Below are 56,484 nucleotides of genomic sequence, written 5' to 3'. Positions count from 1 at the left end.
GTGGTGCACCAGGAAACAGCTCATGCAGGTGAACTCGTCGTCCTGCTTGGGCTTCACCTCGACGGAGAGCTCCTCGTGGGACAGGTCCGCACCGGGGAGCTCGAAGGCCTCAGCAGCCTCCGCCTCGTCCTCGTCGACCTTGCCCGAGTTCTTGTCGTGACGCCGCGCCTTGAGCTCTTCGATGCTCTCTTCGCTCTGGTCCTCTTCGTTCTTGCGGGGGGCGTCGTAATCGGTCGCCATCAACCTCTCCACTTCATGACTCACGCACCTGCTCGTCGCACACTCGGCGCCAGATTGTGCACCATCGGCGCGCAATCCGCACGCGCATTCCACACGACGTGTCGGCGCAACGATCCACCGGGGTCGGCTATTCCCCGATCAGCGTGCCTTCGGCAAGGAATCCACACGCGGTCACCAGTGCCCAGAACTCCTCGAATCCAGCCCTCGGCGCACAGACCAGAGCGGGCTTGCCGCCACGCCCGACGGTGCGCACGGAGCGGGCACCCGCCTCCTCCGCGATGAGGGCTCCAGCGGCGTGGTCCCACAGCGCCACACCCTCCTCGACGTAGCCGTCGGCTGCGCCCTCGGCGATGTGGCACAGGTCGAGCGCGCAGGCCCCGAGCCGCCGCAGGTCCCGCACCTGGGGCAGCAGCCTGGCCGCGGCGGCTGCCTGCACCTCGCGGATGTGCGCCTCGTAGTTGAAGCCGGTCAGCACCAGCCGCTCCCCCAACGGTACGGCGGCCCGCACGCGCAGCGGCACCCCGTCCCGGGTGGCGCCCCCACCTCTCCGTGCGGCGTAGGTGACGCCCGTAGCGGCGTTGACCACCACGCCCGCGACGATCTCGCCCGACACCTCTGCCGCCAGTGAGACGGCGTACTGGGGCAGCCCGTAGAGGAAGTTCACGGTGCCGTCGATCGGGTCGGCGATCCACCGCACGCCGCTGCTGCCGTGGATGTCGCTGCCTTCCTCCCCGAGGAAGCCGTCGGCCGGGCGGGCGGCGAGGATCCGGCGGCGGATGAGCTGCTCGGAGGCGGTGTCGGCCTCGGTCACGATGTCGACGGCCGACGACTTGGTCCCGGCCACCTCGACGCCCTCCGCGCGCCGTGCCGCAACCAGGCCGGACGCCTCGTGCGCCACGTCGAGGGCCAGAGCGAGCAGCTCGGCACTCATCCGCGCTCCCCGACCGGCAGCCCACCCAGCGTCGGCAGCTCCGCGCGCGGGTTGGGACAGCAGGTCGAGGGGCACAGGTCCTGGGCGGGCCCGAGACCACCGCAGGTACGGCGCTCCACCGGCTCCCCGCGCTCGGCAGCCGCCCGCTCGAGCAGGAGGTCCCGCACCATCGCGACGAACCTCGGATCCACCCCCGGGGTCGCGGCGCGGGCGAACGGCAGCCCCAGCCGCTCCGCAGTCGCCGCCGCCTCGGTGTCGAGGTCGTAGATCACCTCCATGTGGTCGGAGACGAAGCCGATCGGCACCAGCACGACGGGCGGCGCGCCGGACGCCGCCAACTGCTCGAGGTGGTCGTTGACGTCGGGCTCCAGCCACGGCATCTGCGGCGGTCCGGAACGGGAGCAGTAGACGAGATCGTGCAGATAGCGGTGGCCGGTCTCCAGGCGCACGCGCTCGACGACCTCCGCCATCACGCTGCGGTGCTGGGCCACGTAGGCGGAGCCGCCAGGCCCGGAGCCCTCGTTCATCGCGACGGGGATCGAGTGGGTGACGAAGACCAGCTGCGTCTCGTCACGGCGTCGCTGGTCGAGACCCGCCAACGCCGTGAGCGTGGCGTCGACGACCGGTTCGACGAAGCCAGGATGGTTGAAGTACGCCCGCAGCCGGTCCAGCCGGGGTGCCGTCGGCACCCCGTCGATCGCCGCTGCGAGGTCTTCCCGGTACTGCCGACAGCCGGAGTAGGAGGAGTAGGCAGAGGTCACGAAGCAGGCGGCCCGCCGGACGCCGTCGGCCGCCATCTGCGCGACGGCGTCGCGCAGGTAGGGATCCCAGTTGCGGTTGCCCCAGTAGATCGGCAGGTCCAGGCCCGCCGCGTCGAGGTCGGCGCGCAGCGCCGCGATCAGGTCGCGGTTCTGGTCGTTGATCGGAGACCGCCCGCCGAAGTCGAAGTAGTGCTGCCCGACCTCCGCCAGTCGTTCGGTGGGGATGCCCCGGCCCCGCGTGACGTTGGCCAGGAAGGGGACCACGTCCTCGGGCGCCTCGGGGCCGCCGAAGGAGACCAGGAGAAGGGCGTCGTACGGGTGCGGATCCGGTGCCATGGCCTCCATCGTAGGAAGCCGTGCGTACCGAGCGACGCCCGGGACTGGCCTGGCGTGCAGGTCCAGTAGCCTCAGCAGCCATGAGCACCTGGCGCAACTGGTCCGGCCTCGAGACGGCCTCGCCGCGGGAGGTGTCGGCTCCCGTCGACGCTGCGGCTGTGGTGGCGGCGGTGACCCGCGCTGCCGAGAGCGGGCGCCAGGTGAAGATGGTCGGCACCGGGCACAGCTTCACCGCGATCTCCGCCCCCGAGGACGTCATGCTGCGCCCGGAGCGGCTTGCCGGCATCGTCGAGGTGGATCGCGACGCGATGACCGTCACCGCCCTCGCCGGCACACCGCTGCACGTGCTCAACGAGCAGCTGGCCCGGCTCGGCCTCTCGCTGCACAACATGGGAGACATCGCCGAGCAGACCCTCGCCGGCGCGACGAGCACGGGCACGCACGGCACCGGCGGAGTGAAGGCGTCGCTCTCCGCGCAGCTCTGTGGTCTGGAGCTGGTCACCGGGACGGGTGAGGTCCTGCGCGCTTCGCGCACGGAGAACCCCGACGTCTTCGCCGCCGCCCGGATCGGCCTCGGGGCACTGGGAGTGCTGACCTCGGTCACCTTCGAGGTGGAGCCCTTGGGCGTCCTGGAGGCGCACGAGCAGCCGCTCGGCTGGGCCGAGGGGCTGGACCGCTACGACGAGTTCGTCGCCGACAACCACCACGTCGACATGTACTGGTTTCCCCACACCGACGCGATGCAGGTCAAGACCAACAACCGGCTCGACCTGGACCCCGCGGAGGCCGAGCCGTTGAGCTCGCTGCGCGCCTGGCTCGACGACGACTTCGTGGCCAACACCCTCTTCGGCGTGGTGAACCGGATCGGCAACCTCCGGCCGGCGACGGTTCCCCGGCTCAACCGCTTCGCCGGCCGCCTGCTCAGCGAGCGGCGCTACAGCGACATCCCGCACAAGGTCTTCACGACGCCGCGCACCGTGGTCTTCAAGGAGATGGAGTACGCCGTCCCGCGCGACCAGGGGCTCGCTGCGTTGCGAGAGGCACGGGCACGGATCGAACGCTCTCCCTGGCGGATCAGCTTCCCGGTGGAGATCCGACAGACCCCGGCTGACGACATCACTCTCGGCACCTCGACAGGACGCGAGTCGATGTATCTGGCCTTCCACGTCAATGCGCAGACCGACCACCGCGCGTACTTCGCCGCGATGGAAGAGATCATGGTGGCGCACGGCGGCCGGCCGCACTGGGGCAAGGTGCACACCCGGACCGCCGAGCAGCTCGCTCTCTCCTACCCGCGCTACGAGGAGTTCCTGGCGCTTCGAGACCGTCTCGATCCTCATCGGGTCTTCGACAACGCCTACCTGCGACGGGTCCTCGGCTGATCCGCCGGCACGCTGAGCCGGCCCCGGGTCACACGCTCGCCGGCCCCTTGGGCAGCGGAGCGTGCCAGCGGTGAGCCAGTGCCAGCAGGCGCCATGCCAGGCAGAGGGTGCCGCCGACGGCCGCGGTGATCCAGAACGCGACGTCGAGCTCGTGGCCGACGGCGACGATGGCCGCGCCGGCGAGCGCCGGCGTGGCGTAGAGCTCGCCCCGGAAGATCACCGGAACCCGTCCGGCCAGCAGGTCGCGCACCATGCCGCCCCCGATGCCGGTGACCATGCCCATCAACGCGGCCGGCACCGGGCCGAGCCCGTAGGCCAGCGCCTTCGAGGTGCCGGTGACGCAGAAGAGCGCGAGCCCGAAGGCGTCGAAGACGTTGACGGCCGTCTCCATCCGCCCCAGCTGGGGGTGATAGACGAAGCAGACCATCCCGGCCGCGACCGGCACCATGAGGTAGCGCCAGTCGGCGAGCGCCGCCGGCGGCGTCGCATCGATCAGCACGTCGCGAAGGAACCCGCCGCCGAGCCCGGTCGTGCCCGCCAGCACCAGCACGCCGAAGAGGTCCAGGCGCTTGCGCACCGCCACGAGCGCTCCGGAGATCGCGAAGACGAAGATCCCGACCAGGTCCAGGACCACGAGCAGGGTGGGCATCGTCATGGCGGAAACGGTAGCGGCGCCGACCGGTCGGGGCCACGCCGCCGCCGCTGCCGTCGTCGGCTGGCGTTCTGACGTAGGCTCGGGCAGGCGGAGACGAGTTCGAGGAGAAGGACAACGCAGATGTTGCACCTCACACTCGCTGGACTGAGTGAGGACAAGCAGCGCCTGCTCCTGGTCAGCGACAGTGGTGCGCGGTTCTCCCTCGACGTCGACGCCAAGCTTCGAGCCGCTGTGCGCGGTGACAGGTCCCATATCGGCCAGTTGGAGATCCAGATGGAGAGCATCCTGCGCCCCCGCGACATCCAGGCACGCATCCGCGCGGGCGAGACGCCCGAGGCGGTGGCGCAGGCCGCCCAGACCACCACGGACCGGATCGCTCCCTTCGTCAACCCGGTGCTGGCTGAACGCGCCCACATGGCGGAGCGTGCCCAGCGCTCCTCGGTTCGGCGACGTACCGGCGACACCGGTGCCCGCACGCTCGGTGACGCGGTGGCCGCCCAGTTGCGCGTCCACGGGGTCGGCGCCGACTCCGTCGAGTGGGACGCCTGGCGCCGCGACGACGGCCGTTGGACGCTGACCGCGACCTACGAGGCCGCCGACCAGATCGGGATCGGTCACTTCTCCTACGACGTCCCCGGCAACTACGTGCTCGTCGACGACGACGATGCCCGCTGGCTCGTCGGCGATGCCGCACCTGTCCAGCCCGCGGAGCCGGCGCCCCGCAACGACCTGGAGGAGGCCCGCATCCGGCGCCAGGCCCAGGAGCGGGAGGAGCCGACGACCCTCGGAGACGACGCACTCGCGCTGATCACCTCCCCCGATCCCGCACCGGCCGCCGAGGCCGAGGAGACCACCGTCGACCTGACGGAGACCGCCCGTGCGGCCCGAGACGCCGGTCGCGCCGACGACCCGGCCCTGGCTCCCACACCCGAGCCGATGGCGGAGGCCGAGCACGCCGACGGCCCCCGCACGCCGCCGGCGGAGCAGGACGCCGCTGCCGCCGAGGAAGCGCCAGCGCCACGCCGCGCCTCCCGGCGGAAGGGACGCGCCTCGGTGCCGAGCTGGGACGAGATCATGTTCGGCGGCAGCTCCGAGTAGCCCAGCAGCCCCGGGCGCGAGGCTCGGCGGCAACGAGCCGGGATCTGTTCGCGAAATATGCGGGGAGCGTCGCCGGCGTGCTCTAGGCTCCGGCCATGTCCTACTTCGTGACTGGTGCCACCGGGTTCATCGGGCGCTTCCTCGTCCAGGAGCTGATCGAGAAGCGTGAGGGCGAGATCTTCGTCCTCTGTCGCGCCTCCTCCCTCGACCGCATGGAGCGGCTCATCCAGCAGTGGGGCAGCGACCGGGTGGTTCCGGTCGTCGGCGACCTCGCCTCCCCGGGCCTCGGAGTGGATCCGGCCTGGGTCGACGAGCACCGCGACTCGGTCAGCCACTTCTTCCACCTCGCAGCGATCTACGACATGACCGCCGACGACGCCACCAACGACGCGATGAACGTCGAGGGCACCCGCTACGCGCTGGAGCTCGCGGGTGCCCTGGCGGCGGGTTGCTTCCACCAGGTCTCCTCGGTGGCCGCGGCGGGCGAGTTCGAGGGCGTCTTCGACGAGACGATGTTCGACGAGGGCCAGCTGCTGCCCTCGCCCTACCACCGCACCAAGTTCGAGTCCGAGCGACTGGTCCGCGAGGAGTCGCCGGTGCCGTGGCGCGTCTACCGACCGGCGATCGTGGTGGGCCACTCGGAGACCGGCGAGATGGACAAGGTCGACGGTCCCTACTACTTCTTCCCGGTGCTCAAGCGGCTGCGTGACGTCTTCCCGTCCTGGCTCCCCCTGATGGGCATCGACCTGGGCAACACCAACGTGGTGCCAGTCGACTACGTCGCCAAGGCGATGGACCACCTGGCCCACCTGCCCGGTCGCGACGGCGAGGCGTTCCACCTCGTCAACCCGGAGCCGCAGCCGGTCGTCGAGATGATCAACGGCTTCTGCGCAGCGGCCGGAGCGCCGCAGTTCGCCACCCCCCTCGACCGCGTCACCCCGTCGCTCGGGGTGCTGCCGAAGCAGCTGCGCCCCGGGCGCCTGGTCTCCAGCGCCATCCGCACGGCGCCGATGCAGGCACTCCTCGGACAGACGGTGAGCCGCACCGGGATCCCCAAGGAGGTCGTCGCCCACACCAACTTCGTGCCGGTCTTCGACTCCCGACGCACCGAGCAGGCGCTGGCAGGCTCGGGGATCGCCGTACCGGCGCCGGACTCCTACGCCGGGCTGCTGTGGAACTACTGGGAGGAGAACCTCGACCAGAGCACCGGGCGCGACTCGGCCACCCGCGCCGCCCTCACCGGCAAGTACGTCGTCATCACCGGCGCCTCCTCCGGCATCGGCCAGGTGACCGCACTCAAGGTCGCCCAGGCAGGCGGCATTCCGGTGCTCGTTGCCCGCGGCCGCGAGAAGCTCGAGGCCCTGCAACGCACGATCGAGCTGCGCGGTGGCGAGGCCCACGTCTTCCCCTGCGACCTCTCCGACCTCGAGGCGATCGACGACCTCTGTGCGCGGCTGACCGCTGACCTGCCCTCGGTGGACTTCCTGGTCAACAACGCCGGTCGGTCGATCCGCCGGTCGATCAAGCTCAGCCACGACCGGTTCCACGACTTCGAGCGCACCATGCAGCTCAACTACTTCGGCGCGATCCGGCTGATCATGGGCCTCTTCCCGCAGATGCGGACGCAGCGGCGCAGTCACATCGTCAACATCAGCTCGATCGGCGTGCAGACGAACCCGCCCCGCTTCTCCGCCTACGTCGCCTCGAAGGCTGCGCTCGACTCCTGGAGCAATGTGGTCGCCTCGGAGGTCGTCGGTGACGGCATCACCTTCACCAACATCCACATGCCGCTGGTGAAGACCCCGATGATCGCCCCGACCAAGATCTACGACAAGTTCCCCACGATCTCACCCGCGCAGGCCGCCGACGTGGTGATCAAGGGGCTGGTGGAGCGGCCGCACGAGCTGAACACCATGCTCGGCAACGCCGGCGCGGTCGCCCACACCGTGGCCCCCAAGGCCGCCTTCCGGGTGCTCAACATGGCCTACCACGTCTTCCCCGACTCCGCTGCTGCACGCGGCGACCAGGGCGAGCCGGGCAAGCGGGAGAGCGAGCAGATCATGCTCGCCCGGCTCTTCAAGGGCGTGCACTGGTGACCGGAATGGCCCGGCACGCGGCGACCAGCGCCTGAGTCTCCTCGTCGTCGAGCGCGCCCTGCTCGGGCAGGGCCAAGACGATGCCGTCGACGAGCCCGGCGTACCACGTGTGGAGTACGCCGGGTAGGTCGGCCACCGTCGCCACCGGCACCATCCGGGTGATCACCTCGTCGGTCAGGACCCGCTCCAGGTCGGCCCACTGCTTGGCCTGGACCAGCCGGCCCAGCTCGTCGCCGATGTCGCCGAGCCCGAAGGTCTCGAGCTGGAGCCGGTAGGCCGGCGTGCTGTAGAGGAACGCCAGCTCCCGTCGGCGCTCGTGGATGGCCCGGTCGAGCTCACTCTCGGTCCGGGTCGTGACCGGTTGCGGCCCGGCGACCAGGAGCGGTTGGCTGGTCACCCAGGACGACTCCCGCCGGCCTTCGCGCAACGCTGGGAGCACGTGCTCACGCAGCACCTCGGGGTGCGAGCTCGTCGGGTGGCAGACGAAGCCGTCCGCGATCCGGCCGCCCAGGCGACACATCCGCGGGTTGACGCCGCCGGTCCAGATCGTGGGCTCGTGCGCGTCGTCGGCCAGCGGCCCCGGGTTGAAGTAGGGCTGCAACCGGGTAAGCCGGTAGTGCGGGCCCTCGTGGTGCAGGGGCGCGCCGGTGCGGAAGCTGGCGAAGACCGCCCGGACCGCCGCGACGTAGTCCCCCAGCCGCGCGACCGGCTCCGACCAGGGTGCGGCGTACCGGTCCACGATGTTGCCCCGCACCTGGGAGGCCAGACCCAGCTGGAACCGGCCGTCGGAGAGGCGGGCGAGGTCCCAGGCCGACACGGCGGTCAGCATCGGGCTGCGCGGGAAGGCGAGCGCCATGCTGGTGCGCACGCGTACCCGGCTGGTCGCTGTCAGGGCCAAGGCACTCGCAACGAACGGGTCGTGGACGGTCTCCGGGATGTGCAGCACGTCGAAGCCGAGCTGCTCGGCCCGCGCCGCCCACGCAGGGACGCCGGCCAGCGGCCCTTGCGATGGCCAGGAAGCGACGATCTCCATTGCTACTCCCCCGTCGCCACGGGTCGGTTCCGGTCGGCGACCCACTCGCTCCACGATCCTGGGTAGAGGGCACCTTCGAGGCCGGCGATCTCCAGGGCCAGCAGCTCGTGGGCAGCAGTCACTCCGGAGCCGCAGTAGGCGGTGACCTCGGCGCCAGGCTCGATGCCGGCCTCCGCGAAGCGGCGGCGGAGCTCCTCGGCAGGCCGGAACCGGCCATCGACCAGATGGTCGGTGGTCGGCAGATTGCGGGCACCCGGGATGTGTCCGGCTACCGGGTCGACCGGCTCCGCCTCCCCGCGGAACCGCTCGGCCGCCCGGGCATCCACCAGGATCCCGGCGGTGCCTGCGAGCACCTCGTCGACGTCGACCACGGGCAGGCGTCCCGGAGCCGCCCGGAAGTCACCGGCGGCGATCGCGGCGTCGCCGGCCTCGATCGGCGCGCCCGCCGCCCGCCACGCACCCCATCCACCGTCGAGCACGCGTACGTCGGGATGGCCGTGATGGCGCAGCAGCCACCGACACCGTGCTGCGGCGAGGCTCGACCAGTCGTCGAGCACCACGACAGGGCGGTCGCCCCGTACGCCTGCGGCGCGCATAGCGGCCGCGAAGACCTCCGGCTCCGGCAACGGATGCCGACCGCGCTCGCCGGGCGGCCCGGCCAGCGCCGTGTCGAGATCGACGTACGCGGCACCCGGGACGTGCCCGTCGACGTACGCCGCGTGGCCGCTCGAGCGAGGCGGTCCGGCAGCGAGCGTGTAGCGCACGTCGAGAACCGTCACCTGCGCCAGCACAGCCAGCAGGTCGGGCACGGTGATCAACGGGGAGACCATGCACGGAGTCTGCACGACGCGCGCCCGGCCGGGCGCGCCGATGCCATCGGCTGGCATCATTGCCCCTCGTGGCCGAACTTCACTTCTTCACCGGCACCATGGACTCCGGCAAGAGCACATTGGCGCTCCAGACGAACCACAACCATGCGGCCCGCGGTCGGATCGGCAGTATCTTCACGGCGCACGACCGCGCCGGGGAGGCCACTCTCTCCTCCCGACTGGGACTCACCCACGAGGCGATCGAGGTCGGGGCGGAGTTCGACTTCTGGCGTTACGTCGTCGACACCCTGACCCGTGGCGGCCGGATCGACTACCTGATCTGCGACGAGGCCCAGTTCTACACTCCCGAGCAGATCGACCAGCTCGCCAAGGTCGTCGACGAGCTGCAGATCGACGTCTTCGCCTTCGGGATCCTCACCGACTTCCGCTCGGTGCTGTTCCCCGGCTCCGCACGCCTGGTCGAGCTGGCCGACCGGATGCACGTCCTCCAGGTGGAGGCGCTCTGCTGGTGCGGCAAGCGGGCCACTCACAACGCTCGCACCGAGAACGGCGTGATGATGACGGAGGGAGAGGTCGTGGTCGTGGGAGACACCGACGACCACGACCCTGTCGAGGTGGCCTACGAGGTGCTCTGCCGCCAGCACCACCGACGCCGGCTCACGGCTGCGCGCGCTCGGGCTGTCTCCATGGCGCCGGAGCCACTGCCCTTCGGCTGAATCGCCTGCCTGCACCCCCACTCCCGGGCGCACCGAGCTTCTGGTCCCGTTCAGCGAGCCGGGCTTCCGCTACCGCCGTCTCCTCCGGTTGGATTCGGCCATGACGACCATCGCCACCGTCCCCGACTCCATGCGCCTCACCATGGGCGAGCTCTTCCTCGACCGCGCGGAGGACGACCACACCGCGCTGCTCTTCGAGGATGATCGGTGGAGCTGGCGCGAGCTGGTGGCCGAGGCGGCGCGACGGTCGGCCGTCCTCCAGGAGCTCCGTCCCGAGGACGGCCGCCCGTGGCACGTGGGCGTGCTGTTGGAGAACACGCCCGAATACCTGTTCCTGCTCGCCGGCGCCTCATTGAGCGGCGCGACGATCGTGGGCATCAATCCCACCCGCCGCGGCGAGGAGCTGGCGAAGGACATCCGCGGAGTCGACGTCGACCTCGTCCTGGTGGACGCGGCGTACGCCGACCTCCTGGAAGGGATCGACCACGGGGCTCGGCGGGTGATCCGTGTGGACGGATCCGAGTGGACGGCACTGCTCGACGAGCACGCCGACGCACCGTTGGCAGCCACCCCGGAGGCTCTGGACCCGAACCGCACCCTCGTGCTGCTCTTCACCTCCGGCTCCACCGGAGCGCCCAAGGCGGTCATCTGCAGCACTGGTCGGTGGGCGCGGGTCACGCAGGTGTCGATCTTCGACTTCACCCACGAGGACGTCGCCTACAACGCCATGCCTCTCTTCCACGGCAACGCACTGATGAGCGCCTGGAGCCCGTGCATCAACTCGGGGGCCGCTCTCGCGCTGCGCCGGCGCTTCTCGGCCTCCGGCTTCCTCCCCGACATCCAGAAGTACGGCGTCACCTTCTTCAACTACGTCGGTCGCTCGCTGGCGTACGTGCTCGCCCAGCCCGAGCGCCCGGAGGAGGCCGACAACCGGCTCCGGTTCGGCTTCGGCACCGAAGCCTCGACCAAGGACCGAGCCGAGTTTCTGCGCCGCTACGGCATCCGGGTCTTCGAGTCCTACGGCAGCTCCGAGGGCGCCTGCTACATCATCAACACGCCGGAGACCCCCGACGGCGCACTGGGTGTGCCCCAGGTCGGTCATCAGCCGGAGGTCGTCAACGCCGACGGAAGCGTCTGCCCGCCGGCGGAGTTCGACGAGAACGGCGTGCTGCTCAACGCGGAGGAGGCGATCGGCGAGATCGTCTCGCGCAACGCCGCCGACAAGTTCGAGGGCTACTACAAGAACCCGGAGGCAGCGGCCGAGAAGCTGCGCGACGGCGACTTCTGGACCGGCGACCTCGCCTATCGCGACCAGGACGGCTTCTTCTGGTACGCCGGCCGCACCGCCGACTGGCTGCGGGTGGACTCGGAGAACTTCTCCGCCGCGCCGGTCGAGCGGATCCTTGCGCGCTACCCCGGCGTGACCGTTGCCGCCGTCTACGGCGTGCCGGACCCCCGCACCGGCGACCTCGTGATGGCCACCCTGCAGCTCGCGCCCGACGCACCGACTGTCGACCCGGCGGAGTTCGCCGCCTTCCTGGCTGCACAGGCCGACCTCGGCACCAAGTGGGCACCGACGCTGTTGCGCGTCACCCGCGACCTGCCGGTGACCGCAACCAACAAGGTCGACAAGCCCACGCTGCGCCGGCAGCGCTGGAACACCACCGACACGGTCTACCGGCGCGTCGACGGCGTCTACGAGCTGCTCGACGCCGCAGCCCTCGAGAAGCTGCTCGGCGAGTACGACGAGCACGGCCGGCGGAACCTCGTCAGCTGAGCGCGGGACACAGTCGTTACCGACGGCTGTCGATCCTGGTATCGACGCCGGGTGCACGCTGAAAGCCGAGCGCACGACGAGATCGCCGCGTGGTAGCCCCACGAAGAACTCTCTGCCAACGACGCCGGCGCCGAGGCGATCTCGCTTGGCAAAGCGCGTAGGCGCAACCGACAAGTTGTTGGGTGACGTCACCCGTGAGATGACCGCGCCGCCCGCTCAGGGTCGTGCCACGCTCTTGCTCAACAGGCCCGGCATCGGCCTCCTGGCTGCTGCGATCACCTACGCCACGGGTTCGCGCCCGGGGAGGCTCCGCTCGCAGGACGACCGCGCGAGCCTGGCCGGAGTCCATCCCGGCCAGGCCGCCTCATCCCAACCTCAGGGAGAAAGAGCCAGAAAAATCAGCGATATCACTTTGTCCATTGCTCGAGCGCGGACCAAGTATCTGCTTCCATCGTTCCACCCTTAAACGACGAGTGCTTAATCAACTTGCCGCCGATGAGGTCATCGCTGTCGTCCATGTGCACGTCAAGACCGAAGCCTCCGTATGACAAAGTGTAGTCAAACGATCCGCCATCATCCTCCCACCAGTAGAAGACAACATCGCATCTAGTCGTGCCCAGGTTTCTGCCGCCTTCCGGCGCCCAATCATCGCCACTGTCGTTCAAATGCTCCCAATTGTAGTCTTGATAGTTGGTCCCGCTGCACCCTTTGCTCTTCGCGCGCATCGAAATCTCAGCGTCACCCTTGGCCCAGGGTTCCTTGTCGTCTATCAACTCGACTAGGACTATGTCGACTGAGTACTTCGCAGCCGCAGTCGCCTGGAGCGGCACTTCCCCATCCGGGGAAGGAGTTGGCCAGGCGCCGATACCCTCGCCATCACCTACGCGTTCGTTGAGCCCCACGACAATGACGGGGTGCTTCGGCGTGGCTTGGGCATCCAACCGCACTGCCTTTCCCGTCGAGTCATATGCTGTGATCGTCTTCAATGTCGTGTCGTCGACGCCCTCCGGAAAGAAAGCAACCAAGGGGATATACGTCGCCGGATTCCAAGAATCGAAGTGTTCCGGGATTGCAACCTGCAGACGCGGGATCGCGGCGGCCATGCTGACTAGCTCAGCACGCGCTTCGCGACTCTCTGCGATCTTCTCCGAGAAGTTGGAATCACGCATTAGAGTGCTCAGGAGGACGTTCGCGTCTCCGTCGAAACGCTGCCCGGCCGTACGATAGATACTGTCTCGTATTTCTCGATCCTCTACCGCAGTCGCCAGTCTTCTCGCGAGATGCTCCAGTGAACGATTGACTTCAACGTCCGTCAAGTTCTTAGGAGTGATCCTATTCGAGGCAGTTGCACTCTGCGCAAAGAGGCAAGAACTCCCCAATGCCAGAACCCACGCGGCAAAGATGGCAGCGAGCCACCTCACTCGGCCGACAGAGGACGTGCCCCTGATCTGCGATTGTTGGCTTCTCGTCATTGCTTCGCCTAACGTCGGGGGCACCTGGTGACACTCGACCGTATAGGGCGGGCCCGGCTGGCGCAGTTGAATTGGAGATTCTTGGCACAGTCCGCGCTCGCGTGCCTCGGGCTCCAGCTGACCCAGTGTCAATAAATGCCAACTCCTGGCTAGAGGAAGTGAAGCTCATCCGAGCAGGCCCGGATGGGATCTGAACCTCCGCTCGCGAGGTGACGACGCGTGACACGGCTGGGCCGGTTGCGGAGCGAGCGAGGGAGCCTCGCAGTTGCTCAGCTTCCCGATGAGGGTCCCAATCAAGCCAGCTCGCAGTCCATCACTACGGCTGGGTCCCGACCTAGGGCGTGCAGCCCTCGCATGGATGAACACGTCTGGCACCACATCCATCGAAGACGGCGAGCGGCGATCGAAGGCGTTGGCTGAGATGGTCGCTACACCACCGAAGCGCGCAACTCAACGCAGTCGCATGTATAGGCTCGCAAGGGATGAGTGAGGGGCCTCTGATGAAGTCACCTGACACACTAGGGCCTTAACGAACAGGTACAGGACATGGAGGCTATGACTTCGACGTCATGGGAGCGTGAGGAGCGCTTCCGGAGCATCTATGACTCGACATACGTTGACCTGCTTCGCTTCGTACGCCGACGGGTGCACCCCACCCACGCGGAGGATGTGGTCGGGGACGTCATGCTCGTGGCATGGCGCCGTCTTGATGACGTACCGGCGGAGCCGTCGGCAGCGCGCGCGTGGCTCTTCGGGGTGGCTAGAAAGACGCTTCAGAACGCGCGTCGCCGCGAGAACCGCCATGAGGCCGTCGCGGTCCGCCTGGCTGACGCCACGCACCGACCCTCCGATGCGAGCCTTCATCCTGACCTCGTCGCCTGTCGGGTAGACATCGCTGCAGCCTGGCCGCAATTGAGCGTTACGGATCAAGAGGCAATCGTGCTCGCGGTGTTGGATGGACTCACGGCGCCTCAAGCAGCTGCTGTCCTAGGCATCTCCGCGACCGCATTTCGTTTGCGGTTGTCTCGCGCGCGGCGAGCCCTCCGACGTGAGATCAATCCTGCGCCCATCGGCGACACTCTCCTGGGCCTCCCGGCTTCCGGAAGGAATGTGCGATGAACAAGTACCCCGATGACATCTGGATGGATACCGCTCTCCAGTCACTCGACCCTGCCGCGGCTGCGACCTTGAGCGCGGACGAGCTCACACGTGCAGATGCTGTGTTCGCTCGCATCATCGCGACTCCCAGCGGCGATCCCATCCCTGTGAAGCCTGCCCGACCAGGCCGCGGTCGGCGTCGGCTGCTGGTCACGGTGGGTCTAGCCGGTGTGGCTGGTGTCGGGATCCCAGCCATGTTGCTCGGCGGCGGAACCGCGTTCGGGTCGTGGACCCCGACGCCGGAGCGCCTCTCGACCGTCGCTGCGAGCCATGCCGCGACCACCTGTCGGGAGGTCCTTGGCCATCCTGATGCGGGTGAGCAGGTAGCCGTGGCCGAGCGTCGGGGGGACTGGACTTACGTGCTCCTGGCCGGCGCAGGGACGGAGTCGATCTGCTTGATGCCTAACGACCTCGTGGGCCAGGAGCCTAGGTCGGCGGGGGCCTTCTTCGGTAGCTACAACCCGGACGCGGCCACACCGCCGATACTCGAGGCCGACGAGATCGACGAGTCCACGAGCATGCAAGGAAGCACCGAAGAAGGGTGGTTCATCTGGGCCGAGGGCTACGTGGGCGGCGATGTCACAGGGGTCACGGTCCACACCTCCACAGGACTGGATATCGAAGCTTCGGTCGTCGGCAACCGCTTCGCCGCCTGGTGGCCCAGCACAGAGCCAAGCTCCGAGCACCCCGCCGAGACCTGGTCCTACACCGTGCATCTCTCGGGCGGCAGCAAACGCAGCGTCGGGTGAAGCGCCCGTGACGGCGATCGAGCCCGTCGACAGGCTCCGGAGCCACCTGACGCGATCAGGCGAGCAGGATCGGGATCCTCATCTCGTCCTCGGTGAGCGAGCCGTGCAGCCCGACCAGCCTGTTCTCCAGCGGGAAGCGGCTGGTCGAGACGATCGCGGTGTCGTCGTGGCAGGCGACCATGACGTCGCCCAGCCGGGGCGCCACGCGCCCCTCGACCGGACCGAACCAGCCCCGCGCGATCGCCTCGCCGCGGGTCAGCACCGTGGCCCGTTCCCCGAGTCGCTCGCGCCAGGTGGCGACCACGTCCGCCTCGGCCCCGGGATGCAGGTAGAGGTGTCGGAAGCGCGCCTCCCCGCCCAGCAGCGCGACGCCGGCACGGAGCTCAGCGTCGTCGTCGAGCTCGATCCGACGCTCCTTCGGGGAGTCGATCATGCCGTGGTCGGCCACCACGACCAGACGCACCGACGAGGGGAGCGACTCGCGCAGCTGCTCGCACATGTGATCGACCGTCGCCAGCTGCTGCAGCCAAGCAGAGGAGGCGACGCCGTGGCGATGTCCGGTCCAGTCGAGGTCACCCTCGTAGACGTAGGTCAACGAGGGCGCGCGTCCGGCGGCCGCGACCACCTCCGCGATCCGCTCGCCGGTCTTGTTGGCCCCGACGAACCGGGCGCCGCGCTGACCGGCGACCGTCAGGCCCGAGCCGTCGAACTCACGCCGGTTGACGTTGGTGACGTGTACGCCGGCACTCGCGAGGCGGGAGAAGGCCGTCTCGTGGGGCTGCCACTCCAGGGGGTCCACACCGTGGTCCCACGAGAGATGGTTGAGCAGCCGGTCGGTGCCGGGGATCCGCGCGGTGTAGCCGACCAGGCCGTGCTCGCCGGGCGTGAGACCGGTGGCGAGCGAGGTGAGCGAGGTGGCGGTCGTCGAGGGGACTCCCGCCGTACCGTGGGCACCGGTCAGCGAGGAGAGGAACGGCGCCGCGTGCGCGTAGCGGCGTAGCAGCATCTCCCCCATGCCGTCGACCAGGAACACCACGTAGCCCTGGGCGTCCGGCAGGGTCAGGCCACTGGCAGACGAAGCCGCCGCCCCCAGCGCCACGGCGATGCCGGGCACCACGTCGCTCAGCGAGCGGTCCCCGTACGCCGGCTCGATGAGCGGGGAGGTCATCCCCGGGGGCCTTGGGTCACCGACGAGAGGACCGCCGCGAACTCCAGCAGCGAGGTGACCGCGTCGTGCCCCTCGGCGGCCGCCGACACGCGCAGAGTGAAGTCGTCGCTGGCCAGCACGCCCGTGTAGCCGTGATCGGCCTCGCAGTGCGGGTCCGCGCAGGCGGCGGGCTCCAGATCGATCCGCGACACCGCTCCCCACCCGATGGTGACCACGGCCTCTGCGGCCGGCTGCGGACCGGACGTGGGGTTCGCGACCATGCGGGTGACCACGACCGAGCGCACAGAGCTCAGGTGGATCGCCTCCGTGGAGGTGGAGGTGTAGGGCTGGGGCAACAGATCATCGCCGGCGTGCTCGTCGGTGTGGGCGAGGATCAGCCGGCTCGGGGTCAGCACCACCACGGTGATGTGCCGGCGTACCTCGTCGCGTTCGATCGTGGGCTCATGGTGCACGTAGAAGGAGAGGATCTCCTCACCGGCAAGGGCTGCATCGACTCCGTCGCTGACGACCTCGGGGTAGTAGCCGGTCCGCTCGATCGCAGAACGCAGGGCCTGTGCGGTGCGAGTCGGATCCTCGGTGCCACGAATGCGCATGGCCTGAGTCTGTCATGAACGGGCTTCCCGGATCAGTCCGGGACCGTGTCCTCGATCTGCTGGGCGAGACGGCGGACGAACCAGTCCGAGCGCAGGTCGGCGACCGGCTCGACGCGCGCCTCTGCGGTGAGCACCGTGCAGGTCGTCGAGCCGGCGAGCACGAGCGACAGGTCGAGCGAGCGCAGCTGTGGGAAGTCGTTCTTGATCTGCGCAACGGCCATGATCATCTCCTCGACCCGGTCGACGTCGACGACCTCGCTGCCGCGGTAGCCGAAGAGCAGGGGCGAGCTCTTGATCTCCCGGGTCATCGCACGCGCCTCGTGCAGGCTCAGCGGCGGCACCCGGTAGGCCTTGTCGCCCAGCAGCTCGGTCAGGGGCCCGGCGGTGCCGAACGAGATCACGGGGCCGAAGAGCCGGTCCTCGACGGCGGCGATCGACACCGGGACGCCGGGCGGCGCCAGCTTCTGCACCACGAAGCGCGCGCGCTCCGGCTCCGAGATCAAGCTGGCCAGACTGGCCCAGCCGTCACGCATATCCGACTCGTCGTCGATGCCCCGCCACACGTGGGCCAGGTCCGGACGGTGCCGCAGGTGGTCGGCGGTCGCCTTGAGGACGACCTCCCAGCCGAGGCGCTCGCCGACCCGGACGGCCGACTCCACGTCCTCGACCGGGAACGCCTGCCAGACGTCGATGCCGTAGCAGCTGAGCAGCTGCCGCAGCTCCGCCTGGGTGAGCACCCTGCCCTCGGGCGACTCCATCAGCACGCCGTTCACCAGGCGCTTCGCCTCCACCGGCACCGGCCCGGACTCCTCGGGCCGGTCGTCGGGCGGGGTGCGCAGCCACACGGCGTACTCGACGACGTGGGCGAGCGCTCGGACCGCGGCCTCCACGGCGGGGTAGGACGGCACGGAGCCGCGGCCGGCCGTCGAGCCGGCGACGTCGGGGACCCGGAGCAGCTCCGGCACGCCCTCGACGCCGAGGAAGGTCGAGACCAGCGGCTTGTCGGACTGTTCGCCGACCGCCGCGAGCACGTTGGCGACCTCCTCGCCGGAGACGTTGAGCGGCGGGAAGTAGACGGCGATCACCGAGTCGACCTCGGGGTCGTCGATGGCACGGTCGAGGGCGTCCTCGAAGTCCTCGGCCGTGGCGTTGGCACCCAGGGCCACCGAGTTGTTGACCACCAGGCCGACCGCTGCCGCCGCGTCGGTGGCCAACAGGCCGAGCGCATCGGAGTTGCCGACGACGGCGACCCGCCGACCGCGGGGCAGTGGCTGGTGGGCAAGCAGCTGGGCGACGTCGAACATCTCGTCGAGCGTGTCGACCTGGATCACGCCGGCCTGGCGGAACATCGAGTCGACGGCGGTCTGCGGCGCGGAGATGCTGCGCACGGTGTGGCCCATCGGCACGCCTTGGGTGGTGCGCCCGGACCGGACGGCGACGATCGGCTTGCGCCGAGAGACCCGGCGCGCGATCCGGGAGAACTTGCGCGGGTTTCCGATCGACTCGAGGTAGAGGAGGACGACCTCTGTGGAGTCGTCCTCCTCCCAGTACTGGAGCAGGTCGTTGCCGGAGACGTCGGCGCGGTTGCCGGCGCTGACGAACGTGGAGAGGCCGAGACCCCGGTTGTAGACCTTCTCCAGGATCGCGGAACCGAGCGTTCCCGACTGGCAGAAGAAGCCGGCCCGGCCCCGGGGCGGCATCAGCGCCGAGAGGGAGGCGTTGAGCGAGGTGGCGGGGTCGGTGTTGATCACGCCAAGGCAGTTGGGGCCGATCAGCCGCAGGCCGTACGAGCGGGCCAGGCCGACCAGGCGACGCTGGCGCCGCCGACCCTCGTCGCCGGTCTCGGCGAACCCGGAGGAGATGACGATGAGGCCCTTGACGCCCTTGGCGGCGCAGTCGAGGACGACATCTTGGACAGCGTTCGCGGGCACCGCCACCACCGCCACGTCGACCTCGCCAGGGATGTCGACGACGGACTTGTAGGCGGGCAGGCCGGAGACCGGCTCAGCAGCCGGGTTGACGGCGTACACCACGCCGGTGAAGCCTCCGGTGACCAGGTGCCGCACCAGTGCCTGACCGATGGTGTCCTGGCGCCGTGAGGCGCCGACGACAGCAACGGAGCGCGCATCGAAGAAGCGGGAGATCGACGCCGACTCGGCGCGGTGCTCCCGGTTCTCCATGATGCCGATGGCGGTCTCGGTCGGGTCGATCGGGAACTCCAGGCTCATCACGCCGTCCTGGAACCCGCCGGCGACGTGGTAGCCGGCGTCCTTGAAGGTGTCGATCATCCGACGGTTGTCGGGAAGCACCTCGGCGACGAACTTCTCCACGCCGAGCTCCCGACCCGCCTGCGCGAGGTGCTCGAGCAGGATCTGCGCGATCCCCCGCCCTTGGTGGTTGTCCTCGACCAGGAAGGCGACCTCCGCCTCCCCCGGCTGGACGACGTCGAACCGGCCGACGGCGATCATCTGCTCGGCCAGCAGCACGACCAGCGCCACGCGGTCGCGGTAGTCGACCTGGGTGAAGCGCGCGACGTCACGCTCGGAGAGCGTCGGCATCGGGGAGAAGAACCGGTAGTACTTGGACTCGTCGGAGACCCGCGCATAGAACTCGACCAGCAAGCTGGCGTCCTCCGGCCGGATCGGCCGGATGTGCGCCGTGCTCCCGTCGAGGAGCAGGACGTCCGCCTCCCAATGCCGGGGCGGTGGAGAGCTCTCGTTCCCGTACGACGTCACGGGGCCAATCTAGTGGGTATCGCCAGGAGGCAGGCGGCGTGCCCCGAGGCGATTCGTCGGGCCCACGCGGGAGAATGCCCGCATGGCACGACGTACGACGCAACCTCCCCCGCCCGAAGACTTCGAGGAGAACATCCTCGACATCGACGTGGGCGACGAGATGCGCAGCTCCTTCCTGGAGTACGCATACTCGGTCATCTACTCGCGGGCCCTGCCCGACGCCCGTGACGGCCTGAAGCCGGTGCAGCGCCGGATCCTGCACACGATGAACGACATGGGTCTGCGGCCCGACCGCGGCCACGTCAAGAGCGCGCGCGTCGTGGGCGAGGTCATGGGCCGTCTGCACCCGCACGGCGACGGGGCGATCTACGACGCCCTGGTGCGGATGGCACAGCCCTGGTCCATGCGGCTGCCGATGGTCGACGGCCACGGCAACTTCGGCTCTCCGGACGACTCCCCCGCTGCCATGCGCTACACCGAGTGCCGGATGACACCGGCCGCGCTCGAGATGACGGCCTCCATCGGTGAGGACACGGTCGACTTCCGGCCCAACTACGACAGCCGCGAGCTGGAGCCGAGCGTGCTGCCGGCCGCGATCCCCAACCTCGTGGTCAACGGCACCACCGGCATTGCGGTCGGCATGGCCACCAACATGGCGCCGCACAATCTGATCGAGGTCGTGCAGGCGCTGCGTCACCTGATCAAGCACCCGGAGGCCGACACCGAGGCCCTGATGCGCTTCATCCCCGGTCCCGATCTGCCCACGGGAGGCAAGATCGTCGGCCTCGACGGGATCAAGGATGCCTACGAGACCGGGCGCGGCGTCTTCAAGATGCGCGCCACGGCGCGGATCGAGAGCGTCACGGCCCGACGCAAGGGCATCGTCGTGACCGAGCTGCCCTACGGGGTGGGCACCGAGAAGGTCGTCGAGCGGATCAAGACGCTCGTGCAGGGCAAGAAGCTCCAGGGGATCAGCGACATCAAGGACCTCACCGACCGCGAGCACGGGCTTCGGCTGGTCATCGAGGTCAAGAACGGCTTCCACCCCGAGGCGCTCCTCGAGCAGCTCTACAAGCAGACCCCGCTGGAGGACTCCTTCGGCATCAACAACGTCGCCCTGGTCGACGGGCAGCCGCGGACTCTCGGCCTGAAGCAGCTGCTCGAGGTGTTCCTCGAGCACCGGCTCGACGTCGTCCGGCGGCGCTCGCAGTTCCGGCGCAACAAGGCCGCCGACCGGCTGCACCTGGTCGAGGGACTGTTGATCGCGATCCTCGACATCGACGAGGTCATCCAGGTGATCCGTTCCTCGGAGAACGCTGCCGCGGCGCGCACCCGGTTGATGGACATCTTCGACCTGACCGAGGTGCAGGCCGAGTACATCCTCGAGATGCAGCTGCGGCGGCTCACCAAGTTCTCCCGCCTCGAGCTGGAGAAGGAGCAGGAGGACCTGCAGCGCACGATCGAGGAGCTGGACGCGATCCTGGGCGACACCGACGTGCTCCGCGGCGTCGTCTCGGACGAGCTCGCCGAGATCGCCAAGACCTACGGGACCCCGCGCCGTACCGTGCTGCTGGAGTCCTCCGGCGCCACCGCGACCGCGGCCGCGACGCCGCTCGAGGTCGCCGACGACCCGTGCTGGGTCTATCTCTCCTCCACCGGGCTGCTGGCTCGCAGCGCCGACGACTCGGCCCCCGGCGAAGGCGGTGCACGCGCCCGTCACGACGTCCTCACCTCCGTGGTCCGCGGCACCGCCCGCGGCGAGGTCGGGGTGGTCACCACGAAGGGCCGACTGATCAAGCTCGGCGTGTTGGAGCTGCCGACCCTGCCGGCCACCGCGAACGACCCGCATCTCTCCGGCGGCCTGCCGATCTCCGAGTTCGTCGAGCTCGGCAACGACGAGCGGGTGCTCTGTCTCGCCGACCTGACCACCGACGGGCCGGGCCTCGCTCTCGGCACTCGCGACGGCATCGTCAAGCGGGTCAACCCCGAGGTGCTCAGCAGGGACGAGTGGGACGTGATCGCCCTCAAGGAGGGCGACGAGCTGGTCGGCGCTGTGCAGCTGCGCACCGGCACCGAGCATCTCTGCTTCGTCACGAGCGACGCGCAGCTGCTCCACTACGGTGCCGACATGGTGCGCCCGCAGGGCCGGACCGGGGGCGGCATCGCCGGTGTCCGGGTCTCCGACGGAGCACGCGTCACCTGGTTCGGCGCGGTCGACCCGGAGATGTCGGTGCTGGTCACGAGCTCGGGCGCCTCCACCTCGCTGCCCGGCACCGAGAACGGCTCGGTCAAGGTGACCGACTTCCTCCAGTACCCGAGCAAGGGACGCGGCACCGGCGGTGTGCGCTGCCACCGCTTCCTGAAGGGCGAGGACGTGCTCGTCTTCGCCTGGGCGGGAGACTCACCCGCACGGGCCGCCGCGAGCAGCGGTGCTCCGATCGACCTTCCGCCGACCGACGACCGGCGTGACGGCTCCGGGGTGCCCTCCTCCCAGCCCATCGCCGCGTGCGCCGGCCCGGTGGCGGCGCGCGTGCCGACGACCGAGCCTGTGGGAGGCTGACGCCATGTTTGGTGACCGCGCTGTGAAGACACGCAACCTCATGCTCGCCGGTGTGCTCGGCCTGTCGCTCGCCGTGAGCGGCTGCTTCGGGCAGGGCGACGATAAGAAGTCGGTCGGCGAAGGCAAGGACCCGGGCGACGTGCTCGCCCTGGCGAAGGAGACGCTCGACGAGACGAGTGGCGTCGAGCTGGAGCTCACGGCCCAAGACCTGCCCTCGGGCGTCTCCGGGATCGTGCTGACCAGCGCCAAGGGCACCGCGATGCACCCGAGCTCCTTCCAGGGCGACATCGTCGGAAGCCTCAGCGGGATCACCCAGAACGGTCAGGTCATCGCCGTCGACGGCAAGGTCTGGGTCAAGATCGCCCTGCTCGGCCCGGACTTCCAGGAGATGGACCCCGCCGACATCGGTGCCCCCGACCCGGGGCAGCTCATCGCCACCGAAGGCGGCCTTTCCGACCTGCTCGTCGCGACCGAGGGCGTCAAGGAGGGCGACACCGTCCGCGGCGGCTCCGACAACTCCCAGGTGCTCACCGAATACACCGGTCGGTTGGACGGCGATCAGGTGACCGTGCTGGTGCCGACCGCCTCCGGTGACTCCTTCGACGTCACCTACCAGATCGCCGACAACGGCGAACTGCGCTCGATGGCGATCACCGGGGAGTTCTACCCCGACACCGAGGCGATGACCTACACCGTCTCCTTCGACGGCTACGGCGCGAAGCAGGAGATCGCGGCGCCGTGACGACCCGGGCAGCGCGCAGCCTGCTCGCACTCGCCTCGATTGCGGTCGCCTTCGCTGCCGCAGACACCTACGTGGTGGTGCTCGCGCTGCCCGACATGATGGGCACGGTCAAACTGCCGATCAGCGAGCTCCAACGCGCCGCACCGATCATCTCCGGCTTCCTGCTCGGCTATGTGGCGATGCTGCCGCTGATCGGCCGCATAGCCGACCTGCGGGGCCGGGTGCCGGTGCTGGTCATGTCGTTGGTCGTCTTCTCCGTGGGCTCCCTGATCACGGCCCTCACCTTCGACATGACCACGATGGTCGCCGGCCGCTTCCTGCAGGGCATGGGCGGGGGCGGCCTGGTGCCGGCCACCCTCGCGCTGGTCGCCGACCTCTATCCGGTGCATCGCCGCGGCGTGCCGCTGGGCATCGTCTCGGCGGTGCAGGAGATCGGCAGCGTGCTGGGTCCGCTCTTCGGCGCCCTGGTGCTGGCGGTCGCCCCCTGGCAGGCGATCTTCGTCATCAACGTGCTGGTGGGCGTGGCGCTGGCGCTGCTCATCCGCCCGCTCGCCGGCCGCGAGGCCTGGCGCACGAGCCATCCCGAGGAGTCCGGCCGCACCTGGCTCGGCTTCGACTGGCTCGGCCTGGTGGCTGCCGTGGTCACCGTGGGCGCGTTCTGTGTGCTCGCGATCCGTCCTGCGACCATCCAGCGGGATCTCACCTGGGGGCAGCTCTTCATCCCCTACACCGGCGACGGTCCGTGGCTCACCCCCATCGGCGTGACCGTGGTGGGCGCTGCCCTGGTGCTCCTGCTGCGCTGCTGGTTCGCGGCTCGCCCGCTCGTCGACGTACGCGCGTGGCTGCGGAGCATGATCGAAGCCGACCTGCTCGGGGCGTGCCTGCTCGCGGTAGCCCTCGCCGGGATCATCCTCGCCTTCGCCACCGCCGACCCCGAGGTGCAGGTCTTCTCGGAGCAGGGGCCTTGGTTCCTGGCCATGTCCGCCGCAGCCACCGTGCTGTTCGTGCTGCACGTACGCCGCGCGGAGGCTCCCCTGCTCCCCCGCGACGCCTTCCGTGCGGTCCCGGCCTGGGGCTCGCTCCTGGTCAGCTTCCTGATCGGGGCCGCCCTGATCGCCGCCCTGATCGACATCCCCATCTTCGCCCGCACCACCGTGCACCGCGAGTCGCAGCTGATGGCCGCCCTCGTGCTGGTGCGCTTCCTGATCGCTCTCCCCGTCGGCGCGGTGGTCGGAGGCTGGCTGACCCGCAGACTCCCCTCCGGTGTCGTGACGGCGCTCGGGATGGCGCTGGCCGGCATCGGCTTCCTCCTCATGACCGGTTGGGACGCCGACAGCCTCGACCATGCCTCCAGTACGGCGACCCTGCTGCTCTGCGGCCTCGGCTTCGGCCTCGCCCTGGCGCCGGTCAACGCGGCGCTGCTGGCCAGCACCGACGACGAGGTGCACGGCGTCGCCGCCGCCATGGTGGTCGTCGCCCGCATGATCGGCATGCTGGTCGGCATCTCCGCCCTCACCACCTGGGGCCTGCGACAGTTCGCCGAGGCCCGCGACAAGTGCCTCGCGGCCCACGGCACCGGCACCGGTTGCGGTACGGAGGCGGCTCTCGTCCAGGAGCACACGGTCTTCCTCGGCGCAGCCGGCTGCGCCTTCCTCGCGGCTCTGCTCGCACTGCTGCTGTTCCGCGGTGCCCGCACCCGCGAGATCGATACCGGGACGCTGCTCCGCGCCGGCGGGTGACCGCGATGCGGACCCGCCAGGAAGGCGCGCTCCGCAGCGGAGTAACTTCGGAGAACGTGAGCGACTTCGATGATCTCCTGTCCGCGAACCGCGAGTTCGCACACTCCTTCGACCTGGGTGGTTTCGACGGCATCGCCCGGGCCGGTATCGGCCTGGTCACCTGCATGGACTCGCGCATCGACCCGCTGCGTCTGCTCGGGCTGTCCCACGGTGACGCCAAGATGTTCCGCAATCCAGGCGGCCGCGTCACGGAGGCTGCTCTCGAGGCGCTGGTGCTGAGCGCGCACCTGCTCAACGTGGACCGGATCCTGGTCATCCCGCACACCCGCTGCGCGATGGCGAGCCGCAGCGAGGCAGACTTCCACGCGGTCCTCAACGAGAAGACCGGTCAAGACACCACCTGGCAGCCGATCCACGTGGTCACCGACCAGGTCGCCAGCCTGCGCCAAGACGTGATGAAGGTGCGCTCGCACCCGCTGATTCCCGAGAACGTCAAGGTCGGCGGCTTCATCTACGACGTCGACACCGGCCTGCTCACCCAGCACGCCTGAGCCCGGCACGCCCACTGGCGGTGCCCGTCCTCCGACGGTCGAACCTGCCCTCCAGCGGTCGAGCCCGTCCTCCGGTGGTCGAGCCCGTCCTCCAGCGGTCGAACCTGCCCTCCGACGGTCAAGCCCGCCCTCCGGTGGTCGAGCCTGTCGAGACCCGAGTCATCCGGTCTCGACAAGCTCGACCTGCGAGCGAGCGGGCCTGGGCTCAGAGGCGCTCGATGATGGTGACGTTGGCCTGACCGCCGCCCTCGCACATGGTCTGGAGGCCGTAGCGGCCGCCGGTGCGCTCGAGCTCGTTGAGCAGCGTGGTCATCAGGCGGGCACCGGTGGCGCCGATGGGGTGACCGAGCGCGATCCCACCGCCGTTGACGTTGACCTTGTCGTGCGGAGCACCGGTCTCCTTCATCCAGGCCAGCACGACCGAGGCGAACGCTTCGTTGCACTCGAAGAGGTCGATGTCGTCGATCGACATACCGGTCTTCTCCAAGGCGTACTGCGTCGCCCGGATCGGCCCGGTGAGCATCCAGATCGGGTCGTCGCCGCGCACCGAGATGTGGTGGATGCGAGCCCGCGGGGTCAGGCCGTGGTCCTTCACGGCCTGCTCGGAGGCGATCAGCAGGGCAGCCGAACCGTCGCAGATCTGCGACGCGACGCCAGCAGTGATCCGCCCACCCGGCTGCAGCGGGTCCAGACCGGCCATCTTCTCCAGGGAGGTGTCGCGCGGGCACTGGTCGGTGTCGAAGAGAGTGCCGTCGATCTCCACCGGCGCGATCTCCGCCTTGAAGCGGCCCTCGGCGATCGCCTGCTTGGCGCGCGTGTGGGACTCGAGCGCGAAGCGCTCCATCTCCTCGCGCGACAGGTCCCACTTCTCGGCGATCATCTCCGCCGAGTTGAACTGGGAGACCTCCACGTCGCCGTACCGCGCGACCCACCCGGGCGACTCGGCGAAGGGGGTGCTGAAGCCGTACTGCTGGGCGACGAGCATCGCGGAGGAGATCGGGATGGCGCTCATGTTCTGCAGACCACCGGCCACGACCAGGTCCTGCGTGCCCGACATGACGCCCTGCGCGGCGAAGTGCACGGACTGCTGGGAGGAGCCGCACTGACGGTCGATCGTCACGCCAGGCACGTGGTCCGGCAGCCCGGCGACCAGCCAGGCGGTGCGCGCGACGTCGCCGGCCTGCGAGCCGATCGTGTCGCAGCATCCCATGATCACGTCGTCGACCGCGGCCGGGTCGACACCGGTCCGCTGCATCAACGCAGCCAGCGAGTGCGCTCCGAGGTCGGCGGAGTGCATCGCGGCCAGCGCGCCACCCCTCTTGCCCACCGGGGTGCGAACCGCGTCGACGATGTATGCCTCAGCCATCAGGACTCCTTGCTCTGGGTGGAAACGCCGATCCCGTCGAGCAGGATGGCGAGGTACTGTTCGGCGACCTCGTCGCCGGAGAGCGGGCCGTCGGGGCGGTACCACCGCACCGCGACCCAGACGGTGTCGCGCAAGAACCGGTAGACCAGCTCGACGTCGAGGTCGGCGCGCAGCTCGCCCGCCTCGACCCCCTCGCGCAGGAGCCGCGTCCACAGCTCCCGGAAGCGCTCGTTGCGCTCCACGAGGTAGCTGAACCCGTCGAGCTGGCCGAGGTGAGCGGCGTCGTTCTGGAAGATCGCCACCTCACTGTGGTTGTGATCGATCGCCTCGAAGGAGCGCCGGATCACCGCCTCCAGCTTCGCTCGGGGGCCCAGGTCGCTGGCCTGGATCGCGTCGTAGTCGGCGAACAGCCCGGTCTGGAAGCTGTCGAGCAGCTCGTGCACCATCGTCTCTTTCGAGTCGAAGTGGTGGTAGAGGCTTCCCGACAGGATCCCCGCCGCGTCGGCGATGTCACGGACCGTGGTGTTACGGAAGCCCTTGCGGGCGAAGAGCTCCCCCGCGATCTGCAGCAGCTCGTCGCGACGGCTCACCTCGGTGCCCGCCATCGTCAGGCCTGCTGGCTGCTCACGGCGACGACCTCGCCGGTCATGTACGACGCGTAGTCGCTGGCAAGGAAGACCATCACGTTGGCCACTTCCCACGGCTCAGCGGCGCGGCCGAACGCCTCGCGCTGCTTGAGCTCGGCCAGCAGCTCGTCGGTCGTGACCTTCGCCAGGAACGGGTGCATCGCCAGCGAGGGCGAGACCGCGTTGACCCGGATGCCGAGCGGTGCCAGGTCGAGGGCGCTGCACCGGGTCAGCGCCATCACCCCGGCCTTCGCGGCGGCATAGTGAGCCTGGCCCTCCTGCGCACGCCAGCCGATCACCGACGCGTTGTTGACGATGACGCCCTTCGTGCCGTTCGTCTTCATCTTGTTTCCGGCCGCGCGGACGCAGCGGAACGTGCCGGTGAGGGTGATGTCGAGGACTCGGGTCCACTGGTCGTCGGTCATCTCGAGGATGTTGACCTCGCCGCCGAGCCCGGCGTTGTTGATCATGATGTCGACGCCACCGAACTCGTCGGCCGCATCGAGCAGCGCATTGACCTGGGCCTCGTCGGTCACGTCGCAGGTCATCGAGCGGACCCGGTCGGCGCCGAACTCGTCCGCGAGCGCCTCGTGCGCCTCGGCCACGCGGCGCTCGTGGGTGTCGCTCAGCACAACTGCCTTCGCGCCCTCCTCGAGCACCCGACGGGTGACCGCGGCCCCGATGCCGGCTCCGGCGGCGGCAGTGATCACCACGACCTTCCCGGCGAGCAGGTTGTGCGCCGGTACGTAGTCGGGCGTGGGCTGTTCGGGGCGATGGATCATCGAAGATCTCCCTTGACCTCTTTGGGAAGACCGAGCACGCGCTCGGCCAGGATGTTGCGCTGCACCTCGTCGGAGCCGCCGTAGATCGTGTCGGCACGGCTGAAGAGGAAGAGCGACTGCCACGCGTCGAGCTCGTAGGGCGCGTTCGCTGTGGCGAGCGACCGCGCGCCGGCGACCTCCATAGCGATCTCGCCCAGCCGCCGGTGCCAGTTCGACCACACCAGCTTGGCGATCGAGCCAGCACCGCCACCGGCTGCCGAGTCCGAGCCACCCTCGAGGCCGGCGAGGCCACGCAGCGCGTTCCAGCGCATGACCTCGAGCTCGGCACGGGCCGTTGCGAGGCGGTCACGGAGGACCGGATCCTCGATGGCGCCCGTCTCCTTGGCGAGCGCGATCACTCCGTCGAGCTCGCGTGCGAAGCCGACCTGCTGGCCGATCGTGGAGACGCCGCGTTCGAAGCCGAGCAGGCCCATCGCCACGCCCCAGCCGCGCCCTTGCTCCCCGACGATCAGGTCGGCGTGGGTCCGGGCCCCGGTGAAGAAGACCTCGTTGAACTCCGCACCGCCGGTGTTCTGCACGATCGGACGGATCTCGACGCCGGGCTGGTCGACCGGGACGAGCAGGAAGGAGAGTCCGTGGTGGCGGGTCGAGCCTGCCTCCGTGCGGGCGACGACGAAGATCCACTGCGCGAACTGCGCCAGCGACGTCCACACCTTCTGCCCGTCGATCACCCACTCGTCGCCCTCCAGGCGTGCGCGGGTCGAGACGTTGGCCAGGTCGGAGCCGGCCCCCGGCTCCGAGTAGCCCTGGCACCAGAGTTCCTCCACCGCCGCGATCTTGGGCAGGAAGCGGTCCTTCTGCTCCTCCGTGCCGAAGGCGATCAGTGTCGGACCGAGCAGCTCCTCCCCCAGATGGTTGACCCGCGTCGGTGCATCGGCGCGCGCGTACTCCTCGTGGAAGATGACCTGCTGGTGCAGGCTCAGCCCGCGGCCGCCGTACTCGACCGGCCAGCCGAGGCAGGTCCACCCGTGCGCGGCGAGGTGCCGGTTCCAGGCCAGCCGCTCGTCGTGGAACTCGTCGTCGCGACCCGAGCCGCCCTTGCCGCGGAGGCCGGCGAACTCGCCACTCAGGTGCTCCTCCAACCAGGAGCGCACCTCCTCGCGGAAGGCCAGGTCAGCCGCCGACTGGGTCAGGTCCACACCGGTTCCTCTCGCCATGGATAACGGGATGTCGGTTCCGAGCGGCGGAACCAACCGCTAGGCTAGCCTACCAAGCACTTGTTTGGTTAGGAGTGATCGATGCCGTTCCCCGACACGCTGCCGCAGGCGGTCCGGGTCGCCGCCGAGAAGTATGGCGACCGCCCGGCCGTCGTCGACGGCTCCACCCGCCTGACCTTCGCCGACCTGCACCAACGGGTCCGCGACGCCGCACGCGGCTACCTCGCCCTCGGCGTACGCCCTGGCGACCGGGTCGCCATCTGGGCGCCCAACACCTGGGAGTGGGTGGTCGCCGGACTGGCGATCACGTACGCCGGCGCCGCCCTCGTGCCGCTCAACACCCGCTACAAGGGCCACGAGGTGGTCGACGTCGTCGAGCGCACCGGGGCGACCGTCCTGGTGATGGCCGACGGCTTCCTCGGACGTGACCAGCTCGCCGAGATCCGGGCCGCCGCGGCCACCCTCGGCGACACCGGCGACGTCGTAGCGGGCCTGCCGGCACTGCGCGGGCTGGTCCGGATCGGCAGCGGAGCCTCCGAGGGCACCGTGACGTTCGGGGAGCTGGCCACCGTCGGCGCCGCGGTCGCGGACGCCGAGCTCGACGCCGTGGCCGATGCGGTCACCAAGGACGACGTGGCCGACATCCTCTTCACCTCCGGCACGACCGGGCGCAGCAAGGGGGTGCTCACCGCGCACCGCCAGACGATCGCCGCGGCGCGGGTCTGGGGCACCAACGGCGGCGTCTCCCCCGACGACAACTACCTGGTGATCAGCCCGTTCTTCCACTCCTACGGCTACAAGGTCGGCCTCGTGACCGGCATCCTCTTCGGATGCACGATCTTCCCGGTCGCCGCCTTCGACGCCCGCGAGACACTGCGGCTCATCACCGAGGAGCGGATCAGCATCGTGCCCGGTGCCCCGACGATCTTCTACTCGCTGCTGCAGCTGCCCGAGTTCGCAGGCGCCGACACCTCGTCGTTGCGCTTCGCCAACATCGGCGCCGCCACCATCCCGGTGGAGCTGATCCGCTCGATGTACCACGAGCTGGGCTTCGGACTGGTGCTGCCCGCCTTCGGCATGACGGAGTGCGTCGTCGCCACCATGTGTCGGCCCGGCGACTCCGAGGAGGTCGTGGCAACCACCAACGGCCGGGTGCTCGACGGCCTCGAGATGCGGATCGCCGACCTGGAGACCGGAGCGGAGCTCGGCCCCGGGGAGCAGGGTGAGGTGCAGTTCCGCGGTGACATGGTGATGCTCGGCTATCTCGACGACCCGGAGGCGACCGCCGCCGCCATCGACGCGGACGGCTGGTTGCACACCGGCGACGTCGGATCCGTCGATGCCGAGGGCAACATGCGGATCACCGACCGGATCAAGGACATGTACATCTCCGGCGGGTTCAACGTCTACCCGGCGGAGATCGAGCATCTCCTGCTCGCCCTGGACGGGGTCAAGGAGGTCGCGGTGATCGGCGTCCCCGACGACCGGATGGGCGAGGTCGGCAAGGCGTTCGTGGTCCGCACCGACGACAGCACCCTGACCGAGGAGCTGGTGCTGAACCACACCAAGGAGCGCCTGGCCAACTTCAAGGTGCCGCGCTCGGTCGCCTTCGTCGACGTACTCCCCCGGAACCTGTCCGGCAAGGTGTTGAAGAACGAGTTGAGAGAGGACCACGCGTAGTGGATCTGGATCTGTCCCCCTCCGAGCTGGAGTTCCAGGCCGAGGCGCGCGCCTGGCTCGCCGCGAACGTGCCGGCCGAGCCACTCCCCTCCATGGACACCGCCGAGGGCTGGGTGCTCCACCAGGAGTGGGAGAAGAAGCTCACCGACGCGCGCTACTCCGTCGTGTCATGGCCGACCGAGTACCACGGCCGCGAAGCCTCCCTCATCGAGTGGGTGGTCTTCGAGGAGGAGTACTACCGGGCCGGCGCCCCCGGCCGGGTCTCGCAGAACGGCATCTTCCTGCTCGCACCGATCATCTTCGAGCACGGCACCAAGGAGCAGCAGGACCGCTTCCTGCCCACGATGGCCTCCGGCGAGCGCGTCTGGGCCCAGTGCTGGTCGGAGCCCGAGGCCGGCTCCGACCTGGCCAGCCTGCGTTCCACCGCGACGCGTGACGAGGCGCGCGGCGGCTGGGTGCTCAACGGCCAGAAGACCTGGTCCTCCCGGGCGAGCTTCGCGCACTGGGGCTTCGGGCTGTTCCGCTCCGACCCCACGGCGGCGCGTCACGCCGGACTCACCTACTTCCTGTTCCCGCTGGATGCCGAGGGCATCACGGTGCGGCCCATCGCGCAGCTCGACGGCGAGGCGGGCTTCGCCGAGGTCTTCTTCGAGGACGTCTTCGTCCCGGATGCCGACGTGCTGGGCGCCCCCGGCGACGGCTGGCGAGTGGCCATGAGCACGGCAGGCAACGAGCGCGGCCTCTCGCTGCGCTCCCCGGGTCGCTTCTGCGCCGCCGCCGACCGCCTTGTCGACCTGTGGCGCGCCCACGGCGACGCGCAGCCGCAGACCCGCGACGCGGTCGTGGACGCTTGGATCCGCGCCCAGGCCTACCGCCTCTACACCTGGGGCACGGTGACCCGGCTGGCCGGCGGCGGCGACATGGGCGCGGCCGGCTCGGTCAACAAGGTCTTCTGGTCGGAGCTCGACGTCGCGCTGCACGAGACCGGTCTCGACCTGCTCGGCGCCGAGGCTGAGCTCGAGAGCCGCTGGACCGACGGCTACATCTTCAGCCTCTCCGGCCCGATCTACGCGGGCACCAACGAGATTCAGCGCAACATCGTCGCGGAGCGCATTCTGGGGCTCCCCCGCGAAGCGAAGGGAGCCGGGAAGTGAAGTTCACCTGGACGGAGGAGCAGCGCGCATTCGCCGACTCCCTCGAATCCCTGCTGGCTGCCAGCGACACGGTAGGTGTCGCGCGCGCGTGGGCCGAGGACGACACCGCCCCGGGCCTGGCCCTGTGGAGTCGGCTCGCCGAGCAGGGCGTCAACGCGCTGATGGTGGCCGAGGACGCCGGCGGCATGGGAGCGACCGGCGTCGAGCTGGTGATCGCCTTCGAGGCGCTCGGGCGGCACGCGGTGCCTGGCCCGTGGGTGGAGTCGGCCGCTTACCTGCCGGTCGCTCTGGGGACTGAGGCCCTGGCCGGCGAGCTCGCCGAGGGCGCGATCGCCTCGGTGGCCGTCGCCCCGCACGTGCCGCACGCCCTGGACGCCGACCTCGCGGCGCACGTGTTCTTCGTCGACGCCGGGCAAGCGAGCGTGGCGACCATCGGCGAGCGCCTGCACTCTGTCGACAACACCCGGCGCCTCTTCCGGGTCTCCTCCGGAGCACCTACCGCGCTCTCGGGTGACCTGGAGGCAGCCTTCGACACAGCAGCGCTGGCCACGGCCGCCCAGCTGCTGGGTGCAGGTGAGCGGCTGCTCGCCGACGCGGTGGCCTACGTGAAGCAGCGGCGACAGTTCGGCCGCGAGATCGGCTCCTACCAGGCCATCAAGCACCAGCTCGCCGACGTCCGGATCGCACTCGACTTCGCGCGCCCCCTGATCAACGGCGCCGCCCTCTCCCTGGGGAGCGCCGACGCGACCCGCGACGTCGCCGCTGCCAAGGCGTTCACCGCCGAGGCGGCGTACCGGGCGTCGCGCGTGGCGCTGCAGGTCCACGGCGCGATCGGCTACACCCGCGAGCTCGACCTCAGCCTGTGGATCGTGAAGGTTCGCGCCCTGGTGACTGCCTGGGGTACGCCGGCACACCACCGGGGACAGGTGCTCGACGCCCTCGTCCGGGCGGGTGCCTGAGATGCACTTCGGTCTCACCGAGGAGCAGCAGGAGCTGGCCGCCACGGTCCGCACTCTGCTTGAGCGCCGCGCCGACAGCACCAGCACCCGGGCCGCGACCGAGAGCGCGACCGGCTTCGACGCCGACCTGTGGCAGACCCTGTGCGAGCAGATCGGCGTCGCCGCCTTCGCCATCCCCGAGGAGTACGACGGCGCCGGCTTCAGCCTGTTCGAGACCGGGATCGTCGCGGAGTCCCTCGGCTACGCGCTGGCCGCCGTGCCACTGATCAGCAGCGTGGTCGCCGCCGAGGCGCTGCTGGGCACCGGCGACGCCGCCCTGTGCGCCGAGCTGTTGCCCTCCATCGCGGGCGGCGAGGTCGCCGCGCTGGCCTGGCCCGGTGTCACCGGCCCCGCTGCGGCGGTGCCGACGGTCGTCGCTGCCGATGACCGACTCACCGGGACGGCCAGCCGGGTGCTCCACGGCGACCGGGCATCGGTGCTGCTGGTCGTGGCAGAGGCGGCGGACGGCGCCGCTCTCTACGTAGTGGATCCGACACAGGCGACCGCCGTCGCGACGCCCGCGATGGACACGACGCTGCGCTTCGCCGACCTGACCTTCGACGGAACGCCGGCGCGGCGGATCGGGGGCGACGCGAAGGCTGCGCTGCACCGTGCCCACCTCGCCGGCACCGCCCTCGTCGCCTGCTTGCAGGTCGGAGGTGCCCAGCGGGCTCTGGACATGACGGTCGCCTACACCGGTGAGCGGGTGCAGTTCGGGCGCGTGATCGGCTCCTTCCAGGCGTTGAAGCACCGGATGGCAGACATGCTCGTCGAGGTCGAGACCTCACGGTCGATCGCGTGGGCCGCTACATACGCGGTGGCGACCGAGGCGGACGACACCGAGATCCTGGTGGCTTCGGCAGCCTCGCACTGTGGCGACGCGTTCATGAAGGTCGCCGGCGAGGCAGTGCAACTGCATGGTGGCATCGGGATCACCTGGGAGCACGACATCTCCTGGGTCTTCAAGCGTGCCCAGGCACTCCATCAACTCTTCGGACTGCCGCACCAGCACCGCGCGCTGCTCCCACTCTGACCCGTCCGGCCCGAACACTGACCGATCGGGTACTCAGCTCCCCCACGCATCCGCCGAACCTGTGAGCCAGTCCAGGTTCCGGTCGCGAGGGGGAGCTGATGTCGTCCCACACCGATGTCTTCGTCTTGTCCGGGGGCGCTGCCCGTGGCGCCGTCCAGGTCGGCATGGCCCAGACCCTGATCGAGGCGGGCATCCGGCCCGCTGCCCTCGTGGGCACCTCCGTCGGCGCGCTGAACGCCGCACACCTCGCCTGCCACCCGGGACTCCGCGGCGTTCATCAGCTGGCCGAGCAGTGGCTTCGACTCACCAGTCGCGACATCTTTCCCGGCGGCACGCTCGGCCTGCTCCGCCACCTGGCCGGACGGCGGCCCTACCTCTTCGGCGACCACGGGTTGCGCAGCATCGTCGACAGCTGGCTGCCCGTCACCCGACTCGAGCAGGCGGCGCTGCCGCTGCGCGTGGTCACCACCGACCTGGAGCGCAATGAGGCGAACTACCACTCCGTGGGCGACCTGCTGCCGCTCCTGCTGGCGAGCGCCGCCGTACCGGGAGTCTTCCCGCCGGTCGAGCTGCCGCGGGCTGGAGGCGGAGTGAGCGTGCACGTCGACGGCGGGGTGGCCGACCTGGTGCCGGTCGCCGGAGCCCGCGAGTTCGGCCCCACTCGGGTCTGGATCCTCGACGCGAGCGTGCCGACGAGAGCACCACGCGCCACCAACCCGGTCGAGATGGTCGTCGCCAGCCTCGGGGTGGCGACCCGGGTCCGCCCGTTCCCGGACCTCGGTACCGAGGTGGAGGTGCATCACCTCTCCACACCCGACCTGGGCGTCGGGATGCGGGACTTCTCCCGCACCTCCGATCATCTCGCCGACGGACGGCGTACGGCGGCACGGCTGGTGGAGCGCCTGCACGCGGGCACACCGACCTCGGCCAGGCCCGCGGCATAGTGCCCCGGGGCCGCGGCGGCTGGCCGGATCCGTGGGGTGGGTCATACCGGCACGGCCCGGCAGGCTGCTAGGTTCCGAGCGGCAGGGCGCGTCGTCCTGCCCGGACGACCTCGAGGAGCAGCACATTGCGTACCGCCAAGGACTTCTTCGCCCCACTCGCGCTGGGGGCGCCGGCCCCGCTGAGGGAGATCCCCGCACGGCCGTCTCGCGCGATCCACTTCTTCGACCCGGGCAACGAGAAGATGGCGGCGAAGGTCCCCGCGATGGTCGGTACCGTCGACGTCCTGCTGGGCAACCTCGAGGACGCGGTCAAGGCGGAGAACAAGGAGCGCGCGCGCGCCGGACTGGTGAAGATCGGCCAGGAGGTCGACTTCGGCCCCACCCAGTTCTGGACCCGCATCAACGCCCTCGACTCCCCCTGGGTCCTCGACGACCTAACCACCCTGATCCCGGCGATCGGCCAGAAGCTCGACGTGATCATGGTGCCCAAGGTCCAGGGCGCCGAGGACATCCACTACATCGACCGGATCCTCGCCCAGCTCGAGGCGAAGGCCGGCATCACCAAGCCGCTCCAGGTGCACGCGATCCTCGAGACCGCCCGCGGCGTCGCCAACATCGAGGAGATCTGCGGCGCCTCGCCGCGGATGCAGGGTCTCTCCCTCGGCCCGGCCGACCTTGCGGCCGACCGCCGGATGAAGACCACCCGCGTGGGCGGGCCGCACCCCGGCTACCTGGTCCGGCAGGATGCTCCCCGCACCGACGACGGTGGCTTCGCCTACGACGCCGAGCGCACCACCTACCAGCAGGACCTCTACCACTACACGATCGCTCGCATGGTCGACGCCTGCGTCATGCACGGCATCTACCCCTACTGGGGTCCGTTCGGCGACATCAAGGACACGGTCGCCTGCGAAGACCAGTTCCGCAACGCCTTCCTGCTCGGCTGTGTCGGCGCCTGGTCGCTGCACCCCGCGCAGATCAAGATCGCCAACAAGGTCTTCGCGCCGAGCGTCGAGGACATCGCGCACGCCCGCCGTGTCGTCGCCGCCATGGGCGACGGCACCGGCGCGGTGATGATCGACGGCAAGATGGAGGACGACGCCTCCCTCAAGCAGTGCCTGGTGCAGGTCGAGCTGGCCGAGCAGCTGGCGGCCATCGACCCCGACCTGAAGGCCATGTACGACGCGATCCCCGCTCCCGCAGAAGAGGCCTGAGATGAGCTCGCACACTGACACGTTCACTCCGCTCCGCTCGGTGCTCTACATGCCGAGCTCCAACGCCAAGGCTCTGGAGAAGGCGAAGACGCTGCCGATCGACGGCGTGATCTTCGATCTCGAGGACGCGGTCGCTCCCGACGCCAAGCCCGCTGCCCGCGAGGCGGCGGCCGCCGCGGTCGCCAGCGGCGAGTACGGGCGCCGTACCCTCACCATCCGGGTCAACGGCATCGGCACCCAGTGGCACGACGACGACCTGGTCGCCGCGGCCCAGGCCGGCCCAGCCGCGATCGTCGTACCCAAGGTGAACAGTGCCAAGGAGGTCCGCCAGCTCGTCACGAAGATCGAGAAGGCCGGTGCCCCCGCGCATACCAAGCTGTGGGCGATGATCGAGACTCCGATCGCGATCCTCAAGGCGCACAAGATCGCCACCGCCAGCGACCGGCTGGGCGCGTTCGTGCTCGGCACCAACGACCTGGTCAAGGAGCTGTACTGCGAGCACGTGCCCGGCCGGGCTCCGGTGCTGCCGTCCCTGCATCAGGCGCTGCTCGCCGGCCGGGCTGCCGGCATCGCCGTGATCGACGGCGTCTACAACGACGTCAAGAACATCGACGGCTTCCTGGCCGAGTGTGAGCAGGGCCGCCAGATGGGCTTCGACGGCAAGACGCTGATCCACCCCGGCCAGGTCGACGGCGCCAACGCCGCTTTCGCCCCCAGCGAGCAGGCCGTCGATGAGGCCCGCGGCCTCATCGCCGCCTGGGAGGAGGGCAAGGGCGCCGGCGTCGTCACCTACAACGGCAAGATGGTGGAGAACCTCCACGTCGAGTCCGCCCAGCGCACGCTGGCGATCCACGACGCCATCTCCGCCCTCGGCGGCTGACCCCTTCTCACCCCGATCGTCCCTAACAGATTCGTGGTCCTACCAGCGGGTATCCACAAATCTGTTAGGGACGATCCGCTTGTTCAGCCGCGGAAGGTGGGCTTCTCCTTGGCGAGGAAGGCCCGGACTCCCTCGTGGAAGTCAGGGCCGCTGTAGACCTCACGGAGTACCTGCTCGTCGAAGGCAGGCGCGGTGTCGATGCGCTCGGAGCGGTCGGCAAGCTGGCGCTTGGTGGTGCGCACCGTCACCGGCGAGAGATCCACGATCCTGGAGACCAAGGACTCGAGCTCGGCGTCCAGATCGCTGGCGACGGCGCTCAGTGCGCCTACCGACTGTGCCTGCTCGGCACCGACCAGCTCGGCGGTCAGCAGCATCCGGCGGGTGATCGACTCACCGAAGACGGCGCGGCACCGGTAGACGATCGGTGCAGAGAGCGCGTTGCCCAGGGTCTTGGCGATCGGGTAGCCAAAGCGTGAGTGCGGCGTCGCGACACGTACGTCGCAGTGCGTCGCCACCGCCAGTCCGCCACCTACGCAGACGCCGTCGATGGCCGCGATCGTGACCTGCGGGAGCGTGTAGAGGGCACGCAGCATGCCGTGGATCCACGTCTCGTAGGCGACGGCGTCAGCATCGACGAAGTCGGAGATCTCGTTGCCGGCAGCGAACGCACGGCCACCCGCGCCCCGCAGCACCAGCACCTTCGCCGTGGGGTCCTCGGCCAGGCCCTGGCAGGTCTCCCAGATCCCGGCGTACATCGCCTTGGTGAAGGCGTTGTGCCGTTCCGGCCGGTTGAAGGTGATCTCGACGACGGCGCCGTCCCGGCGCACCAGCAGGTCCTCACTCACGGCGTGACTCTATCCAGCAGCGCGCGCAGCTCAGCGGGTGGTGCGGTACTTCCCCTGGAAGTAGAGCAGCGGGTCGGGCGAAGCCCCCTCGTCGTCGACCGTGAAGTCCATGTCCTGTACCCGCCCCACGACGATCCAGTGGTCGCCGGCATCGTGGACGGCGTGCACCGTGCAGTCGACGTAGCCGACCGTGCCCGCGAGGAGCGGTGCACCCGTCTTGCCCGTGGACCACTCGGTGTCGGCGAACTTGTCACTGCCGCGCGACGCCATCCGGTTGGAGATGTCGATCTGGTCGGCGGCGAGGAAGTTCACCGCGAAGTGACCCGCCCGCTGCATCAACGGCCAGGCGCGCGACGTCTTCGCCGGGATGAAGGTGACCAACGGAGGGTCGAGCGAGACGCTGGAGAAGGACTGGCAGGTCATCCCCACCGGCTCCCCGTCGGAGACCGACGTCACCACCGTGACCCCGCTGCAGTAGCGCCCCAAGGTGTCACGGAAGCGCCGTGCAGCGGCCTGTGCAGCCTCGTCGTCCCCGATCTCGCTGGCCTCACCGGGCCGGAACTCGAAGTCGAAGTTGCCAAGGAACGAGTCGATCAGCTCCTGCGGCGGCCAGTTGGCCGCCGCATCGGCGCTCATCCCCGCTGGAAGGTGGTGGTCGGTCATGCTGCCCATTGTCTCGTCACTGCTGCCGAACGCTGAAGTCGTGGCCCCAGTAAGAGACCGCGGTGGATGCACGGGCCACCCACTTGCTGTCGTCGACCCGCAGGCCCTCGGTGCCGAACTCGACGTCGAACCCGCCCGGGGACTTCACGTAGAACGAGATCATCTCGTCGTTCATGTGGCGGCCCAGGGTGGCCGACAGCGGCGCGTCGTACTTCTTGACGCGCTCGAGCGCCCGCCCGACGTCGTCGAGCTTGTCGACCTCCAGCATGATGTGGACGCACTTGTCGGCGTTGGGGAACGGCAGGAACGCCAGGGAGTGGTGCCGGGGGTTGATCCCCAGGAACCGCAGCCAGATCTTCGAGCCGGGCTCCTTGCCGGCCAGCTCGCCCGGCAAGGAGAAGGAGTCACGGAGCCGGAAGCCGAGTGTCTCCGTGTAGAACTCGAGCGCGGCCACATCATCGGTGACAGGGATGACGATGTGACCCATCCCCTGGTCTCCGGTGACGAACGTGTGCCCGTACGGCGTGACGGCGGGGCGGGCCTCGTAGGTGATGCCGTGGAACAGCTCGAAGACGTTGTCCCAGGGGTCGGAGAACCGGATCATCTCCTGGACCCGGCGCTCCGCGAGCTCCTCCGGGGTGCCCTCCTCGAAGGCGACGCCCGCCGCCGCAAGGTGGTCGCGCGCGGCCTGCAGCGCCTTGTCGTCGGCGAGCTCCCAGCCACACAGGTCGAACCGGTCGACGTCGCCGGGCTGGACCACCAGGCGCGCCGACACCTCGTCGATGCGGTAGTAGAGGTTCTCCGAGTTCGGCCCCGGCGCCTCGACGAGGCCCAGGACCTTGCCGGCGAACGTGCGCCACTGGTCGAGGTCGGTCGAAAGCACACGGACGTAGCCCATGCTCTTGATATCGATGGTCATGACTGCGTTCTCCCTATTGCGCGGTCGCGGTGGATCAGTACATCCCCGGGTCGATCTTGTGACCGAACTCGAGGTCGCCGAACATCTTGAGTGCACGCTCCGGGTCGTTGGCGGCGTGCACCCGCCCGGCGTGGGCGTCGCGCCAGGCGCGCTGCAGGTAGGTGCCCTCGGCGAGCGCCCGGCCACCGGAAGCCTCGAAGAGTTCGTCGATCGCGTCGATCGCACGCTGGGTGCCCAGGACCTGGTCGCGACGCACCTTCAGACGCAGCTGCAGCGGAATCTGCTCTCCACGCTCCACGAGCGCCTGCTCGTCGCGGATGTTCTGCATGAGCAGCGCCCAGGCGGCGTCGATCTCGGAGCCGGCCCGCGCGATCCGTACGGCGGCGAACGGGTCCGAGGATGCCTTCTCGCCCAGGTAGGCGGCACGGACGCGCTTCTGCTGCATCTCCACGTGCTCGGCGTACGCACCGGTCGCCATGCCGACGATCGGCGTGGTGATGGTGGTGGTGAAGAGCGAATGGAACGGCAGCTTGTAGAGGTTGCTGGTGTTCACTTCCTGGCCCGGGCCGTAGCAGCGGCCGGTGTCGGACATCGAGAGCGTGAACGCGTCGGGGATGAAGGTCTCCTCCACCACGATGTCGTTGGAGCCGGTGCCGCGCAGGCCGACGACGTTCCAGACGTCCACGATCTCGTACTTGTCGCGCGGCACCAGGAACGTCTTGAAGTCGACGACGTTGCCGTCCTCGTTGAAGACCAGGCCACCGAGCAGCACCCACGACGCATGCGCCGAGCCGGAGGAGAACGACCACTTGCCGGAGAGCTGGTAGCCGCCCTCGGTCAGCACCGCCTTGCCGGTAGGCGCGTAGGAGGAGGAGAGCCGGGTGTCGGGGTCACTGCCCCACACGGCCTGCTGTGCCTCGTCAGGGAAGAGCGCGACCTGCCAGGGGTGCACGCCCAGGACCGAGGAGATCCAGCCGGTCGAACCGTCCGCCGAGGCGATCTCCTTCACGGCGGTGAAGAAGTCGATCGGGTCGGCCTCGAGACCGCCGTAGCGCTGGGGCTGCAGCATCCGGAAGAAGCCGGTGGCCTCCAGCGCCTTCACGGAAGCGTCCGGGACCTGCCGGGCGCTCTCGCCCTCGTCCGCCCGCTCACGGAACATGGGCAGCAGGTCACGGACTCCGTCGAGCACGTCCTTGGACATCAGCGGTCTCCTCTAGTGGAAAGGGATGATGGAGCAATACTAGAACACGTTCTCGTTTTGACCAGACCCCTTTCCGGTGAGCCGGATTCCGCCGATCCGGATTCCGCAGGGCCCGACTCCGCAGGGCCGCGCATCAGGCGTTCGCGTCCTGCTTCGCCTTGAGCTGGAGCGCGATGTCGATCAGCTGGTCCTCCTGGCCGCCGATCAACTTGCGCTCCCCCGCCTCGAGCAGGATCTGGGCACCCGAGACGCCGTACCGCTCCGCCGCGTTGCCGGCGTGCTTGAGGAACGAGCTGTAGACGCCGGCGTAGCCCATCATCAAGGTCATCCGGTTGAGGGTGCACTCCTCCGGCATCGCCGGCCGGATGACGTCCTCGGCAGCATCGACGATCCGCAGGAAGTCCACTCCGGTGGACCAGCCGAGCTTGTCGCACACACCGATGAAGGCCTCGAGCGGTGTGTTGCCCGCGCCCGCGCCGAAGCGACGCACGGAGCCGTCGATCTGGGTCGCGCCGGCACGTGCCGCGATCACCGTGTTCGCGACCCCCAGACCGAGGTTCTCGTGGCCGTGGAAGCCGACCGTCGCCTCCGCACCGATCTCCGCGACCACCGCAGCGACCCGGTCGCCCACGCCCTCCAGCACCAGCGCGCCGGCCGAGTCGACGACGTACACGCACTGGCAACCGGCGTCGACCATGATGCGGGCCTGCTTGGCGAGCACCTCCGGCGGCTGCGTGTGCGACATCATCAGGAAGCCGACCGTCTCCAGCCCGAGCTCGCGCGCGAGGCCGAAGTGCTGGATCGAGGTGTCGGCCTCGGTGCAGTGGGTGGCGATCCGGCAGATCTGCCCTCCGTTGTCCTGGGCAGCCCGGATGTCGTCCTTGGTGCCCACGCCGGGAAGCATGAGGAAGGCGATCTTGGCGCGCTGGGCGGTCTCCGCAGCCAGCTTGATCAACTCCTGCTCCGGCGTACGGGAGAAGCCGTAGTTGAAGGAGGAGCCGCCGAGGCCGTCACCGTGGGTGACCTCGATGACGGGGATCCCGGCACCGTCGAGGGCGGCCACGATGTCGCGCACCTCCTGCGGCACGAACTGGTGCCGCTTGTGGTGCGAGCCGTCCCGCAGGCACGTGTCGGTGAGCCGCAGGTCGAGGCCACTGGCCGCGTCCACGTCGGCCCAACGGCGGGTGAGCTGGTTGGTCTCCGGGGTGGTCAGGAAGGTCATGTCACTTCTCCTGGGTGAGCAGCGAGCGGGCGATGTGGTCACCCACGCGGGCGGCCGCGGCGGTCATGATGTCGAGATTGCCGGCGTACGGCGGCAGGAAGTCGCCCGCGCCCTCGACCTCGACGAAGATGCTCACCTTCACCTTGCCGAGGGTCGCCTCGGAGGCGTCGTCGAACTGCGGCTCCTGGAGGAGCCGGTAGCCCGGCACGTACTCCTGGACGGCACGCTCCATCCGGTGCACGGACTCGGCGATCGCGTCGCGGTCGGCATCCGGCTCGACGGCGCAGAAGATCGTGTCGCGCATGATCATCGGCGGCTCGGCCGGGTTGAGGATGATGATCGCCTTGCCGCGCTCGGCGCCGCCGATCGTCATCACGCCGTTCGAGGTGGTGCGGGTGAACTCGTCGATGTTGGCACGCGTGCCCGGGCCGGCGGAGGCGCTGGAGACGGAGGCGACGATCTCGGCATAGCTCACCGGGGTGACGCGGGAGACGGCGGCGACCATCGGAATCGTGGCCTGGCCGCCACACGTGATCATGTTCACGTTCCACGCGCCGACGTGCTCCTCGCCGTTGACCGGCGGGATCACGGCCGGCCCGACGGCGGCGGGGGTCAGGTCGACGGCCCGGATGCCCGCCTCCTGGTAGCGCGGCGCGTAATCGCGGTGCACGTAGGCGCTGGTCGCCTCGAAGATGAGATCCGGCAGCTCATCCTGCTTCAGGAGCCAGTCGACCCCTTCGTGGGTCGACTCCAGGCCCTTGTCGCGAGCCAGCTTGAGGCCCTCCGACGACGGGTCGACGCCGATCATCCAGCGGGGTTCGATGACCTCGCTGCGCAGCAACTTGTACATCAGGTCGGTCCCGATGTTGCCGGGGCCGACGATTGCGGCGGTGGCCTTGCGCATGACTTCTGTGGCCTCTCCTGAGCGGATCTCGGACGACGGGATCGTGGTCCGACCACCACAATAGAACTTGTTACATTCTTTCGACACGCAACCGCCCACCCAGTGGGGCTGGACCACGGAGGACCTCTTGGCGACTGCCACCAACGAGCCTGACGAGTTCGACGTCATCGTCGTCGGATCGGGTGGCGGCGGGATGACCGCTGCCCTCGCCGCGCACGAGCGCGGCCTGAGCGTCGTACTGCTGGAGAGCACCGACGGATTCGGTGGCTCGACCGCCCGCTCCGGCGGTGGCATCTGGATCCCGAACAACTACGCGCTGCTCAAGGCCGGCCAGGGCAACACCCGGGCCGAGACCCGCGAGTACCTGCTCTCGATCATCGGCGACAAGGTCGATCCGGCCCGTATCGACGCCTTCATCGACAACGGCCCCGAGGCGCTGCAGTTCGTCAAGGATCACTCGGCGGCCGACTTCAAGTGGGTGCCGGGCTACAGCGACTACTACCCGGAGGCGCCGAGCGGCAAGGCCTCGGGCCGCTCGGTCGAGCCGAAGCCGATCAACGGCAACATCCTCGGCCCGGAGCTCGGGCGACTCACCGCGCCGTACACCAAGGCGCCGGCCGGGCTCGTCGTCGGCCAGGCCGACTACCGCAAGCTCAACCTGATGGGCCACTCGATCCAGGGCTGGCTCGTCGGCATCAAGCTGGCGTTCAAGCGCACGGTCAGCCTCCTGCTCAAGCGACGCATGTACGGCATGGGCATGGCGATGATGATCGGGCTGCGCAAGGGCATGCTCGACCGCAACATCCCGCTCTGGTACGAGACGCCGCTCACCGACCTGCTCGTCGAGGACGGCAAGGTCATCGGTGTGCAGGTCACCCGCCATGGTGAGCAGCGCACGCTGCGCGCCCGAGCCGGCGTCGTCCTCGCCTGCGGCGGCTTCGAGCACAACGAAGAGATGCGCAAGAAGTGGCAGGCAGAGCCCATCGGCACCGAGTGGACGACCGGTGCGGCCGGCAACACCGGCGCCGGCATCGAGGCCGGCGCGCGCGCCGGTGCCGCGCTCGACCTCATGGACGACGCCTGGTGGGGGCCGGCGATCCCGCTGCCCAGCGGCCCGTGGTTCTGCCTCGCTGAGCGCAACCTGCCCGGCTCGATCATCGTCAACCAGGCCGGGAACAGGTACTTCAACGAGGCTTCGCCGTACGTCGACGCCGTGCACGCGATGTACGAGTCCGCCGAGCGGACCGGGATCGACCACTTCCCCAGCTGGATGGTCTTCGACCAGACCTACCGCAACCGCTACACCTTCGCCGGTTTGCCGCCGCGCCAGTCGATTCCTGGCCGGTGGCTCAAGTCCGGGGCGATCGTGAAGGCCGACTCGCTCGAGGAGCTCGCGGAGAAGATGGGCATCCCGGCCGACGGTCTGCTCTCCACCGTCGAGCGCTTCAACGGCTTCGCCGAGACCGGCAAGGATCTCGACTTCGGCCGCGGCGACTCGGCCTATGACCGCTACTACGGCGACCCCAAGGTCAAGAACCCGTCGGTGGGTCCGATCCAGAACGGCCCCTTCTACGGCGTCAAGATGATGCCCGGCGACCTCGGCACCAAGGGCGGCATCGTGACCGACCCGCACGCCCGGGCACTGCGCGAGGACGGCTCGGTCATCGAGGGCCTCTACGCCACCGGCAACGTCAGCTCTGCGGTCATGGGCAACACCTACGCCGGAGCCGGCGCCACCATCGGCCCCGCCGTCACGTTCGGTTACATCGCGGCGCAGGACATCGCCGACAACTTCAGGAAGGCCTGACACCCATGCCCATCGACACCGCTGTCGCCCTCGCCGCTGCCCCGCGCACCCAGGCCTTCTCCTGGGGCGCCTCCGACGTGCTCCTCTACCACCTGGGCATCGGTGCCGGTGCACGTCCGGGCGACAACCTGAACGCCGCGGCGCTGCGCTACACCCTGGACGACGCCAACCTCCAGGTGCTGCCCTCCTTCGGCGTCGTGGTGCCCACCTTCCACGACACCGACCCGCCTGCGCTCGACCTGCCGGGCTGCGACATCGACCTGCAGATGGTGCTGCACGGCTCCCAGGAGATCCGGGTGCACCGGCCCATCCCCACCTCCGGCACGGCCACCCTCGCCACCCGCATCGCCGAGGTCTGGGACAAGGGCAAGGCAGCCGTCATCGTGCAGGAGGCCGAGGCCCACGACCCCGAGGGCAACCACCTCTGGACCGTGCGGTCGAGCATCTTCGTGCGCAACGAGGGCGGCTGGGGTGGTGAGCGAGGCCCGAGCACCAAGGTCGACCTGCCGGAGCGCGCCCCGGACGCCGAGGCGGCGTACGACGTGACGCCGCAGCAGGCGCTGCTCTACCGCCTCTGCGGCGACCGCAACCCGCTGCACGCCGACCCGGAGTTCGCGGCCGGTGCCGGCTTCCCCGCCCCGATCCTGCACGGCCTCTGCTCCTACGGCATCGTGCTTCGCGAGGTGACCGACGCACTGCTCGACTCTGATGCCAGCAAGGTCGGCGGATTCTCCGCCCGCTTCGCCGGCGTCGTCTTCCCGGGAGACACCATCCAGGTGCGCGCCTGGGACGAGGGCGACCGCGTCGTCATCTCCGCGACCATCGCCGGCGGTGACCGGGACGGCTCCCTCGTCCTCGCCGACTGCGTGCTGACGAAGGCCTGAGTCGCCCCCACTGGCACCACTGGCACCACTTGCCCCGGAAATCTGGTGCTTGGTGTGCGTAGCTACGCACACCAAGCACCAGATTCCCCGCCCGGGCGGGGAATCTAGCCTCCGGCGGGCACGCCGCCGGGGATGGGGGCGGAGGGGTCGTAGGGGGTGCGGGTGAAGAGGAAGGTGGCGAGGTCGAGGTAGTGGACGGCGCCGTCGGGGGTGCGGACCACCGTCAGCTCCTCGCCGAGCTGGTAGCCGGCGGTGCCGATCCAGCGGCCGGCGTCGAGCCGGTACCGGTAGGTGACCGCGCCGGACTTGCGCACCACCAGCTCCCCGGACTCCCAGGTGAGCAGGTGCGGTGTCGGACCCCAGTACCAGGTACCGACGATCTCGCGTGCCTCGTCGGGAACGTCCGCGGACGGGGTCCAGGGCGCCGGGACCGTCGGCTCACTGGCTTCGAGCTCGGCAAGCAGATCGGCCGCCAACGACGAGGCAGGCATGCCGCTCATGGCGTTGGCGAAGGCGACCACACCGGTGCGGCGCTGCCGGTCGACGAAGCAGGTCGCGATGAAGCCGGGCATCGAGCCGGTGTGGCCCACCAGCGTGCCCGAGCCGCCGGCGAAGAGCTGGAAGCCCAGTCCGTGACCGCTCGTGAGCCCGCTCGCCAGGGCGCCGCTCTGCGGGATGTACGCCGCCTCGAGGGCGGCCTTCGGGAGCACCTCGTCGTGGCCGTCCAGGAGGAACTGCGCATAGCGCGTCAGGTCGGTGACCGTGCTCCACAGCTGACCGGCGGGGGCCATCGCACCGGTGTCGGGGTGCGGCTCGTCGATCGCCTCCCCGGTCCACGGATGGATGCTGGTGCCCTGTGCATGCGGCGCCTGGGCAAGGTAGGAGGTCCGACTCATGCCGAGCGGCGCGAGGATGCGGGACTGGACGTTCTCCCACCACGTGCCGCCACGCAGCCGCGCCACCACCTCGCCGAGCAAGCCGTAGGCCAGGTTCGTGTAGTGGAACTGCTCCCCTACCGGCAGCACCGCACCTGAGCCGTCGTTGGCGGCGGCCAGGTCGGCGAAGGAGCCCCCCTCACTCCGCTCCCACCAGGGCCCGTTGGGCTCCGCCTGCAGACCCGCGTTGTGGGCCAGCAGGGCGCGGATCGTCCGATCGGCGTACCCGACCTCGCCCAGCACGGAGCCCACCGAGTCGTCCAGCGCCAAGCGGCCCTCGTCAACCAACTGCAGGACGAGCACCGCGGTCATCGTCTTGGTGATCGAGCCGATCTTGTACTGCGTGTCCAGATGGTCTCCGGGCACGGCGCCGTACCCGGCACTCCAGACCAGGGAGCCGTCGCGGATCACGCCAGCGGCGATCGACGGCAGGCGGCCCTCCACCTGGGCACAGGCGACGCGAGAGAGCAGCCGGCGCGCGGTGACCGGCGCGACCGGGTCGACAGGCAGGCTCATTCGGCGAACGCCTCCGGAGACGGGCAGGAGCAGACCAGATTGCGGTCGCCGTACGCCTGATCGATGCGGGCGACGGCGGGCCAGTACTTGTCGGGGTCGATCCCGCTGGGGAAGACGGCGAGCTCCCGCGAGTATGCGCGCTCCCAGGCACCGACGAGCGCCCGGGCGGTGTGCGGGGCACCCCGCAGCGGCGACTCCTCGGCACTCCACTCGCCGGCGATCACCCGATCGATCTCGCCGCGGATCGCGATCATCGCGTCGCAGAAGCGGTCGAGCTCGGCCAGGTCCTCGGACTCCGTCGGCTCCACCATGAGGGTGCCGGCCACCGGGAACGACATGGTCGGTGCGTGGAAGCCGTAGTCGATCAGGCGCTTGGCCACGTCGTCCACGCTCACGCCGGACTCCTTGGTGAGCCCGCGCAGGTCGAGGATGCACTCGTGGGCGACGAGACCGTCGTGGCCCCGATAGAGCACCGGGTAGTGCTCGCCCAGTCGACTGGCGACGTAGTTGGCCGCGAGCACCGCCACCGCGGTGGCCCGGGTCAGCCCCGCCGCACCCATGAGCCGCACGTAGGCCCAGGAGATCGGCAGGATGCCTGCAGAGCCGTACGGCGCCGCGCTGATCGGCCCCACCCCTGCGCGCTTCGCCGGCTCGGGGTGCTGCGGGTGCGAGGGAAGGAACGGAGCGAGGTGCTCGCGCACCGCAACCGGCCCGACGCCGGGGCCGCCGCCCCCGTGCGGGATGCAGAAGGTCTTGTGCAGGTTGAGGTGGGAGACGTCGCCGCCGAACTCACCGGGCCGGGCGTAGCCCACGAGCGCGTTGAGGTTGGCGCCGTCGATGTAGACCTGGCCGCCCGCCTCATGCACGAGGGCGCACACCTCGGTGATCGTGTCCTCGTAGGCGCCGTGCGTGGAGGGGTAGGTCACCATGATCGCGGCGAGCGCGTCGCGGTGCTGCTCGCACTTGGCCCGAACGTCGGCGACGTCGATCGTGCCGTCGTCGCGGGAGGCGACCACCACCACGCGCATCCCGGCCATGACGGCCGAGGCCGCGTTGGTGCCGTGCGCGGAGGACGGGATCAGGCAGACGTCGCGGCCCTCGTCGCCACGCGCATGGTGGTAGCCGCGGATCGCGAGCAGGCCGGCGAGCTCTCCCTGCGAGCCGGCGTTGGGCTGGATCGAGACGCGGTGGTAGCCGGTGATCTCGGCGAGCCAGCCTTCGAGGTCGTCGACCAGCCTGCGGTAGCCCTCCGCGTCGGCGGCCGGTGCGAACGGATGCAGGTCGGCGAAGCCGGGCAGTGAGATCGGCTCCATCTCGGTGGTCGCATTGAGCTTCATCGTGCAGGACCCGAGGGGGATCATGCCCCGGTCCAGTGCGTAGTCGCGTCCGCTGAGCCGGCGCAGGTAGCGCAGCATCGCGGTCTCGCTGTGGTGGCTGTTGAAGACCTCGTGCTCGAGGTATCCCGAGGTACGACGTAGCTCGTCCGGAAGCACCTCGCCCGCGATACGGGCGAGCTCCTCCAGGTCGGTCACCTCGATGCCGAAGGCCACAAGCAGGCGGGCGACGACGTCGCGGTCGGTGGTCTCCGAGGTGGAGAGGCCGACCCGGTCGGCGTCCACCAACCGCAGCTGGATGCCTTCCTGGCGCGCCGCAGCCACCACGTCGGCGGCGCGACCCGGCACCCGGGCGACGACGGTGTCGAAGAACTCGGCGTGCTCGACCTCGAGGCCGGCATCGGTCAGAGCGCGGGCGACCAGCGCGGCGTAGCGATGGGTCCGGGCGGCGATGGTGCGCAGCCCGTGCGGCCCGTGGTGGACGGCGTACATCGATGCGGCGACAGCCAACAGCACCTGCGCCGTGCAGATGTTGGAGGTCGCCTTGTCACGACGGATGTGCTGCTCGCGGGTCTGCAGCGCCAGCCGGTAGGCCGGGCGGCCCTCCGCGTCGATGGAGACCCCGACCAACCGGCCGGGCAGGTGCCGCTCCAGACCGGGGCGGACCGCGATGTATCCGGCGTGTGGGCCACCGTTGAAGAGCGGTACGCCGAAGCGCTGGGTGGTGCCCACCGCGACATCGGCGCCGAGCTCACCGGGGGCGGCGAGGACGGTCAAGGCGAGCAGATCGGCGGCCAGGACCGCCAACGCGCCGCGCTCATGAGCGGCGTCGACGATCGTGCGCGGGTCGAGGATCCGGCCGGATGCGCCCGGGTATTGGAGCAGCACACCGCACAGGTCACCCTCCGGCAGCCCGGCGGCAAGGTCGGCGACGACCACCTCGATGCCCATCGCCTCCGCGCGCGTCCGGACCACGTCGATCGTCTGCGGCAGCGCGTCGGCGTCGACCACGAACGCGCCCGTCGCACCCCGGTTGGCACGGCGTACGAGCGTCATCGCCTCCGCGGCGGCGGTGCCCTCGTCGAGCAGTGAGGAGTTGGCGACCGGCAGGCCGGTGAGGTCGCCGACCATGGTCTGGAAGTTGATCAACGCCTCGAGCCGGCCCTGGCTGATCTCCGGCTGGTAGGGCGTGTAGGCGGTGTACCAGCTCGGGTCCTCGAAGAGATTGCGGCGGATCACCGCGGGCGTGATCGTGCCGTGGTAGCCGAGCCCGATCATCGACTCGCCGGGCTGGTTCTCGGCAGCCAGCGCGCGCAGCTCCGCGGCCACCTCACGTTCGGTGGCGGCAGCCGGCAGGGCGGCCTCGATCCGGGTCCGGATCTGCTCCGGCACGGCGGCCGCCATCAGGGTCTCGAGGCTCGTGTGCCCGACGGCGGCCAGCATGGTGGCCACCGCATCGTCGTCGGGGCCGATGTGCCGCCGTGCGAACGGCATGGCAGCGTCGAGATCGGAGAGGCTGGGCTGGTCGGTCACGACAAGGGCTCCTGCGGGGTCGGGAACGAGAGGCTACGTTCCTCCCCCTCTGTCACCCAGCGCGCTCAGCTCCAGAGTTGCCTGGTCCGCACGGTCCGGGCGCCTGAGAGGTTCCGGGGAGTGTTGCCCCTTCGGCGCTCCCCCGGCTGGCCGGAGAAGACTCTCCCGTGCGGGATCATCAGCCCGGGCAATCTATCACCCGGCGCCCCGGGACGCTCAGATAGCGCGCTTGGCGCGGCGCGCGGCGAGCTCGTCGGACGGGTCCGGCTCCCCCGCTGCCTCGAGCCGCTCACTCGGCAGGTCCGAGAGCGTGCCCTCGATCTCTCGCCACACGCCGCCGATGGCGATGCCGAAGACGCCCTGGCCGCCCTGGAGCAGGTCGATGACCTCGTCGTTGCTCGTGCACTCGTAGACCGAGGCGCCGTCGCTCATGAGCGTGACACGGGTCAGGTCGTCGGTGCCACGCTCGCGCAGGTGCTGCACCGCGGTGCGGATCTGCTGGAGCGAGATGCCGGTGTCGAGGAGCCGCTTGATCACCTTGAGGATCAAGATGTCGCGGAAGCTGTAGAGGCGCTGGGAGCCGCTGCCGCTCGCGCCGCGAACGGTGGGCTCGACCAGGCCGGTCCGGGCCCAGTAGTCGAGCTGCCGATAGGTGATCCCAGCCGCGCTGCACGCAGTGGGACCGCGATAGCCGAGGTCGTCGGGAACGGACGAGACGTCGTCGGTGAACAGGAGACCCTGCTCTTCCGCCGCCGCGACGGCCGCGCCCTCCTCGGGCACTCCGGTGTCGTTCAGCACGTGATCCTCCGCCTAACTACTCCGTTCAGCGTAACTCCCAGGGGGGAAGGTCGTCGCAGCAGGCCCGGCGACGACGCCGACAACCACAACGGTGGAGTTACAACAGAGACATCCACAAGGTACGGCGCCACCTGGGAGGCGGTCAACGTCCACGTCGGTGTGTCGCGCCCTCAACCTGAGGTTGAGGGTGAGGGCGGGTACGGCGTTCGGTCAGCCCTGCTCGAAGTCCTCGGGTGAGACGTGGTCGAGGAACTCGCGGAACTTCTCGACCTCGTCCTCCTGCTCGGCCGGAGCCGCGAGGCCGGCCTCGTCGAGCACCTCCTCGGAGCAGACGATCCGGCTGCCCGTCCGCAGGGCCAGCGCGATGGAGTCCGAGGGACGCGCGCTGATCTCCACACCCGAGGCAAGCACCAGCGTGGCGTAGAAGATCCCCTCCTGCACCTCGGTGATCTGCACCTCGGCCAAGCCGTTGCCCGTCTCCTCGAGGACCGTCTTGAGCAGGTCGTGGGTCAACGGCCGTGGCGGCACCACGCCCTGCTGGGCGAAGGCGATCGCGCTCGCCTCGACGGCGCCGATCCAGATCGGGAGGTAACGCTCCCCCGTCACCTCCCGGAGCAGCACGATCGGCTGGTTGGAGGGCATCTCCACTCTCACTCCGACGACGTCGACCTCACGCATGGCCCCAGCCTAGACGAGCCGCACCAAGCGCCGAGCAGCACTGGTCGGCGCTGCCGACCGGATCAGCCGAGCGCGCTCTTGACGAGCATCGCGTGCAGGCGTACCGACAGCGCAGCGATCTCGGCCGCGGTCTCCTCCGCGCGTGCCCGCGCCGAAGGGTCCCGGCCGTTGCGGACCGGGGCCACCGCCTGCTCGACCAGCCCTACCTCCCGGTCGGCTGCGGTCTTGAAGGCGCGCAGGTGACGAGGCTCAAGCCCGTAGCCGGCCAGGTCTGCGGCGGTGCGGGCGATCACCAGGTCGTCGGCGTCGTACTCGCCCTTGCGCCCGGCCCGCACCAGGCCGAACGTCTCGAGCTGGACGAGGAGCTCCTCGTCGATCTCCGCGACCTTGATCAGCTCCTTGCGGGAGAGTCGCAGGTCTGAGCGCTGTCGGAACGAGTCGGCCGACGGGAAGCCGTCTCCGGCAAGCGCGACCTGCGGTACCACCGGGCCGACCGGTTCGATCGCCGGCGGCTCCAGGCCCCGGTCGATCGCGTCGAGATGCTCACGGATCACCTTGAGCGGCAGGTAGTGGTCGCGCTGCATGCGCAGCACGTAGCGCAGCCGATCGACGTCGTGCTGCGTGAACTTGCGATAGCCGGCGGAGGTCCGCTCGGGATCGATCAGGCCCTCGGCCTCCAGGAAGCGGATCTTGGAGATCGAGATGCCGGGAAAGTCCTCGCGCAGGGTGGCGAGGACCTCCCCGATGTTCATCCTCCGGGCGCCCCCGGAGCGGGGTGTCGGGTCAGCCGAGACCGGCACCATGGCGTCAGGCGCCCTGGCCCGGGTGGCCGTTGAAGAACACCAGACGGAACTTGCCGATCTGGACCTCGTCTCCGTCCGCGAGGGTGACCTCGTCGATCCGATCCCGGTTGACGTAGGTGCCGTTGAGGCTGCCGACGTCGCTGACGGTGAAGGTCAGGCCGGTACGCCGGAACTCGGCATGGCGGCGCGAGACGGTCACGTCGTCGAGGAAGATCTCGCTCTCCGGGTGGCGGCCCGCGGTCACCAGGTCGGTGTCGAGCAGGAACCGGGCGCCGGCGCTCGGACCACGCTGGACGACCAGCAGCGCATGGCCGGTGGGCAGTCCCTGGACCGCCGCGGAGTCGGCCGGGCTCAGCGAGCGCTCGTCGCCCTCGCCCTTCTCCGGCGCTCCGAAGGTGATGGTCGCGGTGGACTCCACCGCAGGCTCGGCGGCCTCCGGCTGGACCAGGCGCTGGCCGCACTGCGAGCAGAACCTGGCATCGTCAGGATTCCGGTTCCCGCAGCTGGTGCAAAACGGCATCTGCCCACTCTCCCGGTGTGGAACGGCTCGACCCTCAACGCATGGTCGAGGTTGACCCTGTCAACCTATCAGCCGTCCACAGAGGCTCGGTAGGCGTTTGCATCCATCAGGCCGCTCAGCTCGCCGCGATCCGCCGGCACCAGCTCGAAGAGCCACCCGGCGCCGTACGGGTCGGTGTTGACCAGCTCCGGCGTCGCCTCGAGCGCGGTGTTGAGCGCGACCACCTCGCCGGCGATCGGCACGTAGACGTCGCTCACCGACTTGGTCGACTCCAGCTCCCCTACTGCTTCGCCGGCAGAGACGGTGCGGCCGACGTCGGGAAGCGAGACGTAGACGATGTCGCCGAGGGCGTCCTGGGCGTAGTCGGTGATGCCGATCCGGACGGAGCCGGTGGCCTCGCCGGGCTCGCGGACCCACTCGTGCTCGGCGGTGTAGGACAGGTCGTCGGGAAACACACGAACTCCTCGCTGGACGATCGGCCGCCGGGCGGCGGGCCGGGGTGGACTCTACTCATGGCGACGGGCGCGCTGAACTACTCGCCCTCGTCGGGGTGGGCGAAGCGTGCCTCCGGCTCCTCCACCACGCTGTCGATGACGATCTCGTCGGACTCGGTCGCCACCAGGGTGCCGCCCACCCGCTCGACCCGCTCGGTGGGCCCATCGGGGAAGACCAGAGCGTCCGACAGCGTCCTCGGCTCGCCGATCACGTCGATCACGTAGGGGTTGGTGAGCAGCACGCCGTCGACGGTGATCCCCTGGGAGTTCTCCGCTACCGAGCTCTGCGCGATGAACCGGATGGAGTCGTTGAACTCGATCGCCTCGGCCCCCGCCGCCCGCAGTTCCTGGATCGTGTCGAGCAGCAGGCTGGCGCGCACCTCGCCGGCCTGGTCGTCGATCGTGATCCGGATGCCGGGCCCCTGGGCCCCGACCAGGCCGGCGAGGATCCCGTAGATCTGGGCATCCTTGCGCGCCTGTTCCAGGGCGGCCTGCCGCTGCGAGCTGCTGGAGCGCAGCTTCTCCTGCGTCGAGCGGAGCTGGTCGATCTCGCGTTCGGCGCGCTGGGTGTTGGTGGAGAGGCCGTCGAGGACGCGGACCAGGTCGTCCTGGCGCAGCCCCGTGTACTTGTCGTCGCGCTCGTTGGACTGCACCTGGGTCATCGCGGCGAAGCCGACGCCCGCCAACGCGATCGCGATGATCACGTTGGCACGGGTCGGCTTGGAGAAGAAGTCCTTCTTGAGCCGCGCGCGGGCGTCCGCGGGACGGTGGTCCGCGGGACGGTGGTCCGCGGGACGGGGCTCGGGCTGCTCAGGCATGGAACACGTGCCGCCTGATCGCCGCGACGTTGGAGAAGATACGGATGCCGAGGACCACGATGACCGCGGTGGTCAGCTGGCCGCCGACGCCCAGCTTGTCGCCCAGCCACACGATGGCCGCCGCGATCACCACGTTGCTGACGAACGACACCACGAAGACCTTGTCGTCGAAGATGCCGTCGAGGTGTGCGCGCAGGCCGCCGAAGACGGCGTCCAGCGCGGCCACGACCGCGATCGGCAGGTAGTACTCCAACCACACGGGAACGTCGGGCTGCAGCACCAACCCGAGGACGATCCCGGCCAGAAGGCCGAGGGCTGCGGTCACGGTGTCACTCCCTTGCTGTCCGGAGGCTCGACATAGGGAACAGCCTCCCTCAGGTATGGCTGGCTACGGCCAGGCAGGTCCAGGTTCGACTCGTTGTCGATGTCGAACTCGAAGCCGAACGCGTTGCGGAGCCCGAGGAACGTGGAGCCGGCCGAGGACTCGGCGAAGCCCGCCTGCAGCCGGTTCTGGTCGCCGATCGCCTCGATCACGTACGGCGGCCGCAGCGGTCGGGTCTTGACGTGGATGGCCTGGTTGACCGTGCGGATCCCGGTCAGCGCGGTGAGCCGCTGCCCGTTCACCGCGACGGCCTCGGCACCGGCCTCCCACAGCCCGTAGACGAGGGTGGCCAGGTCCTCGTCGCGCACCACGCCGTCTCCGGACCCGTCAGCCGAGTTGTTCAGCCGGACCCGCACTCCTTCACCGTGCACCGGCAGATAGCCCGTGTACGCCGCCAGGTCGGTCAACTTGCGGCTCGCCGACTGCTCGGCCTTGGTCTGCTTGCCGAGTCCCGTCTCAAGCTCCGTGTTGGCCTCTCGCAGGTCAGCGAGCTCCTTCTGCTTGTCGGCCAGCCGGTCACGTTCCGTGCCGATCTGGCGGACCAGGGCCTGCCGGCTCTCCTCGGTGGTCGCCGCGTCCCGGGAGGTCTGGACCGCCGCGATGACGATCAGGAGTCCGAAGAGGGCGGTCACCACGGCCGCCATCCGATGACCTCCGGACGGGGGCGTATCGCCACCGCCGGCGAGCGCCCGCCGGGCCGCCACATGCTCGTAGTCCTCGTCGAGCGAGGCGTTGGTGATCCGGCTGAGGAGCGGTTGGACCACATGCTCGGGCAGGCGGTCAGGCATCGGTGGCCGGCTCCCCCCGCGGCTCGTTCCTCAGCAGGACCCGCACCTGCCAGGCATAGAGGATCCCCGCCCACCAGTACAGTCCGATCCCCCAGAAGGCGAACGACCAACCGAAGACCTGCGCGAGGGTCGCCACGGTCCCGTCGCCGTCGCCGAGGAGCAGCAGCGGGAAGGCGTAGAGCAGGTTGAAGGTCGCAGCCTTGCCGAGGAAGTGCACCGGCAGGGCGGAGTAGCCCCGCGTCCTCAGGAACGGCACCAGCCCCCACAGGAGCAGGTCGCGCAGCGGCAGCAGCAGGGCCACCCACCAGGGGATCACGTCGCGCATCGCGAGACCGACGACCACGGCCAGGATGTAGAGCCGATCGGCGATCGGATCGAGGAGCTCCCCGAGCGACGAGCGCTGGTCGAGTCGTCGGGCCAGGTAGCCGTCCAGCCAGTCCGAGACTCCGGAGACCATGAGGAGGCCCAACGCCCAGCCGTCCGCCTCAGGCACGAGCACCAGCCACAGGAAGACCGGCACACCGAGCAAGCGGAGCATGCTCAAAGCGTTGGGCACCGTCCAGATCCGATCGGATGCCCGCTGAACCTCCTGCACGGGCACCACCCTAGACGAGCGACCCCGCAGGTCGCGGAGTCAGTCCGCCGTCTCCAGGTGCGCGGCGTCGCGGATCTCGCCGACCAGCTCCTCGAGCACGTCCTCGAGCGTGGCCAGCCCGTGGGTACGTCCCTCCTCGTCGACCACCCGGGCCATGTGCGCTCCCCTGCGCTGCAGGGTCTCCAGCGCGTCGTGCAGGGTGTCCGCCGGGCGTACGGCGGCGAACGGGTGGATCCACTTGTCGTCGACCACCCGGTCGCGTCGGGCGGGGTCCGTCTCGAGCACGTCCTTGATGTGCAGGTAGCCGATCGGGTCGCCGTCACCGTCGCAGACCGGGAAGCGGGAGAAGCCGGTCGCTGCACAGAGGTCCTCGACGTCGGCGGCGGTGCACTGACGGGGCAGCGTCGTCATGGAGGCCATCGGCAGCAGCACCGACTCCACCGTCCGCTCGGTGAAGCCGAGAGCACCGGCCAGGCGGTCGTACTCGTCGGCCTCGATCAGTCCCTCGCCGCGGGACTCCTCGACCAGCGCCGCCACCTCCTCGCGGGTGAAGGTCGAGCTCACCTCGTCGCGGGGCTCGACCCGGAGCGCGCGCAGCACCAGGTTGGCCACCGCGTTGAGGGTGACGA

General features: G+C 69.7%; 52 protein-coding genes and 1 riboswitch (2 of these 53 running past the window's edge). Of the genes, 20 read left to right on the top strand and 32 right to left on the bottom strand.

Going from position 1 to position 56,484, the window contains the following annotated elements; all coding sequences use genetic code 11:
• The 3 genes from DNK54_RS02940 to DNK54_RS02930 form a co-directional block, all read right to left on the bottom strand.
• A protein-coding gene (locus DNK54_RS02940) for a DUF4193 domain-containing protein (RefSeq protein WP_110205425.1) crosses the window boundary here: on the bottom strand, positions 1–240 show its 5' portion. 51 nt of this gene lie to the left of the window's left edge; only the first 240 of its 291 coding nucleotides appear in the window; its start codon is at positions 238–240; its stop codon lies beyond the left edge, outside the window.
• A 127-nt stretch (positions 241–367) separates the two neighbouring features.
• Positions 368–1,171, bottom strand: a complete 804-nt coding sequence (locus tag DNK54_RS02935; RefSeq protein ID WP_110205424.1) for an inositol monophosphatase family protein — start codon at positions 1,169–1,171, stop codon at positions 368–370.
• A complete protein-coding gene (locus DNK54_RS02930) occupies positions 1,168–2,268 on the bottom strand; it encodes a ferrochelatase (RefSeq protein ID WP_110205423.1) in 1,101 nt (366 codons plus the stop codon). Before DNK54_RS02930 ends, DNK54_RS02935 begins: the two co-directional genes overlap by 4 nt.
• A gap of 80 nt (positions 2,269–2,348) precedes the next feature.
• On the opposite strand from DNK54_RS02930, the gene DNK54_RS02925 reads away from it, so the two are divergent.
• Entirely contained in the window at positions 2,349–3,650 is a 1,302-nt protein-coding gene (locus DNK54_RS02925; RefSeq protein ID WP_110205422.1) for a D-arabinono-1,4-lactone oxidase, read from the top strand.
• A gap of 28 nt (positions 3,651–3,678) precedes the next feature.
• Here the strand turns inward: DNK54_RS02925 and DNK54_RS02920 are convergent, their stop codons facing one another.
• Positions 3,679–4,305, bottom strand: coding sequence for a TRIC cation channel family protein (locus DNK54_RS02920; protein ID WP_110205421.1), 627 nt, complete (start codon positions 4,303–4,305; stop codon positions 3,679–3,681).
• Between the two features lie 120 nt (positions 4,306–4,425).
• Here DNK54_RS02920 and sepH point away from each other — a divergent pair, with 120 nt between their 5' ends.
• Positions 4,426–5,403 (top strand): septation protein SepH, encoded by a 978-nt coding sequence (gene sepH / locus DNK54_RS02915; RefSeq protein ID WP_110205420.1) that lies wholly within the window; start codon positions 4,426–4,428, stop codon positions 5,401–5,403.
• 95 nt (positions 5,404–5,498) lie between these two features.
• Positions 5,499–7,499 (top strand): SDR family oxidoreductase, encoded by a 2,001-nt coding sequence (locus DNK54_RS02910; protein WP_110205419.1) that lies wholly within the window; start codon positions 5,499–5,501, stop codon positions 7,497–7,499.
• Here the strand turns inward: DNK54_RS02910 and DNK54_RS02905 are convergent.
• On the bottom strand, positions 7,480–8,532 hold the full coding sequence (locus tag DNK54_RS02905; RefSeq protein WP_110205418.1) for a TIGR03617 family F420-dependent LLM class oxidoreductase: 1,053 nt from the start codon (positions 8,530–8,532) through the stop codon (positions 7,480–7,482). The genes DNK54_RS02910 and DNK54_RS02905 overlap by 20 nt on opposite strands.
• A gap of 2 nt (positions 8,533–8,534) precedes the next feature.
• On the bottom strand, positions 8,535–9,362 hold the full coding sequence (locus DNK54_RS02900) for a sulfurtransferase (protein ID WP_110205794.1): 828 nt from the start codon (positions 9,360–9,362) through the stop codon (positions 8,535–8,537).
• 68 nt (positions 9,363–9,430) lie between these two features.
• Between DNK54_RS02900 and DNK54_RS02895 the strand changes: the two genes are divergently transcribed.
• Both DNK54_RS02895 and DNK54_RS02890 read left to right on the top strand, forming a co-directional pair.
• The gene (locus DNK54_RS02895) at positions 9,431–10,078 is read left to right on the top strand and encodes a thymidine kinase (RefSeq protein ID WP_110205417.1); all 648 of its coding nucleotides are present in this window, start codon (positions 9,431–9,433) and stop codon (positions 10,076–10,078) included.
• Positions 10,079–10,178: 100 nt separating this feature from the next.
• Positions 10,179–11,855: an AMP-binding protein gene (locus DNK54_RS02890; protein ID WP_204164388.1), complete on the top strand. Its 1,677-nt coding sequence runs from the start codon at positions 10,179–10,181 to the stop codon at positions 11,853–11,855.
• A gap of 407 nt (positions 11,856–12,262) precedes the next feature.
• Here the strand turns inward: DNK54_RS02890 and DNK54_RS02885 are convergent, their stop codons facing one another.
• Positions 12,263–13,171: a DUF3103 family protein gene (locus DNK54_RS02885; RefSeq protein WP_162602284.1), complete on the bottom strand. Its 909-nt coding sequence runs from the start codon at positions 13,169–13,171 to the stop codon at positions 12,263–12,265.
• A gap of 702 nt (positions 13,172–13,873) precedes the next feature.
• On the opposite strand from DNK54_RS02885, the gene DNK54_RS02880 reads away from it, so the two are divergent.
• Together DNK54_RS02880 and DNK54_RS02875 are read left to right on the top strand one after the other, a co-directional pair.
• Entirely contained in the window at positions 13,874–14,446 is a 573-nt protein-coding gene (locus tag DNK54_RS02880; protein WP_338036267.1) for an RNA polymerase sigma factor, read from the top strand.
• A 233-nt stretch (positions 14,447–14,679) separates the two neighbouring features.
• Positions 14,680–15,234 carry a hypothetical protein gene (locus tag DNK54_RS02875; RefSeq protein ID WP_162602283.1) on the top strand — a complete coding sequence of 185 codons (555 nt, stop codon included), beginning with the start codon at positions 14,680–14,682 and terminating at the stop codon, positions 15,232–15,234.
• A 55-nt stretch (positions 15,235–15,289) separates the two neighbouring features.
• Here DNK54_RS02875 and DNK54_RS02870 read toward each other — a convergent pair whose 3' ends face one another.
• The 3 genes from DNK54_RS02870 to DNK54_RS02860 are packed head-to-tail and all read right to left on the bottom strand — an operon-like array spanning position 15,290 to position 19,730.
• Positions 15,290–16,402, bottom strand: coding sequence for an alkaline phosphatase family protein (locus DNK54_RS02870; RefSeq protein WP_110205414.1), 1,113 nt, complete (start codon positions 16,400–16,402; stop codon positions 15,290–15,292).
• Positions 16,399–16,995, bottom strand: coding sequence for a DUF5998 family protein (locus DNK54_RS02865; protein ID WP_110205413.1), 597 nt, complete (start codon positions 16,993–16,995; stop codon positions 16,399–16,401). Before DNK54_RS02865 ends, DNK54_RS02870 begins: the two co-directional genes overlap by 4 nt.
• 32 nt (positions 16,996–17,027) lie before the next feature.
• Positions 17,028–19,730, bottom strand: coding sequence for a bifunctional acetate--CoA ligase family protein/GNAT family N-acetyltransferase (locus DNK54_RS02860; RefSeq protein WP_110205412.1), 2,703 nt, complete (start codon positions 19,728–19,730; stop codon positions 17,028–17,030).
• 82 nt (positions 19,731–19,812) lie between these two features.
• Between DNK54_RS02860 and DNK54_RS02855 the strand changes: the two genes are divergently transcribed.
• The 4 genes from DNK54_RS02855 to DNK54_RS02840 are packed head-to-tail and all read left to right on the top strand — an operon-like array spanning position 19,813 to position 25,322.
• Positions 19,813–22,290, top strand: a complete 2,478-nt coding sequence (locus tag DNK54_RS02855; protein ID WP_110205411.1) for a DNA gyrase/topoisomerase IV subunit A — start codon at positions 19,813–19,815, stop codon at positions 22,288–22,290.
• Between the two features lie 4 nt (positions 22,291–22,294).
• Positions 22,295–23,032 carry an LppX_LprAFG lipoprotein gene (locus DNK54_RS02850; RefSeq protein WP_110205410.1) on the top strand — a complete coding sequence of 246 codons (738 nt, stop codon included), beginning with the start codon at positions 22,295–22,297 and terminating at the stop codon, positions 23,030–23,032.
• On the top strand, positions 23,029–24,771 hold the full coding sequence (locus DNK54_RS02845; RefSeq protein WP_110205409.1) for an MFS transporter: 1,743 nt from the start codon (positions 23,029–23,031) through the stop codon (positions 24,769–24,771). The genes DNK54_RS02850 and DNK54_RS02845 overlap by 4 nt, the downstream gene beginning before the upstream one ends.
• 56 nt (positions 24,772–24,827) lie before the next feature.
• On the top strand, positions 24,828–25,322 hold the full coding sequence (locus DNK54_RS02840; protein ID WP_239459878.1) for a beta-class carbonic anhydrase: 495 nt from the start codon (positions 24,828–24,830) through the stop codon (positions 25,320–25,322).
• A 205-nt stretch (positions 25,323–25,527) separates the two neighbouring features.
• On the opposite strand, the gene DNK54_RS02835 is transcribed toward DNK54_RS02840, so the two are convergent.
• The 4 genes from DNK54_RS02835 to DNK54_RS02820 are packed head-to-tail and all read right to left on the bottom strand — an operon-like array spanning position 25,528 to position 29,295.
• Positions 25,528–26,688 carry an acetyl-CoA C-acetyltransferase gene (locus tag DNK54_RS02835; protein WP_110205408.1) on the bottom strand — a complete coding sequence of 387 codons (1,161 nt, stop codon included), beginning with the start codon at positions 26,686–26,688 and terminating at the stop codon, positions 25,528–25,530.
• Entirely contained in the window at positions 26,688–27,293 is a 606-nt protein-coding gene (locus tag DNK54_RS02830) for a TetR/AcrR family transcriptional regulator (protein WP_110205407.1), read from the bottom strand. Before DNK54_RS02830 ends, DNK54_RS02835 begins: the two co-directional genes overlap by 1 nt.
• Before the next feature lie 2 nt (positions 27,294–27,295).
• Positions 27,296–28,096 carry an SDR family oxidoreductase gene (locus tag DNK54_RS02825; protein WP_110205406.1) on the bottom strand — a complete coding sequence of 267 codons (801 nt, stop codon included), beginning with the start codon at positions 28,094–28,096 and terminating at the stop codon, positions 27,296–27,298.
• Positions 28,093–29,295 (bottom strand): acyl-CoA dehydrogenase family protein, encoded by a 1,203-nt coding sequence (locus DNK54_RS02820; RefSeq protein ID WP_239459877.1) that lies wholly within the window; start codon positions 29,293–29,295, stop codon positions 28,093–28,095. The genes DNK54_RS02825 and DNK54_RS02820 overlap by 4 nt, the downstream gene beginning before the upstream one ends.
• Positions 29,296–29,394: 99 nt before the next feature.
• Here DNK54_RS02820 and DNK54_RS02815 point away from each other — a divergent pair, with 99 nt between their 5' ends.
• From DNK54_RS02815 to DNK54_RS02785, 7 genes are all read left to right on the top strand, one after another.
• On the top strand, positions 29,395–30,993 hold the full coding sequence (locus tag DNK54_RS02815; protein WP_110205404.1) for a FadD3 family acyl-CoA ligase: 1,599 nt from the start codon (positions 29,395–29,397) through the stop codon (positions 30,991–30,993).
• The gene (locus DNK54_RS02810) at positions 30,993–32,147 is read left to right on the top strand and encodes an acyl-CoA dehydrogenase family protein (protein ID WP_110205403.1); all 1,155 of its coding nucleotides are present in this window, start codon (positions 30,993–30,995) and stop codon (positions 32,145–32,147) included. The genes DNK54_RS02815 and DNK54_RS02810 overlap by 1 nt, the downstream gene beginning before the upstream one ends.
• The gene (locus tag DNK54_RS02805; protein WP_110205402.1) at positions 32,144–33,106 is read left to right on the top strand and encodes an acyl-CoA dehydrogenase family protein; all 963 of its coding nucleotides are present in this window, start codon (positions 32,144–32,146) and stop codon (positions 33,104–33,106) included. The genes DNK54_RS02810 and DNK54_RS02805 overlap by 4 nt, the downstream gene beginning before the upstream one ends.
• A gap of 1 nt (position 33,107) precedes the next feature.
• Positions 33,108–34,178, top strand: a complete 1,071-nt coding sequence (locus DNK54_RS02800; protein WP_110205401.1) for an acyl-CoA dehydrogenase family protein — start codon at positions 33,108–33,110, stop codon at positions 34,176–34,178.
• Positions 34,179–34,276: 98 nt separating this feature from the next.
• Entirely contained in the window at positions 34,277–35,122 is an 846-nt protein-coding gene (locus DNK54_RS02795; RefSeq protein ID WP_110205400.1) for a patatin-like phospholipase family protein, read from the top strand.
• Between the two features lie 125 nt (positions 35,123–35,247).
• Positions 35,248–36,336, top strand: a complete 1,089-nt coding sequence (locus DNK54_RS02790; RefSeq protein WP_110205399.1) for an HpcH/HpaI aldolase/citrate lyase family protein — start codon at positions 35,248–35,250, stop codon at positions 36,334–36,336.
• Position 36,337: 1 nt separating this feature from the next.
• Positions 36,338–37,216, top strand: a complete 879-nt coding sequence (locus tag DNK54_RS02785; protein ID WP_110205398.1) for an HpcH/HpaI aldolase/citrate lyase family protein — start codon at positions 36,338–36,340, stop codon at positions 37,214–37,216.
• Positions 37,217–37,299: 83 nt separating this feature from the next.
• Here the strand turns inward: DNK54_RS02785 and DNK54_RS02780 are convergent, their stop codons facing one another.
• The 6 genes from DNK54_RS02780 to DNK54_RS02755 form a co-directional block, all read right to left on the bottom strand.
• Positions 37,300–38,061 (bottom strand): enoyl-CoA hydratase-related protein, encoded by a 762-nt coding sequence (locus tag DNK54_RS02780; RefSeq protein WP_110205397.1) that lies wholly within the window; start codon positions 38,059–38,061, stop codon positions 37,300–37,302.
• A 30-nt stretch (positions 38,062–38,091) separates the two neighbouring features.
• On the bottom strand, positions 38,092–38,724 hold the full coding sequence (locus DNK54_RS02775; RefSeq protein ID WP_239459876.1) for a flavin reductase family protein: 633 nt from the start codon (positions 38,722–38,724) through the stop codon (positions 38,092–38,094).
• 16 nt (positions 38,725–38,740) lie between these two features.
• Complete coding sequence (gene hsaC / locus DNK54_RS02770) at positions 38,741–39,643, bottom strand: iron-dependent extradiol dioxygenase HsaC (protein WP_110205396.1); 903 nt, start codon at positions 39,641–39,643, stop codon at positions 38,741–38,743.
• Positions 39,644–39,677: 34 nt separating this feature from the next.
• The gene (hsaA, locus tag DNK54_RS02765; RefSeq protein ID WP_110205395.1) at positions 39,678–40,844 is read right to left on the bottom strand and encodes a 3-hydroxy-9,10-secoandrosta-1,3,5(10)-triene-9,17-dione monooxygenase oxygenase subunit; all 1,167 of its coding nucleotides are present in this window, start codon (positions 40,842–40,844) and stop codon (positions 39,678–39,680) included.
• A gap of 133 nt (positions 40,845–40,977) precedes the next feature.
• Positions 40,978–42,066 (bottom strand): 4-hydroxy-2-oxovalerate aldolase, encoded by a 1,089-nt coding sequence (gene dmpG, locus DNK54_RS02760; protein ID WP_239459875.1) that lies wholly within the window; start codon positions 42,064–42,066, stop codon positions 40,978–40,980.
• 1 nt (position 42,067) lies between these two features.
• The gene (locus DNK54_RS02755) at positions 42,068–42,970 is read right to left on the bottom strand and encodes an acetaldehyde dehydrogenase (acetylating) (protein ID WP_110205394.1); all 903 of its coding nucleotides are present in this window, start codon (positions 42,968–42,970) and stop codon (positions 42,068–42,070) included.
• Positions 42,971–43,097: 127 nt separating this feature from the next.
• Between DNK54_RS02755 and kstD the strand changes: the two genes are divergently transcribed.
• Both kstD and DNK54_RS02745 read left to right on the top strand, forming a co-directional pair.
• A complete protein-coding gene (kstD, locus tag DNK54_RS02750) occupies positions 43,098–44,777 on the top strand; it encodes a 3-oxosteroid 1-dehydrogenase (RefSeq protein ID WP_110205393.1) in 1,680 nt (559 codons plus the stop codon).
• Between the two features lie 5 nt (positions 44,778–44,782).
• Complete coding sequence (locus tag DNK54_RS02745; RefSeq protein ID WP_110205392.1) at positions 44,783–45,661, top strand: MaoC/PaaZ C-terminal domain-containing protein; 879 nt, start codon at positions 44,783–44,785, stop codon at positions 45,659–45,661.
• A 104-nt stretch (positions 45,662–45,765) separates the two neighbouring features.
• Here DNK54_RS02745 and DNK54_RS02740 read toward each other — a convergent pair whose 3' ends face one another.
• The 12 genes from DNK54_RS02740 to DNK54_RS02685 all read right to left on the bottom strand — a co-directional run.
• Positions 45,766–47,112, bottom strand: coding sequence for a serine hydrolase domain-containing protein (locus DNK54_RS02740; protein WP_110205391.1), 1,347 nt, complete (start codon positions 47,110–47,112; stop codon positions 45,766–45,768).
• Positions 47,109–49,940 carry an aminomethyl-transferring glycine dehydrogenase gene (gene gcvP, locus DNK54_RS02735; protein WP_162602299.1) on the bottom strand — a complete coding sequence of 944 codons (2,832 nt, stop codon included), beginning with the start codon at positions 49,938–49,940 and terminating at the stop codon, positions 47,109–47,111. Before gcvP ends, DNK54_RS02740 begins: the two co-directional genes overlap by 4 nt.
• Before the next feature lie 120 nt (positions 49,941–50,060).
• A riboswitch (glycine riboswitch) is annotated at positions 50,061–50,157 on the bottom strand.
• 38 nt (positions 50,158–50,195) lie between these two features.
• Entirely contained in the window at positions 50,196–50,777 is a 582-nt protein-coding gene (locus tag DNK54_RS02730; protein WP_110205389.1) for a MerR family transcriptional regulator, read from the bottom strand.
• A 210-nt stretch (positions 50,778–50,987) separates the two neighbouring features.
• Positions 50,988–51,455 (bottom strand): bifunctional nuclease family protein, encoded by a 468-nt coding sequence (locus tag DNK54_RS02725; RefSeq protein ID WP_110205388.1) that lies wholly within the window; start codon positions 51,453–51,455, stop codon positions 50,988–50,990.
• A gap of 62 nt (positions 51,456–51,517) precedes the next feature.
• Positions 51,518–52,207, bottom strand: coding sequence for a transcriptional regulator FtsR (gene ftsR / locus DNK54_RS02720; RefSeq protein WP_239459874.1), 690 nt, complete (start codon positions 52,205–52,207; stop codon positions 51,518–51,520).
• A 55-nt stretch (positions 52,208–52,262) separates the two neighbouring features.
• Positions 52,263–52,778 (bottom strand): FHA domain-containing protein, encoded by a 516-nt coding sequence (locus DNK54_RS02715; RefSeq protein WP_110205386.1) that lies wholly within the window; start codon positions 52,776–52,778, stop codon positions 52,263–52,265.
• Positions 52,779–52,846: 68 nt separating this feature from the next.
• Positions 52,847–53,233 carry a glycine cleavage system protein GcvH gene (gene gcvH, locus DNK54_RS02710; RefSeq protein ID WP_110205385.1) on the bottom strand — a complete coding sequence of 129 codons (387 nt, stop codon included), beginning with the start codon at positions 53,231–53,233 and terminating at the stop codon, positions 52,847–52,849.
• 77 nt (positions 53,234–53,310) lie between these two features.
• Positions 53,311–54,090: a DUF881 domain-containing protein gene (locus tag DNK54_RS02705; RefSeq protein WP_110205384.1), complete on the bottom strand. Its 780-nt coding sequence runs from the start codon at positions 54,088–54,090 to the stop codon at positions 53,311–53,313.
• Positions 54,083–54,415, bottom strand: a complete 333-nt coding sequence (locus DNK54_RS02700; RefSeq protein ID WP_110205383.1) for a small basic family protein — start codon at positions 54,413–54,415, stop codon at positions 54,083–54,085. Before DNK54_RS02700 ends, DNK54_RS02705 begins: the two co-directional genes overlap by 8 nt.
• A complete protein-coding gene (locus tag DNK54_RS02695) occupies positions 54,412–55,260 on the bottom strand; it encodes a DUF881 domain-containing protein (protein ID WP_110205382.1) in 849 nt (282 codons plus the stop codon). The genes DNK54_RS02700 and DNK54_RS02695 overlap by 4 nt, the downstream gene beginning before the upstream one ends.
• The gene (gene clsA, locus DNK54_RS02690) at positions 55,253–55,885 is read right to left on the bottom strand and encodes a cardiolipin synthase ClsA (RefSeq protein WP_275426243.1); all 633 of its coding nucleotides are present in this window, start codon (positions 55,883–55,885) and stop codon (positions 55,253–55,255) included. The genes DNK54_RS02695 and clsA overlap by 8 nt, the downstream gene beginning before the upstream one ends.
• 9 nt (positions 55,886–55,894) lie before the next feature.
• A protein-coding gene (locus DNK54_RS02685; protein ID WP_110205381.1) for a hemolysin family protein crosses the window boundary here: on the bottom strand, positions 55,895–56,484 show its 3' portion. It continues 460 nt past the right edge of the window; the window shows 590 of its 1,050 coding nt (coding positions 461–1,050); the start codon falls outside the window, past its right edge; its stop codon occupies positions 55,895–55,897.

The sequence above is a fragment of the Nocardioides daejeonensis genome (assembly GCF_003194585.1).
Classification (GTDB): Bacteria; Actinomycetota; Actinomycetes; order Propionibacteriales; family Nocardioidaceae; genus Nocardioides; species Nocardioides daejeonensis.
Note: the sequence above shows the minus strand (reverse complement) of the source record. Positions and strands in the feature narration are given on the sequence as shown.

Bases quoted from the DNA above. Each gene is read 5' to 3' on its own strand.
- DNK54_RS02935 (WP_110205424.1), bottom strand. From the start codon at position 1,171: ATGAGTGCCGAGCTGCTCGCTCTGGCCCTCGACGTGGCGCACGAGGCG.
- DNK54_RS02930 (WP_110205423.1), bottom strand. From the start codon at position 2,268: ATGGCACCGGATCCGCACCCGTACGACGCCCTTCTCCTGGTCTCCTTC.
- DNK54_RS02925 (WP_110205422.1), top strand. From the start codon at position 2,349: ATGAGCACCTGGCGCAACTGGTCCGGCCTCGAGACGGCCTCGCCGCGG.
- DNK54_RS02920 (WP_110205421.1), bottom strand. From the start codon at position 4,305: ATGACGATGCCCACCCTGCTCGTGGTCCTGGACCTGGTCGGGATCTTC.
- sepH (WP_110205420.1), top strand. From the start codon at position 4,426: ATGTTGCACCTCACACTCGCTGGACTGAGTGAGGACAAGCAGCGCCTG.
- DNK54_RS02910 (WP_110205419.1), top strand. From the start codon at position 5,499: ATGTCCTACTTCGTGACTGGTGCCACCGGGTTCATCGGGCGCTTCCTC.
- DNK54_RS02905 (WP_110205418.1), bottom strand. From the start codon at position 8,532: ATGGAGATCGTCGCTTCCTGGCCATCGCAAGGGCCGCTGGCCGGCGTC.
- DNK54_RS02900 (WP_110205794.1), bottom strand. From the start codon at position 9,362: ATGGTCTCCCCGTTGATCACCGTGCCCGACCTGCTGGCTGTGCTGGCG.
- DNK54_RS02890 (WP_204164388.1), top strand. From the start codon at position 10,179: ATGACGACCATCGCCACCGTCCCCGACTCCATGCGCCTCACCATGGGC.
- DNK54_RS02880 (WP_338036267.1), top strand. From the start codon at position 13,874: ATGGAGGCTATGACTTCGACGTCATGGGAGCGTGAGGAGCGCTTCCGG.
- DNK54_RS02875 (WP_162602283.1), top strand. From the start codon at position 14,680: ATGTTGCTCGGCGGCGGAACCGCGTTCGGGTCGTGGACCCCGACGCCG.
- DNK54_RS02870 (WP_110205414.1), bottom strand. From the start codon at position 16,402: ATGACCTCCCCGCTCATCGAGCCGGCGTACGGGGACCGCTCGCTGAGC.
- DNK54_RS02865 (WP_110205413.1), bottom strand. From the start codon at position 16,995: ATGCGCATTCGTGGCACCGAGGATCCGACTCGCACCGCACAGGCCCTG.
- DNK54_RS02855 (WP_110205411.1), top strand. From the start codon at position 19,813: ATGGCACGACGTACGACGCAACCTCCCCCGCCCGAAGACTTCGAGGAG.
- DNK54_RS02850 (WP_110205410.1), top strand. From the start codon at position 22,295: ATGTTTGGTGACCGCGCTGTGAAGACACGCAACCTCATGCTCGCCGGT.
- DNK54_RS02835 (WP_110205408.1), bottom strand. From the start codon at position 26,688: ATGGCTGAGGCATACATCGTCGACGCGGTTCGCACCCCGGTGGGCAAG.
- DNK54_RS02830 (WP_110205407.1), bottom strand. From the start codon at position 27,293: ATGGCGGGCACCGAGGTGAGCCGTCGCGACGAGCTGCTGCAGATCGCG.
- DNK54_RS02825 (WP_110205406.1), bottom strand. From the start codon at position 28,096: ATGATCCATCGCCCCGAACAGCCCACGCCCGACTACGTACCGGCGCAC.
- DNK54_RS02815 (WP_110205404.1), top strand. From the start codon at position 29,395: ATGCCGTTCCCCGACACGCTGCCGCAGGCGGTCCGGGTCGCCGCCGAG.
- DNK54_RS02800 (WP_110205401.1), top strand. From the start codon at position 33,108: ATGCACTTCGGTCTCACCGAGGAGCAGCAGGAGCTGGCCGCCACGGTC.
- DNK54_RS02795 (WP_110205400.1), top strand. From the start codon at position 34,277: ATGTCGTCCCACACCGATGTCTTCGTCTTGTCCGGGGGCGCTGCCCGT.
- DNK54_RS02785 (WP_110205398.1), top strand. From the start codon at position 36,338: ATGAGCTCGCACACTGACACGTTCACTCCGCTCCGCTCGGTGCTCTAC.
- DNK54_RS02775 (WP_239459876.1), bottom strand. From the start codon at position 38,724: ATGACCGACCACCACCTTCCAGCGGGGATGAGCGCCGATGCGGCGGCC.
- hsaC (WP_110205396.1), bottom strand. From the start codon at position 39,643: ATGACCATCGATATCAAGAGCATGGGCTACGTCCGTGTGCTTTCGACC.
- hsaA (WP_110205395.1), bottom strand. From the start codon at position 40,844: ATGTCCAAGGACGTGCTCGACGGAGTCCGTGACCTGCTGCCCATGTTC.
- dmpG (WP_239459875.1), bottom strand. From the start codon at position 42,066: ATGACCTTCCTGACCACCCCGGAGACCAACCAGCTCACCCGCCGTTGG.
- DNK54_RS02755 (WP_110205394.1), bottom strand. From the start codon at position 42,970: ATGCGCAAGGCCACCGCCGCAATCGTCGGCCCCGGCAACATCGGGACC.
- DNK54_RS02745 (WP_110205392.1), top strand. From the start codon at position 44,783: ATGCCCATCGACACCGCTGTCGCCCTCGCCGCTGCCCCGCGCACCCAG.
- DNK54_RS02740 (WP_110205391.1), bottom strand. From the start codon at position 47,112: ATGAGCCTGCCTGTCGACCCGGTCGCGCCGGTCACCGCGCGCCGGCTG.
- gcvP (WP_162602299.1), bottom strand. From the start codon at position 49,940: ATGCCGTTCGCACGGCGGCACATCGGCCCCGACGACGATGCGGTGGCC.
- DNK54_RS02725 (WP_110205388.1), bottom strand. From the start codon at position 51,455: ATGCGTGAGGTCGACGTCGTCGGAGTGAGAGTGGAGATGCCCTCCAAC.
- ftsR (WP_239459874.1), bottom strand. From the start codon at position 52,207: ATGAACATCGGGGAGGTCCTCGCCACCCTGCGCGAGGACTTTCCCGGC.
- DNK54_RS02715 (WP_110205386.1), bottom strand. From the start codon at position 52,778: ATGCCGTTTTGCACCAGCTGCGGGAACCGGAATCCTGACGATGCCAGG.
- DNK54_RS02705 (WP_110205384.1), bottom strand. From the start codon at position 54,090: ATGCCTGAGCAGCCCGAGCCCCGTCCCGCGGACCACCGTCCCGCGGAC.
- DNK54_RS02695 (WP_110205382.1), bottom strand. From the start codon at position 55,260: ATGCCTGACCGCCTGCCCGAGCATGTGGTCCAACCGCTCCTCAGCCGG.